This is a genomic window from Nocardia sp. NPDC051756, from assembly GCF_040681495.1.
GTDB lineage: Bacteria > Actinomycetota > Actinomycetes > Mycobacteriales > Mycobacteriaceae > Nocardia.
In genome coordinates this window covers 515,219-570,961 of the sequence record NZ_JBFAYV010000006.1, presented here as the reverse complement: position 1 = coordinate 570,961, position 55,743 = coordinate 515,219, and the positions used below count along the sequence as shown (strand labels likewise).

Here is a 55,743-nt window from a genome sequence, read left to right as displayed (position 1 = left end):
TACCACCGGTCCCAGGACATACCGGCCCTTCCCGGCGACGGCGGCCGGGGCGAGGCTGGGTGCATGAACGCAACGACAACGGCTCTGGTGACCGGAGCCAACAAGGGGCTCGGCCACGAAACGGTGCGCAGGCTCGGCGAGCTGGGCTGGCAGGTCTTCCTGGGCGCCCGCGACGCAGACCGCGGCAAGCAGGCGGCGGCCGAGTTCGGCGAGCAGGGGTTGAACGTCGAATTCGTCCACCTCGATGTCATCTCCGCCGATTCGATCACCGCGGCGGTCGACACGATTCGCGAACGCGCCGGACGGTTGGACGTGCTCGTCAACAACGCGGGCATCTCCGGCGGATTCGCTGATGCGCCGGATCAGATCCAGGCCGCGCACTTGCGCGAGGTCTACGAGACCAACGTCTTCGCCCCGGTCCAGCTGACCCACGCGTTCCTGCCGCTGCTGCGCGCCGCGGAGCAGCCGCGCATCGTGATGGTGTCGAGCGGAATGGGTTCGCTGACCATCACCTCGGACCCGAAGCGCCTCGAATCCACCATGGTGAACCTGCCCTACACCTCGTCCAAGACGGCCCTGAACATGATCACCTCGCAATACGCGCGAGCGCTGCCCGGCATCAAGGTCAACGCCGCCGACCCCGGTTACACCGCAACCGATTTCAACGCCCACGCCGGCTACCAAACCCGCACCGAAGGCACCGACGCCATCGTCCACCTCGCCACCCTCGGCCCCGACGGACCGACCGGTGGCTACTTCGATCGTGAAGGTCGTCTGCCGTGGTGAGGTAGTGACAGGGACCTGCCGGCGGCCCGTGCCGTGCAGGCAGTCGGATCCGCACCCTCTTTCGGGATCTGCACCCAAAATAGGGCCCCAGAGCGAGTGTGGATCCCGAAAGAGGGTGCGGCTGTAGGTGATTGCGAGTCGCCGGGACGTGATGGTGGCGTTACTCGCAGTTCGCCGCGGTCGTTCAGCGGGCGCCGCCGTTGACGTAGAGGGTTTGGCCGCTGACGTAGGACGCTTCGTCGCTGGCGAGGAAGGCGATGACGGCGGCGACCTCGTCGGGTTGGCCGACGCGGCCGAGGGGGGTGCGTTCGGCGACGGAGTGTTGCAGGTCTTCGGGGGACATGCCGACGCGTTCGGCGGTGGCGTCGGTCATCGCGGTGGCGATGTAGCCGGGGGCGACGGCGTTGACGTTGATGTTGTACTGGCCGAGTTCGATGGCGAGGGTGGCGGTCAGGCCCTGGATGCCGGCTTTGGCGGCGGCGTAGTTGGCTTGGCCGCGGTTGCCGAGGGCCGAGCGGCTCGACAGGGAGACGATCTTTCCGTAGCGCTGGGCGACCATGTACTTCTGCGCGGCCTGCGAGCAGTGGTAGACCCCGGTCAGGTTGACCGACAGCACGGCGTTCCAGTCGTCCTCGGAGAGTTTGAAGAACAGGTTGTCGCGGGTGATGCCGGCGTTGTTCACCAGGATCTGCGGGTCACCGAGTTCGGCGGCGATCTGTTCGAAGACCGACTGCACGGAGTCACGGTCGGTGACGTCGCAGACGTAGCCGCGGGCGGTGCCGCCGGCGCGGCTGATCTGTTCGAGGGTGGCGTCGGGGGTGTTGCGGTCGAGCACCGCGACCCGGGCTCCCTCGACGGCGAACTTGACTGCGGTGGCCGCGCCGATGCCCTGCGCCGCTCCGGTTACCACGGCAACCTTGTCGGTGAAACGGTCCATGGATTCGTTCTCCTCTCAGAGCGCGCAGCGGGCGCGGCCGGCTGGTGTGCAGGCTAGCGACGCGGAAACTCGCGGTGCAAGTTTCCGAGGTCGGTGCGGTGAAAGTGGTTCGACGAGGAGAAGATTCGCTCAGCCCGCGTCCGCGACCGGGCCGAGTTCGCCGGCGAGCCACCGCGGGAATTCGGTGAGGTCGGTGAGGATCACGTCGGCACCGGCGGCGCGGAGTTCGTCCGCATCGCACGGCCCGGTGGTGACGCCGACCGCGAGGACACCTGCGGCCTGCGCGCCACGCATGTCACCGACATGATCACCGACGTAGATACTCGCCCGCTCCTGTTTCAGCACAATGGCTTTGTCCGCCGACCACAGATCACCGGCGAGACGATCTATCCGCCAACCGAGTTCATCGATGTGCAACTGGGCGAGCGGACCGTGCTTGCCGGTGACGACGAGCACCCGCCCACCACGTTCCTCGATCGCGGCCAGCGCGGCCTTCGCGCCCGGCATCGCGGGAATGCTCGACACGATGCCCGGATACAGCTGGCGATACCGGGTGACCATCGCCGGCACCAACTCCTCGGGCGCCCCCGCCTCGGCCAGCATGGTGGCCAGCGGCGGCCCGAGCCGTTCGGCGAAATCGGCGCCGCGCACCGGCACCTCGAACTCCGCGGCCAAGATGTCGATGGCCCGGCTGACGCCCGGTCGCGAGTCGATCAGCGTCATATCCAGGTCGAAACCCACCGTCCACGTCACCACCCGACCCTATCGGCCGAGTCGGCACTCGACGTGACCGGTTCAGCCAGGCTGGGCGAGCGGATCGGAATGGGCGTCGAGCGCGTCGAGGACCGCGTCGCCGTTCGCCCTGGCCCACTCGGTGAGTGCGTGGATCGGATCGATCAGCGTCGCGCCCAGCGCGGTGAGCTCGTACTCGACCCGCGGCGGCACCTCGGCATAGGCGTGCCGGCGCACGAGCCCGTGCGATTCGAGCCGGCGCAGCGTCTGGGTGAGCACCTTGCGGGAGATGCCGCCGATCAGCTCGCCGTGGCGCACCGACCCCTTGCTGAGTCCGGCGAGCACGACCACCGTCCACTTGTCGGCGATCAGCTCGACCGCCAGCCGGGCCGGGCAGTCGGCGAGGAAGGAATCGCCGGGAACGAAACCGCTCATGCCGCCTAAGGTACCTACGGGTTCCTATCGGATACCTAGCGTGGGTGTGCATGCGAGTCATCACCCAGCAGAAAAACGGCGGTCCCGAAGTGCTCACCATCGTGGACATGCCTGAGCCCCAACCGCTTCCGACCGAGGTCCTGGTCCGGGTCGAGGCGATCGGGCTCAACCCGTTGGAGGCGCGGCTGCGGGCCGGCGAATTCCCGTTGCTCGGCCGGCCGCCATTCGTCCTCGGCTGGGACATCAGCGGCGTCGTCGAGGACGCGCCGCAGACCTGGCGGTTCCGGCCCGGCGACGAAGTGTTCGGAATGCCGCTGTTCCCGCGTCCGGCCAACGCGTACGCCGAGGTCGTGTCGGCGCCGGCGTTGCATCTGGCGCACAAGCCGGCCGCGCTCACGCATGTCGAAGCGGCCGCGTTGCCGATCGTCGGGCTGACGGCGTGGCAGGCGCTGGTCGACCTCGGCGGCGTGACCGCCGGTGATCGCGTGCTGATCCACGGCGGTGGCGGCGGAGTCGGCCATGTCGCGATCCAGATCGCGAAAGCGTTCGGCGCGCACGTGATCGCGACGGCCAGTGCGAGCAAGCGGGAGTTCGTCGCGGGGTTCGGCGCCGACGAGGTGATCGACTATACGGCGGTCGACTTCGCCGAGGTGGTGCGCGATATCGACGTCGTGCTCGACACGATCGGCGGCGACACCGTCGAGCGGTCGCTCGGGGTGCTCCGCCCAGGCGGACACCTGGTTACGGCGGTCGCCGAGGATGATCCGGCGCTCGCCGCCCGGTTCGCGGCGGCGGGGCTGCGCTTCAGTGGCGTCGCGGTCGACCCGGATCCGGCGGGCCTGCGTGGTTTGGTCGGGCTCGTCGAGCAGGGCAAGCTCCGGGTTCATGTGCAGGAGACGTTCCCGTTCGACCGCGTCGCCGATGCGCATCGGCTGCTCGACGGCGGTCACCTGTGGGGCAAGGTCGTGCTCACCGTCTGACTGCGTGCGAGTTGCCACCGGCGTTTCGTGCCGAGCTCTCCAGCGCATGAGCCGGCCACGGTGCCATCGCCCGGCTTGTTCGCGAGCATGCCACGGCGTCGTCTTCGTGCGGGCCGAGTGGCCGGTACTCATGCGCCTAGCGGGACCGCTCACGTGCCGGCCTCTGCGGCTCCCGCAATTGGCCGCGCCCGTCCGCGATTCAGGGCACGGGTGGGCGTAAGTGGTTGGCGGGCAGCGGGCTTCGGCGGGGCGAAGATCACGAAGGTGGCCTACGGTGGAGGCAAGGACCGTTGCGGCCGGAGGGGTATTCATGGGGCATGTCGAGCACAGTGCGACGTGTGCGGCACCGGCGGGCTTCGCGTTCGCCTATGTCGCGGACTATCGGAATGTGCCGAAGTGGATGTTCGGGATCCGGCACTTCACTCCGGTGGGGGAGCAGACCTTCGGGGTCGGTGCGGTCTTCGATACCGCCCTGCACCTCGGACCGACCACGCTGCATCTGCGTGCGGACACGACCGAATGGATCGATGGAGCGCGGGTGACGATGCGCGCCATCAAGGGTATCGAAGGCGCGATCCGCTGGGACTTCGAGGCGGTCGGCGACGTAGCGACCGAAGTCAGTGCTACCGCTGACTATCGAGTGCCCGGCGGGCTGGCTGGACGTGCTCTCGATCGGGTGATCCGAGCGTTCATCGGACCGGCTATCCGGCATACCGAAAAGCATCTGCGGGAGAAGATCGAAACCAGTTATCAGGAGTCGTTGGGTAAGGGCAGTTGAGAGTGGTCGCCTGACTTCCGCAGGCGGCCGCTGCGCGAGATCGTTCCCCTGTTGCGAGACCAGGCTGTTGCGAGACCAGGTGGGCGGCATCGACGCCGCGTGCGAGCGGGCGGGCCGGGACTCAGCCACCCTCGGCAAGCTGTTCGTCGCCGACACGGCTTGTCGAAGATGCGCCGGCCGCGACTCTCCCGCGGATATGTGCCCCGCGGATACGGCAGTGCGGCTACGAGCAGTGCCGTATCCGCGAGTCGCAGCGTGCTTCCGGCCGTCGCATCAGACAGGTATCGGAATGGATGCGCGCCCGCGCTGATTCACGTGGAACCGCTGGTGCAGACGGTGAATTATCCAGTGCGCCAACGTGGTTCGAGAAGGTTTCGGCAGTGGATGCATGTCTGCATCGACCGCAACACCGGGCTTGAATGTGGCTGCGACGGTGGGTTTCTCCGTCGGGTGCAGTCGATCGGATCGGCTGGCCGATAGGAACGGACGCCTGCGCAATGTTGCGTCACCTGCCGGCGACGGCGGCGATCGATCGTGAATGAGCGGGATTGCCGCTGCCGGTCGCGTATCCGCGTATCAGAGCGCCTGTTGGATGCGGGCGGGTTACGCACCCCGCCGACGGCTTCGAACAGTCGGCGGCTACAACAAGAGGGCCAGTGGCGGGCCTGTGTTTTGGGAATGTGCGAGCGTCTGTGCCTGGTGCAGACGGTGGACGACGGGGCCACCGCTCAGGGCGATGATGCGGCGCTGATGGCACCTGGTGATCGTCGTGAGGACAGCGGTGTTCGGTGACCGTAAAGTTCGGCGCATGGCGTTCCAACTCGAGCTGCGGCCGACTCCACCGTTGCAGTTGACGCCGGAATGCTTGGTGCACACCGGAATCGCGCGATTGTTCGTCACCGGCATGCTGGTCCAAGGCTCCGGCGCCCCACCCGAACAGTTCGGGTTCTTCATCCCCACCGCGACACCGTTGCCCGCGGCGAGCCCCGAGCCGCAACTGCTCGCCGAGGCCTCGCTGATGACCGGGATCGCCACCTCGATCTCCGGCAACTTCCCGTTCGGTGTCGAACATGTGCAAGCGATGTTCCTGCCCGACCCGCGCGGCGGCACCGACCGCTGGCTCTACCTCAGCGGCGCAGCGCATATCGGGCGCGAGATCCGCCTCGGCTACCGGGTGACCGTCGTGAAGGTACAGTGATTCGCCCGTCTCATGACGGTGCCAGGAAGAGGGACAAACGAAGTGCGAACCATGTACGTCATCGCGCACCCCGAGTCGACCCATCACGTCGACGGATTGGTGGGCGGTTGGTACGACTCGCCACTGACCCCCGCCGGTCTGCGCGCCGCGGCCGCGATCGCCGAATCCCTGCGCGCGGCGATCCCCGCCCACGCCGAGGTCGAGCTGTACTCCTCGGACCTGCAACGCGCCGCCCAGGCCGCCGATGTCATCGGCGAGCTGCTGCACGTGCCACCGGTCCTCGATTCCCGGCTGCGCGAGAAGTCCTATGGCGAGGCCGAGGGCCGAACCCAGGAATGGCTGCGCCAGCGCTTCATCACCCCGCCGGCCATCGGCGAACGAATGGGCCACCACGACGGCATCCCCGGCTCGGAAACCATGGGCGCCTTCGGCGAACGCATCTACACCGCAATGGCCGCCATCGAACAAACCCACTGCGAACACCAGATCGTCGTCACCCACGGCGGCGTCATCACCTTCGCAGTGGGCTCCTGGACCAGACTGCCGCTCGACGCCCTCGCCTACGCCCGCTTCAACGGCCCCTCCGGCAGCATCACCGAACTCCGCGAGGACGACTACTTCCACAACCGCCAAGTCGTCCGCCTCGGCGACACCCGCCACCTCGAGTCCACGCACGTTTCGCTGGGATGAAGCCGGCGATCACGCTCGCGACTCAGCTCAGATGACGCCGAGCGCCTCCACTGTCACGCCAGCTGCGGATTCGGCGTTGTCGGTGGACGCGCGGGCGACTGTCACCCAGGTGTTGTTGACTGCGGAGTTGCCGGAGAAGGTGTCGGTGAGTGACGGGTCGTGCAGGAGGTTGACGTTGGCGCCGGGCAGCGCGGCGGCCACGGTCCAGCCGACGCCGGGTTCGCGGTGGCCCCATCCGTGGGGGATGGCGACTGTGCCTGCGCGGATGTCGTCGCTGACTTCGAGGGGGACCACGATCGAGCCGGTGGGTGAGGTGACGGTGACGGGTTCGCCGTGGGTGAGTCCGCGGATGGCGGCGTCGTCGGGGTGCATGAGTGCGGTGCAGCGGTCGCGGCCCTTCACCATGGCGGGGACGTTGTGCAGCCAGGAGTTGTTGCTGCGCAAGTGGCGTCGGCCGATCAGTTTGAGGTCGTAGCCGTCGGTCGGTGTGGTGAGCGCGCTGCCTGCGCGGGCGTCGTCGAGCACAGTGCGGGCGGCGGTACGGAAGTCCTCGGGGGCCAGGTGGACCTTGTGGTCTCGCGTTCCGAGCAGTGCGCGCAACCTCGGCAGCAGCGGGCCCAGGTCGATACCACCGGCGGACGCACGTGCCTTCGCCACCGTGAGTCCCTTACGCCCACGCCGTAGCACCCCGTATGGACCAGTCGCCACGCCTGCCGTCGCCAACCGTACGGGGCTGAACTGCTCGAACAACCCGTTGAGCGCCCGTCCGGTGAGCCTGCGAACCGGCATCGGCACCATCTCGGTGATCAGCCGCGCCATGATCTGCCAATCCTCGAGCCCATCGGCGGGCGGATCGAACACGCGCGCGTCGTAACGCAGATTGTTGCGCACACTGAACACCGGGAACAGGATGTTGACGTCCTCGCGTTCCAGCGGCGAGATCGGCGGCAGGATGATGTCGGCATGCCGGGTCGTCTCGGTGATGTACATGTCCACGGCGATATAGAAATCCAGCGAATCCAATGCCGCGCCGAGGCGTCCGCGTTGGGGTGTGGACAGCACCGGGTTGCCGGCGTAGGTGATCATCGCGCGGATCTGCCCTTTGCCCTCGGTCAGGATCTCATCGGCCAATACCGCGACCGGCAACTCGGAGCGGAACGATTTGTAGACACCGGAGCGGTCCGTCCATGCGCCGTAACCCATCGGCAGATACTTCGCGAACCGCGCGGCATCGATCGGCGGCGTCGCGAACATCTGCCCACCGGCCCGGTCGAGGTTCCCGGTGACCGCGTTGATCGTGTTCACCAGCCAGTGCGTGAGCGTGCCCGTCACCTGCTGGCACACCCCGATCCGCGCGTACAGCACTGCCGACGACGCCGCGGCATGATCGCGAGCGAGCCCGCGAATGACGTCGGCGTCGACTCCGGCGTGCGGCGCCATCTGCTCCGGTGTCGCCTCGTCGACCAGCTCACGCAGTTCATCCCATCCGGTGCACTGCGCGCCAATCGCCTTGTCGTCACACAGGTTCTCGGCCACCAGGACGTGCAGCATCGCCAGCAACAGATAGACATCGCCGCCCGGGCTCACCGCCACATGCTGATCCGCCAGCCGCGCCGTCTCGGTCCGGCGCGGATCGATGACCACCACCTGCCCGCCGCGCCCCCGCACATCTTTGATCCGCTGCTTGGCATTGGGCATCGTGGTGATCGACCCGTTCGACACAGCGGGATTCGCGCCGAGAATCACCAGCCGATCGGTGCGATCGATATCGATGACCGGCATCAGCACATTCGACCCGAACATCCGCCACGCCACGAACTCCTGCGGAAACTGATCGATCGACGACGCCGAGAAGAAGTTCCTGGTCAACAACACCGCACGCAGCAGCGCCCCGTAGATCACCGAGGAACTGTGCGCCGCCGGATTCCCGAGATACATGCCGATCGCACTCGGACCGTACGCACTGCGCACCGCCCGCAACCGCTGCCCGATCTCGCGAAACGCCTCGTCCCACCCGATCGGCTCGAACCCGTCACCGACCCGCCGCATCGGCGTGCGCAACCGATCCGGATCATGATGCAACCCGCCCATCGCCGTCGCCTTCGGGCAGATATAGCCCTGCGACAGCACATCATCCGGATTGCCTTCGATCCGGGTGACCTGCGTGTCCTCGACGGTGACCAGGATTCCGCAATGCGCCTCACACAGCGTGCACTGCCGGGCGATGGTGGTAGCACTCATCGGTTTTCACCTTCTGCCGGTTCGCTTGCCACAGGCTACCAAGCAAACCGTAGGTACCACTATGTTCGCGGTGCGCGGGCTGGGCAGGCGCCCACCGCCATCGAGTCGAGTCATATGGTCGCTAGTTGATCTCCACCAACGACCATATGACTCGACTCGATGCGGCAGTTACTTACCCAGCGCCGCCAATACACTGCGCGCCTGGTGGTCGGCACCGAGTTGATTGGGGTGGAAGGGCACGGCGAGACCGAGCGGGTTGCTCGACCACGGGATCAAGCCCTCGACCCAGCGGGTGCCGGGTGGCTGGCAGCCGTCGTGCCCACTGCTGGTGGAGTACGTGTCGACCAGTTCCACACCCGTTGCCTGCGCGACCCGTGCCAGCATGGCGTTCAGCTCGATCAGTTTGCGGCCCAGCCAATCCGCGTCGGTGTCGGAGATCGGGACCGTCGGGAAGCAGCCGCGGCCGGTGCTGACCCCCTCGAAGTAGTCCAGCAGCAGAATCCGGGCATGCGGTGACCGGTCGCGAATTCCTTGGACCGAGGCGGTCACGTTCCGTTCCGCGACGGCGATATTCAGCGACATCTGGTCCACGCCGTCGACCACGAGGCCATCGACGCATGGCGAGGCCGACGCGTCGGCGGTCAGGCAGCGCTGCACGACCGCGGCCAATCCCGCGTCGTTGCCGCCGATCTCCAGCGTCACCAGATCCGTCGACGGGGTGAGACGATCGAACTGCGGGGGATTGACCCCCAGCGGGGTGGACTGCGGACCGGCCAGATTCTTCGTCATAGCCCCACCGCACGTCGCATCCCGGAACACCGGAACCTTCAGCGCGGCCGCAACCTGCTTGGCGTAACTACCCTGACTCTGCGCGCAACCCAACGGCACGAAGTCATCGGTCGCCTGAATCAGCGACGCGTCCGCGGCCCACGAATCACCCAGCGCCACATACTCACCGACCGCAGGCGCGGCCGACGCCACCGGCGAGGCACTCCACGGCAACACACTCAATGCCGCACACGCGATCACAGCTCGCGACGTCTTCACCATGCCTCCACCAGCCAGTCGAGCTGGACATACGACCAGCGCTGATGAAACCTAACATCCGCCCGCCACTCACGCGAGCAACCACGGTCACCGTGGCGCTATACGATGCTGCCCATGCCACACCGCCGCTCCCGCCTCGTGGCCATGTTCGGAGCGCTCCTCATCACCACGACCGGCTGCATCGGCGCCGTCGACCGCGCCGACTTCGAGAAGATCCTGCAAGCCCGCGGCGGCGGACTCGTCTCCGCCTTGCCGGCCACCGCCATCGACGCCCTCCGGCAACGCCTCGGCGTCTCCGACTTCCGGGCTAGCGTCATCATGCTCACCGCACCCGACACCGGCACTACCCGCTGGGGAATGCTCCAGCAACCCACGCAGGTCACCCGCCTCAGCAGCGAGCGCGCCGACCTCTTCACCCAGGACTCCGCGGTACACCTGCGCATCCAGGTACCCGGCCACCCGGAACAACAAGACGACTACACCTACGCGAACCGCACGCTGCACGGCCCCAAACCGGTCCACGTGTCGGTCGCCGACGATCCTGACACCGAGATGTTCGACGTCGCAGAGGTTTCCGGCCTACTCCGGCTCGAGGAAATCCTCGACACCGCGATCGCCCGGACCGCCGTCGCGGACGGACACGTCTCGGCGGTGATCGCCAACCGCATCGGCAACGAAGTACGCATCTCCGTCAGTGTCACCTCGCCGCGCACCATGATGGTCGCCGAATTCGACCGCGCCGGAACGTTTCTACGAATGGGCCAAGTATGAGCGAGGAGTATCGGTCCGACGGGATCGACGAGCACTCATCGGATCGAGCCGATGCCCCGCCCCGCCGGGCCCGGAAAATCTTGGTCATGCTGGGCGTGATCCTGTTCAGCACCGCGATGCTCGGCACCGTGCTGCCCGTCGCCATCTGGCCCGGTGAAGCGAAACTGACCGCGCCGTTGTTCTGCGAAGCGCCCTACACCGAGCCGATCGTCGTCTCCGATACCTTCAGCGACTCCGAAGGGCAAAGCACCAACTTCTCGATGTACTGCGTCGGTGACCGCGGGCAATACACCGAAGTGGGGTTCCTGCGGCCGTGGCTCGCACTATGGGCGCTACACAGCGCTGTCGTGATCGCCCTGGTGATCATGGTCGGACTGTGGGGACGGTGGCAGCACACGCATGCCGTCGAACCGGAGCGACTTGCGGAATCTACCGAACTCTAGGTATTTGCTGGGCCACGCATCTGTTGCCGCGGATAGCGCCTGACCGGGCGCGGATGGGTCTAACGTGAGGAGCATAATCATTGCTCTCTCTCAGGAGGCTCGTCCGATGACGAGGAAAGTAGCCGACTGCCGCAAGTTCCCCAGTGAAACGAATTGCACGCTCACCATCGCCGGCGAAGAGGACGAAGTCGTGCGAGCGGCCAGCGAGCACGCCGTCTCGGTGCACAAGCACGAGGACGGTCCCGAGCTGCGTGAGCAGGTCCGTCAATCGCTCGAAGATGAGAAGGTCGCGACCTGACACCGGGGTCCAACTGACGATATATCGTCACAGTGACGTTTTGCGGATGGGTTCCTACATGGAGGCCAGACGGCGGGGGAGTCGGTCGCGGCCTCGAACGCCCAAGATCAACGGGACAAGACGGATGCGCTACTCACCAAATCCCGCGGACACGTCCCGTTGATCTTCGAGCGGGTTCACTCACGCGGCGACGACCGCGGCGGGCTCGGCTGTCCGCCTATCCTGGAAGCCGGGCAGGTGACGATTCGCCAGCGGAATCATGAGCTGAATCAGCGGACCTATGCCGAACGCATAGACCAACGTCCCGATGCCTACGCTGCCACCGAGCACCCAACCGATCGCCAACACCGTCACCTCGATCGACGTCCGCACCACCCACACCGACACCCCGGTGCGGCGGACCAGACCAGTCATCAGTCCATCGCGCGGACCAGGACCCATGCCGGCGCCGATGTAGAGCACCGTGGCGATCGCATTGAGCACCACCGCCGCACCCATCGCAGCGACCCGCGGTGCGATCATGTCCCACGCGGGCAGCAACCACAGCCCGACATCCACCGAGACGGCGATGACCACCACGTTGCTCACCGTGCCCAGACCGGGCCGCTGCCGCAACGGAATCCACGCCAGCAGCACCGCGATCCCGGTCAACGCAGTCACTGTGCCGAAGCTGAGCGGCACATGCCGCGCCACACCCTGATGGAACACATCCCACGGATCCAACCCGAGCCCGGCCCGCACCATCACGGCCATCGAGAACCCGTACAACCACAACCCGACATACAGCGCAACCAGCCGACGTATCAACACCCGCCCAGCATGACCGACAACTGGCATCTGAAAACAGAGCCAGTCAACAACAGCTGGCCTCGCAACTGGCTCCACAGGTGGACCTGACCCTGAGATCCGCAACGCCGAAATCAGCCCATCAGCCATACCAATGACCGATGCGACACCGCCTGCGCCTGAAACACACTGGCAGACAAGCACCGGCCGGCAACGAGGTAAGGATCATCATGGGCATCTTCCGCAAAACCACCAAGCCCGATGAGCAACCCGCCGACTCGACCGACAAGAACACCGCCGACGCGGAGAAGAATCGCAAGCTCCGCCGCAGGCTCCTCGGTGGCTACTACGGAACCGGCGGAATCTAGCCAGAGCGGCTGCCACGCAACGTAATTCAAGGTCTACCGCCCTACCTTCAAAACGTCACAGTGACGTTTTGAAGGTAGGGCGGTAGACGCAGGGGAGAAGCCTCAAAACCCCAATCCAGAACCCGCCCAAGACTTTCCGTCGAAATCATGTTCCAACAGGAATATTTACATCAGCGATAAACTTGACCAAGGGGAGATCAACAGCGATCCGCGCCGGACAACACCGTCATCCCATAAGCCCACGAAGGCAGAGGCCTCAGAGCGGCCGAGGCAAGAGCGCGCGAACCCCGCAAACACCGCCGTAAACGACCGGCGCAGCCTCCATTATCCACGCCCGTTTCCACGCCGATAATCAACATTACGTCAACCTAGGGAGATCTAGGCATCCCCGGTGGGCCAACAACCTATCGTCCCCCGCGCCCCTCGCTCAGACCTATCGACACATCACACGCAGACCCGCCACAACGAACATGCCAGGGACAGCACCGATTACGACGAAAGGCCCCTCGCTCAACGGACTCCGTTCTCCATCAGATCATGTGCGGATTCCCAGAATGCTTCCGCGCGGGTTGACGCGTGGTCCTGCTCGGCGGAACCTCATCTCTGTAGGCGTCTCCCGGCCACCGGCGCTCGCCTGGTGCCTACCAGCAAAAGTCTGGGCGGGCCTCGGTGATGAGATGCCCCTGCTTAGGGCAAGGGCCCTGCTCCGGCTGTCGATCAGCACAGCAAGGGGAATCCACATGTCTGTTACTTCCGCTGCGATCCGGCCGTTCAGGGTCGAGGTCCCGGAGACCGAACTCGAGCAGTTGCGTGCACGGATCACGGCTACTCGCTGGCCGGACAAGGAGACGGTCACCGATCAGTCGCAGGGCACGACGCTCGCTACCGCGCAGGAGCTTGCCCAGTACTGGGCGACCGAGCACGACTGGCGTAAATGCGAGGCGAGGCTCAATGCCCTGCCGCAGTTCATCACCGAGATCGATGGTCTGGATATCCACTTCATCCATGTTCGGTCCAAGCACGAGAATGCGTTGCCGCTCATCGTCACCCACGGGTGGCCTGGGTCGATCCTCGAACAGTTGAAGATCGTCGCGCCGCTCACCGATCCCACGGCACATGGCGGAACCGCTTTGGACGCTTTTCATCTGGTGATCCCCTCGATCCCCGGTTACGGGTTCTCGGGTAAGCCGACGACGACCGGATGGGGTCCGGAGCGTATCGGCCGGGCCTGGGTGGAGCTGATGAAGCGTCTCGGGTACTCGCAGTTCGTGGCGCAGGGCGGTGATTGGGGTGCGATCATCACGGATCTGATGGCTTTGGATGCGCCCCCGGAGTTGATCGGTATCCACACGAATATGCCGGCCGCGGTTCCGCCTGAGCTCGATCAGTCGCTCCAGCTGGGTGGTCCGGTGCCGGACGGTCTCCCCGATGACGAACGACGGGCGTGCGAGCAGCTGAGCTTCTTCTACAAGCACATCGCCTACGCGCAGATCATGGCGTCACGTCCGCAGACACTCACCGGACTGGCGGATTCACCGATCGGGTTGGCGGCGTTCATGCTCGACCATGACGTGGCCAGCCTGGCACTGATCTCCCGGGTCTTCGCCGGCACCCAGGAGGGGCTGACCCGCGACGACATCCTCGACAACGTCACCCTCTATTGGCTGACGGACACGGCGGTCTCCTCGTCGCGTCTCTACGCGGAGAACAAGCTGCCGTTCCTGTCGGTCAAGGGCGTCTCGATTCCGGTTGCGGTGAGCGTCTTCCCGGATGAGCTGTACCAGGCCCCGCAGAGTTGGGCTCAGCAGGCCTATCCCAAACTGATCCACTACAACCGGCTCGACCAGGGTGGGCACTTCGCGGCCTGGGAGCAGCCGGAGCTGTTTGTAGCGGAGGTTCGCGCGGGCTTCCGGTCGCTTCGATAGAACGGGATGACCGAGTAGCCCGACTTCGAAGCTACTCGGTCACCGTGCACGGGATCGTCCGTGCGAGGACAACGCCGGGTCAGAACTGTCGATACATCACGTGCAGACCCACGCGACCCAACGTGGGATGCTCGAATGCGCCAGGGACAGTGCCGATTACCGAGAACCCCAGACGGCGATACAGCTCGACGGCCGTCCGATTACTCTCCGCTACCGCGTTGAACTGCATCCCGGCAAATCCGCGATCCTTCGCCCACTCCAGGGCGTAGGAACAGAGCTTCGTCCCCACGCCGCTTCCCCGTGCATCGACGGCAACCATGAAGCTCGCCGTCGCCACATGCGCCCCGGGCCCGGCCCGGTTGGGCCCCATCTTCGCGGTCCCGAGCACCCGCTCACCCTCCACGGCAACAACCGTGACCCCGGGCGGCCGCTCGACCCAAATCCCCCGCGCCTCCCCTTCGCCCATATCCGGGTCGTAGGTGAAGGTCTCCTGCTGCCGCACCACCTCATGGATGATCGCCCACATCTGTGGCCAGTCGGACTCGGTGGCCTGTCGAATCTCCATGGTGCGGACGATAGGCGGTGGTATCAGCCCTTGACCAGCGAGATTACGGTGGCTGCCTAATGCCAGTTGCTGATCTGGACATCGCGGGGATCCGGTGCGCCCGTTCCGGTTTCGACCAGCTGCTTCAGGCTGAGCAGATAGCTCGCCCACTTCGTACTACAGTGGGACATGAATTCGCCGGGTTCCTTCCATCCTTCGTGCTTGAACAGGATGATCGTGTAGTCGTCCTCGCGCTTCAGATCCCAGATGATCTGGGTGCCGATCCATTCCTCGGGCCCGTCGACCACCTCCCACAGCACCCGCTTCCCGGGTTGCAGGTCGATGACCTTCATGTCGAATCCGCCCGCGGTGAAGCGGAACTGGATGACTCCCCCGGTGTCCGCGTCACCTTTGGTGTCGCTGGCCCACCAGCCGGCCAGTTGGTCGACCGAGGTCAGCGCCGCGTACACGTCGTCGACGGACGGCGACTTGACCCCGACCCGGTGCAGAATATCCACCATTTTCGTGTTCCTCTTCTACTGCTGCTTGGTGCGTTGAATGGCTTCGGCGATCCGCTTGATGCGCTGGAGCCGGGCGTCCCAGGTCGAGCCGACCGCGTTGAGTTGGGCTACGGCACGGGCGAGTTGGGCGTCGTCGACGCGATAGCGGCGCTCCCGGCCCTCCGGTGACCCGTGTACCAGGCCGACCCGGTCCAGGACGCCGAGGTGCCGGGCGACGGCCTGTCTGGTGACGGGTAGTTGTTCGCTGAGGCTGGTCGCGGTGCCTTCGCCGTCGGCCAGCAGGAGGTCGAGCATTCGGCGGCGGGTCGGGTCGCCGATGGCGGACCACAGGTCGTCGTCGACGATGCCGTTCATCGGCTGGCGACCAGCCGCACGGCGTACTCGCCCAGGCGCGGCAGATAGGCGCCCCAGCCGGAGACGTGGTCGTTGTACTGTTGCTCCAGAACGGCGATCTCCCAGCCCATTTCGCGGAATCCGGTCTCGGTCATCCGGACCGTGGTGCCGGCCCCGGAGGGGGCGAGTTCGAAGGTGACGAACAACGAGTTGCCGACGGACGCGACTTCGTCGGCGGGATGGGTCCAGCGAAAGGAGAACAGCCGGTGTGGCTCGGCATCGACCACGGTGATCGGGACGACGTCGCGCTCGTCCCCCGTGCCGAAGGTGAGGGTGCCGCTCGCGCCGGTGACGGGTTCGAGGTCGGCGTCGTCGGGCCACCACTCCTTCAGGTGGTTGGGGCTGCTGATCACCTCGTAGACGACCTCAGGGGCGGCCTCGACGTACATCGTGCGTTCGATCTGACCGTGTTCCATGCTTACTCCTCTGACTCGCAACAACTTGTTGCGCACGACGCTAACCGACGAAACCCGAACACGCAACACTTTGTTGCACATCACTTCGGCGGTGCCTAGCGCAGATGTCCGACCGCGGAACTAGCGGTAGCAGGTAATTCGACGGCTACGGCCGTGATGATCGTTTATTCTCGGGAGGGGGCTCGGGAAGCCATTTTTGATCGGGTGGGCCACATGGAGATGGACCGGGTGGCGGCGACGCAGACTGCGTTGACGCGACTGGTTGTTGGATTCGACAGTGCTTGGGAGGACGCGGCCGAGCCACCGGACCTGGCCGCGCACCTGCCGGTCGAGGGCGGGCTGCGCCGCACGGCGCTGATCGAGTTGATCAAGGTAGACCTGCACCATCGCTGGCAGCAGACCCACCACGGCAAACGCCTCGCCGACTATCGCGCCCAGTTCCCCGAACTCGACGCCGCCCCACTGCCGCCGGACCTCATCTACGAGGAGATCACCGCCCGCACTCGCGGCGGCGACCCCGCACTCGACCTCACCGAATACGAGCAGGACTTCGCCGCGCAGATGGCCCAGCTGGCCACCCAGCTCGACACCGACATCCTGGCCGCCGAGAACTTCCGCACCACGCTGCTCTCGGACCCGACCGCGGTCAACGCGCTCGACACCATCGCACCCGGCGCGACCATCGACGACTTCGATCTGCTGATCGCGCTCGGGCAAGGGGCGTTCGCGCGAGTGTTCCTCGCGCGGCAGCGGTCGATGCAACGGCTTGTGGCGGTGAAGATCTCGCGTGACCGCGGGAGCGAGCCGCAGACGCTGGCACAGCTCGACCACGAGCACATCGTGCGGGTCTTCGATCAGCGCCAGATCGAGGAACAGCATCTCAAGCTGATGTACATGCAGTACGTGCCCGGCGGCACGCTGCTCGGGGTGCTGCGGCTGGTGCGCAGTACACCCGTGGCGCGACGGACCGGGCAGCTGCTGCTCGACGCGGTCGACGCCTCGGTCACCTCCGGCGGGGTGCTGACACCGCAACCCTCGGCCACCCGCGCCGATCTCGCGCGCTTGAGCTGGTCCGAAGCCGTGGCATGGCTCGGCAGCCGCCTCGCTACCGCACTGGACTACGCGAACCGCGCCGGCGTGCTGCACCGCGACATCAAACCGGCCAATGTGCTGCTCACCGCGGACGGGCAACCCAAGCTCGCCGACTTCAATATCAGCTTCAGCGCGCACATTCCGGGGGCGAGTCCGGTTGCCTACTTCGGTGGCTCGCTGGCATACATGTCCCCCGAGCAGCTCGAGGCCTGCCACCCCAACATGGCCACGACCGCCGCCGACCTCGACACCCGCAGTGATCTCTACGCGCTCGCGGTCGTCCTGTGGGAGTTACTCACCGGGCGGCTGCCCTTCAGCGACGAGCTCGGCATCGGCGAGTCCGATACCTCGCTCACCAGGATGATCGAACTGCGGCGCAAACCGATCGACGAGCGGGTGCAGTCGACCACGCCGGCGGACTGCCCGCAGATTCTGCGACACGCGCTGCTGACCTGCCTGTCCCCCGACCGCGACGACCGGTACGCGACCGGCGCCGATCTCGCGCAACACCTCGAACTCACCCTGGACAAGACTGCCCGCGACCTCGTCGACCCACCGAAACGCAGTCTGCGCGGACGGCTGCGGATGCGGCCGATGCCGGTGGTGACGCTGTCCAGCGCGCTCGGCCAGATGCTCGGCGGACTGTATCTCGCGGGGCACAACACCAAACTGCTCGACCTCGAACTCGGGCCCGATGGGCAGGCGCAGCTGACCAAGCTCGGGTTGATCGCGGCAGCCGTCGGATATCCCGTCGGCATCGCGATACTGCTGTATTGGTGCCGGCTGGTGTTCCTCGTTCCGCACGGGCTGCGGCAAGGAAAGCAATACAGCGACGAGACGCTGACCAAAGCGCGGGCAGACACCCTCGCATGCAGTGATCGCATTGCGGCGGTGGCGTTCACCGGGTGGCTGCTGGCATTGGTGGTGTTCCTGATCAAGCTGCACGACATCGCAGACCTGTCTGCCGGGTTGCTGTTCAATCTGATCTCCTCGCACCTGGTCGCGGCCGCATTGGCGGTGGTGTACACCTACTTCCCGGTGACGTTCTTCGTGCTTCGCTGGTACTACCCGGGATTGGTGGCCGCGGGGCGCAGCTCCCCCGCCGATTCGATACAGCTGCGTCGGCTGGCTCGGCGTAGTCGGATCTATCTCGGAATCGCGGCCTCGGTACCGCTGTTCGGAGTGGCCGCCGGTGTGGCCTTCCTGGATCCCGAGCAGCAGCAGACGGTGATCGCGTCGATTGTGGCGTTGTGTGTCTGCGGACTGTTCGCGTTCCTCGGGACGCTGCGGGTGTTCTATACGCTCGAATCCGATCTGCACGCACTCGATCGGATCGTCAATCCGCACGCTCGGCCGTGACAGGACAGTTTGTTGCAGCCGTTTCGGATTCAGGTTCCCGAGCAAGAGCTCGAGGACTTGCGCGCCCGGTTGCGGTCCACCAGGTGGGCCGAGCGGGAGACCGTCGAGGACTGGTCGCAGGGAGTGCCGTTGGCGTACGTGCGGGAGCTGTGCGCGTACTGGGCCGACGAATACGACTGGCGGGCGACCGAGGCACGGTTGAACGCCTATGCGAACGTGCGGACCGAGATCGATGGGCTCGGGATCCACTTCCTGCATGTGCGCTCGCCGGAACCGAATGCGCTGCCGCTGGTACTCACGCATGGGTGGCCGGGGTCGATTATCGAGTTCGGCAAGGTGATCGGGCCGCTTACCGATCCTGTCGCGCACGGCGGGGATCCCGCTGACGCGTTCCATCTCGTGTGCCCGTCCTTGCCTGGTTACGGGTTCAGCGACCGGCCGAGCGAGCCCGGTTGGGGTATTGATCGGATCGCCGCGGCGTGGGCCGTGCTGATGGAACGGCTCGGGTACGAGCGATACGGGGCGGCGGGCAGCGACTGGGGTACCAGTGTGTCCACTCGACTCGCTCAACTCGATGCGGAGCATGTTCTCGGCATACACCTCGTGCCACCGCTCGCGCCGCCCGATCCGGACACGTTCGACGACCTCACCGAGCGGGAACAGGCTGCGCTTCGCACGCTCGAAGAGGCGGGACGGTGGGAATCCGGATACTCCAGGATGCATGCCACTCGGCCGCAGACAGTTGGGTACGGGCTGGTGGACTCCCCTGCCGCCTTGTGTGCGTGGATTATCGAGAAGTTCTGGTCGTGGACCGACTGTGACGGGCATCCGGAGAATGCGCTCACTCGGGACGAGCTGCTCGACAATCTGATGCTCTACTGGCTGCCGGGTACCGGTGCGTCCGCTGCTCGGTTGTATTGGGAGAGCATCGAGCAGGTCGACGAGTGGATCTCCGGGGCGGTGCGCGACACCGTGGATGTGCCGACCGGGTGCTCGGTGTTTCCGAAGGAGTTGCAGCGGCCGTCCAGGCGGTGGGCGACTCGGCGGTTCACGGATATTCGGTATTGGAGTGAGCCGGCGCGGGGCGGGCACTTCGCGGCGTTCGAGCAGCCTGGGTTGTTTGTCGAGGATGTTCGGGCGTTCTTTCGGCTTGTGCGCTGAGTTCTTGAAGGGGTCCGTATCGGCGGCCGCGGTCCGTATCGCCGAGGCGATGGGCCTCGCCACTACCCCTTATTGGCGTTTGAGCGACGTCGACCGCCCGGTACGGCACCGCGGAGCCCTCCCCTCCTCTGTGCAGTTGTCTTTGTACCGTCAGGTTCCAGGGTCTATGGACAGCTAATGGCATTTATATGCATATATACGCACGTCTAGGTACCGCAATGTTTTCTTTCTTTAGTTGACCGATGCCGCGGAGTGACCCAATACTCGCACCCTTGGTCGATACACACTCACGGGCGGATCGCCTCTACTCCCCTGTCAGATATCAACGCACCCTACACAATCCAGTCAGGACGCTCCCCTACCCCAGCCGGACAGCGTCCATCCAACCTGAGCCACAACCGATCCCGATCGCCACGGATTACCTATCCCCCAATTCGTCCGCCGCACAAGATCACTGAACACGCATTCGCTGAATGATGCTGCGGTGAACTAACCTTCAACCGGTGCTTGGACATTCTCATGCGACCAGTGGCGCTTTGGCCTGGTCGGGGGCAGCAGCGGCGCTGCCCGTCGCGATCTTGACCTACCCGACAATCCAAGGTGTATCAGGACATCTCGGCCCCGTCGATCTGCTGCTCGGAACATTCCTGACGGCCGGTGCGGCGTTGTTGCCGGACGCCGACCACCCGGAGGGAACGATCGCGCATGTGCTCGGTCCGATCTCGTATTACCTCTGCAAGCTGATTTCGTGGATCTCCGGCGGGCATCGCCACGCCACCCATTCCTTCGCCTTCGTTGCCGCCGTCTCCTATGGCACGTGGGCGGGTGAGCATTGGATCGGACGCTGGTTCACCCTCGGACTCGTCTTCTTCCTGCTGGCGCTGGCTGTACGGGCACTGCACCTGTGCCCGCCAGGTGACGGCATAGAGGCGTGGGGCACCATCGTCGTCCTGGCCGTCGCCGGCACCTTCGCCATGGACCACTGGATCTCCGACAAACCCGTCTGGCTGCCGTTCTCCGTCGGCCTCGGCGCACTCGTGCACCTGGTCGGCGACTGCCTCACCGACCGCGGCTGCCGGCTGTTCTGGCCGTTCAAGCTCCGCACCCGGGTCCCGATCATCGACCGCACGGGGAACAAGCTCGAAACCTGGATCCTGTCACCGCTGTTCGTGCTCGGCACGCTCGCGGTGCTGTGGTACTCGATCACGCATCAGCCGTAAGCGGCCTCGTCACCGCTTCATGATCGACGGCCCATGGGAGCGAGCGGCCCACTCGGGAAACGCCGCAATCATGGGCCGTCGATCATGACGACCCAGGCTCTGTCAGACAGTCGTCGACCAGATGGATCCCTCCCCTGCTCTATGCGGTCTTTAGTCGTGACGACCGCATTTCGGGAGATTCACGGTAGAACGGCATCACATAGTTAGATGCGCATATCTACGTAAGACAATGTTCTATTGCACGAGATGGTCCCCGGTTGAGGGACTTCAAGCGCTGACTTTGCACGTCGGAGCCCGATCGAGGACTCCTTGCTCTGTCGCTCGGCCTCTACCCCGCCGGCTGGCCCGGCCACCGCACGCATCTCCCCTGCCCTGGCCGTTGAACCAGGAAGTCCACGACCCCGGCGCTACCCTGAGTCGTGCCCACAATGAACCCGCAACGCTGGACACCGCCGCCCGCTCCCCCGCGGGCGCGCCAAACCCACAGCACGCCACCACTTCCCACGCTCACCCGACTCGAACTGCCGGGTACGGGACCCGAGGATGTCGTGCTCGGCCCGGATGGACGGCTGGTCACCGGAATCGCCGATGGATCGGTCCTCAGCATCGATCCATCCAATGGCGACGTACGTCAGCTCGTGAATACCGGCGGGCGCCCGCTGGGCTTGCACGCCGATCCGGACGGCACCCTCTTGATCTGCGATTTCGAACGCGGACTGTTGCAGTTGAGTCCGGACGGGACGCTGGAGGTGCTCGTCGACGAGATCGACGGTAAGCGACTTCCGTTCGCCAGCAACGTCGTTCGCGATGCCGACGGCACCATCTATTTCTCGTCCTCGTCGAGCCGATATTCCTTGGCCGAGTACACGGGCGACATACTCGAGCATTCCGGCACCGGCCGGCTGTTCCGTCGCGATCCGTCCGGCAAGGTCGAAACCTTGCTCGAGGGACTGGATTTCGCGAATGGGGTGGTGCTTGCCCCGGACCGTTCGTGTGTGGTCGTCGCCGAGACCGGCGGTTATCGGGTTTCGCGCTATTGGCTGTCGGGGCCGAAGGCGGGCACGCGCGATTACCTCATCGAGAACCTTCCTGGCTTCCCGGACAATATGAGCCTCGGCAGCGACGGCCTGGTCTGGGTCACCTTGCCGACGCCTCGAAACCCGTTGCTGGACCGGCTACTTCCGTTACCGGGGATTCTGCGGCGCATTGTGTGGGCGCTGCCGGAGCGGGTGCGGCCGAAGCCGGCGAAGACGGTCTGGGTGCTGGGGGTGGATTTCGCCGGCAACGTGGTGCACGACTTGCAGGCCGAGGGAACGAACTTCGCGATGGTCACCGGCGTGGTGGAGCATGACGGTGTGTTGTATCTCGGCAGTCTCGTCGAGGCCGCGGTCGGAGTGACTCGGGTGCCTCTGGCCGGCTGAGGTCGGTATTCCGACTTCGACCGAAGCGTGCGGGCCGGACGCGAGTGATCACACCGAGGACGGGCTCGCAGGGTAGACGCCGCAGTTCTCCGTCGACAAGACGGTTTCAGTGCACGCTTGTACACTGAAACTATGACTGAGCAGACGCACCAGCGGCAGGCCGAGGTCCGGGCCCTCGCTCGGTTGGCGGGCGACGAGCTCGGTGGGGCGGTCGATGGGATCGCTTCCGTGCATCGGGCGATCGCCGGGCGGGTGTTCGCGGCGGTGCGGTTCGGGGTCGGTCCGGCTGCGGCGCCGGTCGAGGTGGTGCATGACGCGATTGCCGACGGCGTGTATCGGATCGTGAGTGGTACGGCCGTCGCGGCGGGTCGGTTGGCCGAGCGCACGGCGGATCTGCCCGGTGCTGAGGTGCCGTCGCGGACGGTGTTCGGGGCGGGCTTCCTCGGCGCGTTGCAGGGGTTGATCGGGGACAATCTCGAGGACGCGCGTCCCATCCTCGCCGGGCCGATGACGTTGCGGGCGGACGGGGATCCCGTGCCGCCCGAGCAGATCGGGAACTATGTCGCGCAACCGAGTCGGCGGGTGGTGGTCTTTCTCCACGGGTTGGTGGAGACCGAGCACGCGTGGCGGTTGGGTGGACGGACCACCTACGCCGAAGGGCTCGAGCAGGATCTCGGCTACAGCACCTTGCAGATTCGGTACAACAGCGGTCTGCATATCTCCGAGAACGCTCGTCAGCTGAGTGAGTTGCTGGAGCGGCTCGTCGAGCATTGGCCGGTCGAGGTCGAGCAGCTGTCGTTGGTCGGGCATTCGATGGGTGGGTTGATCGCTCGGGGTGCGTGTTTCGACGCGAGCGAGTCCGGGCGAGCGTGGGTGCGCAAGGTTCGACATCTCGTCTGTCTCGGTTCGCCGCATCTCGGCGCCCCCCTCGAACAACTGGTGCACTACGCGTCCGCGGCGCTGGTCCGAGTCCCCGAGACCCGCCCGTTCGGCCGCCTGCTGCGCCGCCGCAGCGCAGGAATCCGCGACCTACGCCAAGGCTCCCTGGTGGACGAGGACTGGCGCGGCTCCGACACAGACGCGTTGGCCCGCCGGGCAATCCGCGAGGTCCCCCTCCTCCCCGGCGCCGACCACTACTTCGTCACCGCTTGCATAACCCGCCACCCCCTCGGCCGAATCATCGGCGACGGCCTGGTCCTCACCCCCAGCGCCGCCGGCCGAAACCGAGCCCGCCGCATAGGTTTCGACGACTCCAACGGCCTGCACATCCCCGCTGCCAACCACTTCACCCTGCTCAACCACCACGCCGTCTACGAAGGCCTCCTGAAGTGGCTGAGCACCGACCCCGCCACCGCCGACGAAGCAGCCAAGTAACTCCCCCTCGGCCGCACCCCTTCTGACACCCGCACGCGTGTCAGCGCGGCAAGTCTGCGTGCGGGAAATCAGAAGGCGTGCGTCTGTCAACTGTCGACGCCCAACCAACTGAGCCGACCATCGGTTCCTGAACGAACTCGCAGCGAGGCAGCATTGGGCACCCAGGCCAGCACCCGTAGGTCGTCGAACGGGACATGACGAAGGACGCACCCGCGGTTCGCCGCAGCCGTGTCCCGTTGGGTAGCAGTCGACGCTTCATCCGAACCGTCCCGATCGACTCCGTGAGTGGCACACCATGGCCGTGTCTTCACGCACTTCATCGTCACCAGGTTCCAGTAGACGCGAGGCCGTCGGTCCGTGTCCCAGAGCGCGGGCAGGACTGAGGACTCCCCCGCGTGTCGTCACACCCATGTCCCGTTCGGTGGATGCCGTCCATCTATGGGCTCGCGGTCGACGTGAGAGGGGCGACCGACGCGGACGCCCTGGCCTCGTTGTCGAGGCCAGGCCGGTGGTGTTCCGTACAGCGGGCGAGCCCGCTGGGTTCAGAGGAGGTGTTCGGGGTCGGCGTCGGCTTCCAGTCGGACGTCGGCGGTGAAGAGGGTTTCCACGTCGGGGTCGTCGGTGTGGGCTGCGTAGAGGAGGAGGCAGCCGCGGATGCCGTCTAGGAGGTCTTCGAGGAGGTCGAGGGCGGGGCGGGAGGGGTCGAGGCGGCTGATGCGGAAGCCGGCGAGCATGGCTTCGCGGGTGTCGGCGTCGACCTCGAATTTGCGGGCCTGCTCTTCGATTTCGGCGACGCGGCCGACTACGGCCCACGGGGCGGGGACGCGGCCTTCGTGGACGGCCATGGCTTCGGCGATCAGGTCGACGACTACTTCGGTGGGGCTCTCCCCCGCGTCCAGGCGTTCCAGGACCAGGGTGGGTGTTTCGACCTGGAGGGCTTCGATGTCGTCGGCTTCCACGACCACGTCGGTGCAGGGCACGCCGGCCATTTCGCCCGCTACTTCGGCGGCGGCGAGCAGCCAGTGCGCGGCGGCGACGGAGGCCGAGGCGGGGTCGAGTTCGGTGAACAGTTCGATGGAGCCGAGCGGGTCGGCGCGTAAGAGGTCGTCGGCGGCTTGTACCTGGGCCGGTGAGACGTCGGGGCGCGACATTTCGACGGCTTGGCGGGCGCGTCCGGATAGGTCGCCGCGTTCGGCGGATTCGATGGCGGCTTGTTCGTTGCTGACCTCGGCGGCGATGGTGTCGCGCAGGGTGAGGTCGTCGATGTCGTAGAGGGTGCGGCCGACGCGGTGCGCGGATTCGACGACGCCGCTGTAGGAGACGACGAGTCCTTCTTCGGAGGGCAGGTTGGGGCTGCGGATCCCGGCCTCGACCTCTTTGAAGTTGCGGCGTTCTTCGGCGCGGCGCCAGGCCTCGCTGTTGGGGATGTCGGGGTCGCCGGCCGCGCTGGCCGGATGGGTGTAGGTGCGCCAGTGGAACCGCGACAGCGTGGTCAGGTTCGACGCCAGATTTGTTGCCTGATCATGGGTTACCGTCCGGGGCAGGGTGGCAACCGCTTGGGCGAGGTCACCACGTCCGGTCGCCCAGATGGCGACGATCACGTTGTGGTCGGCGTCGAATGCGTATCGGGTCACCCGGCAAGTCTGGTCTATCCGGGCGCGATCCGCGCGGTCAATCCGATCCATTGGCCGCACTACGCATGCCGAGCCGGGGAAAGGGCCGCTGGCGACTTGTCGGTGGGACAGGAGAAGATAGACGGCATGACCCTCGACCACGGTGACCCCGGCGACGCTCCCTCCATCCCGCAGCCGACCGCGCCGGTGGCGAATCCGGCCCGTCCGTCGGCCGCCGAGGAGGCGAGAACCGTTGCCGCCGCGACGAATACGGCGACGTTGGCGAGTTTGAGCGAGGACGGGACGCCGTGGGCGTCGCTGGTGACGTACGGGTTGCTGGACGGGCAGCCGGTGCTGTGTGTCTCCAGGATGGCCGAGCACGGTCGTAACCTGGCCGGCGATCAGCGGGCCAGTCTCGCGATCGTGGCGCCGGACGCGCCCGCGGATCCGCTGGCGGGGACGAGGATCACACTGGCCGGTGTGGTGGAGCGGCCGGTGGGCGCCGAGGCCGATGCGGCGCGCGAGGCGCATCTGGCGGCGGTGCCCGCGGCGAAGTTCTATGTCGACTACAGCGATTTCTCGGTGTGGGTGCTGCGGGTGCGCCGGGTTCGGTGGGTCGGCGGGTACGGGCGGATGGATTCGGCGACCGCGGAGCAGTACGCCGAGGTGGCGCCGGATCCGATCGTGCCGGTCGCGGCGAGTGCGATCGTGCATCTCAACGACGATCACGCGCCGGCGTTGCTGGCGATGGCGCAGGGGTTGGGCGGGTATCCGGACGCGACCGAGGCGAGCTGCGAGCGCGCGGACCGGTATGGGCTAGACCTACGGGTGGTGACGCCGCGCGGGGTGGCGCGGACCCGGGTGGGTTACGCGGAGCCGATCGGCGCGATCGATGAGTTACGTGCCGCGACAGTCGAATTGGCGCGGCGGGCGCGCGGGATGAATCAGACTTCGTAGAGTTCCAGCGGCAGGTCGTCGGGGTCGAAGAAGAACGCCATGCGTTTCCCGGTGACCTCGTCGGTGCGCAGTTCCTCGGTGCGGACCCCCTTGGCGGCCAGTTCGTCGAGGGTGGCGGCGACGTCGCGGACGGCGAACGCCAAGTGCCGCAGCCCTGCCGCCTCCGGCCAGCTCGCGCGGTTCGGGGGCTCGGGGAAGGAGAACAGTTCGATCCGGCTCCCGCCTGGGATGGCCAGATCGAGCTTGTACGAGCGGCGGGCCGACCGGTAATGCTCGGCGATCACGGCGAGGCCGAGGGTCTCGGTGTAGAACCGCTTGGACCGCACATAGTCGGTCGCGATGATGGCTACGTGATGAATGCCTAGGAGTTCCACTAAGCGACCGTATCGCAGCGGCAGGGTCACTCCGGACAACCGAGCTGTTGCGTGTGCGACAGATGGTGCGAACGCGGGCCCGGCGCGCCGAACCGGTGAGGGTCGCGCACCCGCACATCTCCTGATTTCCCGCATACCGAATCGCATGCGATTACGTGTGCGGGAAATCAGGACGTATGCGGCGGGACGTCCTGCCCGTACTCGATGGGGTCGAGGGCGGGGTCGCCGCGGTCCGCGCGAGGATCGCCGGGTGATATCGGGCAGGTCACCTCGGTCGTCAGCGACGGGTGTTGGGCTTGGTGTCGCGGGTGGGCACGGTGAGCATGGCGACGATCATGTCGGTGATTTCGGCGGCGTCGTCGGGGTGGGGTTTGCGGACGCCTGCTTCGAGGGTGCGTTCGTAGTCGGCGATGAGGGCGAACATGACTGTGGCCATGGTTTCGAGGCGTTGGCGGCGCCTGCGCTGGGTGAGTTGCGGGAGGGCGGCGGCTAGGCGGGTGGCGATGATGCGCACGGCGGCGCGGTCGGTGCCGGCGAGGCGGCGGGGGTCGGCGACCACGGGGTGGGCACGCACGACTTCCAGGAAGCGGCCGTAGTGGGTGACGTCGTCCTGGGTGATGAGTCCGAGGATCGGTGCGGCGAGCATCGTGACGAGGGTGTTGATCTCGTGTGCGGTGCCGTCGGCCTCGTGGGTGGCGAGTAGGTGCATGCGGCGTTCTTCGAGCCAGTTCATCCGGCGGTCGACGATGGCTTCGATCAGGCCGTGGCGGGAGTCGAAGTAGTAGTGCACCGCGGAGTTGTTGCGGTGACCGGCGGCCGCGGCGATCTCCCGCAGCGGGACCTCGACCCCGCGTTCGGCGATGAGGCGCTCCCCCGCGTCGAGCAGGGACGCGCGCGAATCGGCGATCAGCATAGGTGGACTGTACTAAACCCTGGCCTTGACTGGGTTAAGCACACGTGTTTAGTTGAAGAAGTGGGAAGCGAGCGGGTGCGAGCGAGGATCGGCGCGGAATGCTGCCGAAACCTTGCGGCACAAGGCGATCCCGCGACCGGCAATGCCGAATATCCGAGTGGGGCACGATCGCAGGCCGATGCTGCGGGGCGCACCTGGGCCGGCGTTGCACAGGCCCGCACGCTCACCGCTGATCCCCGTCCAAGTCGAATCGGCCACGCCAACGCTTCTCTGCGCATGCGGGCGGGTGGCGACGATCGCCGACGGCATCGCGTGGATACGTCGGCATCCCGGAGCCGTAGTAGCTCACGTGGCCTGTTCCGTGCGGGATCCGGTGTCGTGCCGCGGGCATCGGCAATCCGCGATCCGGCCGACTTTCCTGTCGTGTCGGCGTCTATCGGAGAAGCCCTCCGGAGCTACTTCCGCAGAAGGGCGTCTACCCGATGATCGCGCACGGGCCGATCTTCCAGCTGTGCTGGGTGGTGCGGGATATGGCGGCTGCGCAGCGGCAGTTCAGTGAGCGGTACGGGGTGGCGAAATGGTTCACGATTCCGGACGTGCGCTTCGGGCCGGAGTTGTGTGAATTGCATGGTGCGCCAGCTGATTACACGATCACGGTGGGTCTCGGATACGCGGGCGGGCAGCAATTGGAACTGATCGAACCGCGGGGTGGGGTCAGTTTGTACAGCGAGCATCTCGACCGGGTCGGGCCTGGGTTGCATCATGCGGCGTGGGTGCCGACGGACTTCGACAGTGCGCTCGACGAGGCGCAGGCGGCGGGGATCGAGGTGCTGGCGCGAGGGAAGTTCGACGGTGTCGGGATGGAGTTCGCGTATCTCGATGGTGGGCCGATCGGGTCGTGCTTCGAGCTGATGCGCCTGTCCGAGGACATGAAGGCGATGTTCGACGCGATGATTCCGGAGGGGTTCGCGAATCCATGGCAGTAGGAACCGAAGTTCCGTGGCTCGCGCCGCAGCCGACCCGGTGGGACGACACCGCGGACGTCGTGGTCGTCGGTTTCGGCATCGCCGGTGCTTGCGCGGCGATCGGCGCGGCCGAGGCAGGCGCGAACGTACTGATCCTGGAGCGCACCGGCGCAGCGGGCGGAGCATCGGCGTTGGCGGCGGGGCATTTCTATCTCGGTGGCGGCACCCCGGTGCAACAGGCCACCGGACACGAGGACAGCTCGGCCGCCATGCGCGACTACCTGACCGCCGTTTCACCTGACCCTGATCACCTGAAGGTCGACGCCTACTGCGTGGGCAGTGTCGCGCACTTCGCGTGGCTGGAGTCGCAAGGGCTGACCTTCGAGCGGTCGTTCTATCCCGGCAAGGCGGTGGTGCAGCCGGGAACCGAGGGGTTGATGTGGACCGGGAACGAGAAGGTCTCCCCTTATCTGGACCAAGCACGCCCAGCCCCGCGGGGACACAAGGTGAATGCGCCGGCGGAGCGCGGCGGTCACGAGGTGATGCGGGTACTCACCGAGCGGGTACGTGAGCTGGGCATCCGGGTCCGCTACGAGACCGAGGTCGATCAGCTTGTCGCCGACGGAGATCACATAGTCGGAGCGCGCTGGCCCGGCGGCGCGGCCTCGGGTGCGGTGGTGCTGGCCGCGGGTGGCTTCGTGATGAATCCCGGCATGCTCGCCGCCCACACCCGGCTCGCACAGCATTTCCTGCCGCTGGGCGTCCCGACCGACGACGGTCTCGGCATCCGGCTAGGCCAGTCCGCAGGCGCGGCGACCGCGCACATGGACGGCGCGTTCCTGACCGCCTCGTTCTATCCGCCCGACACCCTGCTGCACGGCATCATCGTCAACAAGGCAGGCCAACGATTCGTCGCCGAGGACTCCTACCACGGGCGGACCGCGGGAGCGGTTGTCGCGCAACCGGATTCGACCGCCTACCTGATCGTCGACAGTAAACACATGGCCTGGCCGGAGCTGCCGATGGTGAAGTTCATCGACGGCTGGGAGACGGTCGCGCTGATGGAGGCCGCACTCGATATCCCGGTCGGCGCGCTCCAGGAGACCCTCGCCAACTACAACGTCGCCGCGGCCGACGAGCACGACCCCGAGCTCGGCAAGCATCCGGACTGGATCACCCCGCTGACCCAAGGTCCTTGGGGCGCTTTCGATTTGACCCCGGGCACGGCAACCTACGTCGGCTTCACCCTCGGCGGACTCAGCACCACCGTCGACGGCGAGGTGCTCCGGACCGACGGATCGACCATCGAGGGGCTATACGCCGCCGGCGCCTGCGCGTCCAATATCGCGCAGGACACCGGCGGCTATTCGAGTGGAACCTGTCTCGGTGAGGGCTCGTTCTTCGGGCGCCGCGCCGGGGCGCACGCGGCGCTACGGCGCCAGGAAGGCGACTGATATGCGCTTCACCTATGCCGAGACCATGACCGACCCGTCGTACTACGTGCCCTTGGCACGTGCCGCCGAGGAAGCCGGGTACACGTCCATGGCGGTCGCCGACAGCATCGCCTATCCGCGCGACTCCGACGCCAAGTACCCGTACACCCCCGACGGGAACCGGGAGTTCCTCGAGGACAAGCCGTTCATCGAGGCGTTCGTCCTCAGCGCGGCGATGGCGGCGGCGACCACGACGCTGCGGTTCACGCCGTTCGTACTGAAATTGCCGATCCGTCCGCCTGTCCTGGTCGCCAAGCAGACCGCGTCGGTGGCGGCGTTGAGCGGCAATCGGTTCGGGCTCGGAGTCGGGATCAGTCCGTGGCCCGACGACTTCGAGATCATGGACGTGCCGTTCGAGAAGCGGGGCGCGCGAATGGACGAGTGCATCGACATCGTGCGCGGGCTGACCGCCGGTGGGTACTTCGAGTTCCACGGCGAGTTCTACGACATTCCGCCGATCAAGATAAGTCCGGTGTCGACCGAGCCGGTGCCGATCCTCATCGGCGGGCACAGCAAGCCCGCGTTGCGACGAGCGGCGCAGCGCGGGGACGGGTGGATGCACGCGGGCGGCGACGGGGCCGAACTCGACAAGCTACTGGTCGAATTGGATGCGATGCGCGCCGAATACGGAACCCGGAAGGACTTCGAAGTCCACGTGATCTCCCTCGACGGATTCACCGTCGACGGCATCAAACGACTCGAAGACAAAGGGGTCACCGACGTCATCGTCGGCTTCCGCCTCCCTTACACCCTCGAACAGGACACCGAACCTCTCGACACCAAAATCGCCAACCTGTCCCGGTTCGCCGAGAAAGTCATGTCGCGCGTCGAGAGCTGAGCGTCACCAACGGCACATCCCGGTGAGCACTACCCGAAACGCCCACCGTGCCCCGAAACGCCCACCGTGCGCCGTTGATCGTGAACCAGCCGCCGTACCCCTCGCCGAACGGGGCATGGCAGCGGAATACTCCAAGTAACCGCTCCACCGTGTCCCGCTCGCCGGTGGGTTTGCAGTCGAACGGGACGTAGTGGTGGCGACACGCTGGTGGGCGCTTCGTCATGTCCCGTTGGGCAAGCGGGCTAGTTCACCAGGTTGGGCGAGCGGGCTAGTTCGCTAGGGCGGCCTTGGCGGCGGTGAGGGTTTGGGCGCGGTAGGTGGGGCCGAAGAGGACTACGTGGATGAGTAGGTGGTGGAGTTGGTGGAGGGGGATGCGGGTGTGCCAGCCGTCGGCCAGGGGGTGGGTTTCGTTGTAGGTGGCGCGGATTCGGTCCAGGTGGGGGGCGCCGAAGAGGGTGAGCATGGCGAGGTCGGTTTCGCGGTGGCCGGCGTGGGCGGCGGGGTCGATGAGGAGGGCGCGGTCGGGGGTCCAGAGGATGTTGCCGGACCAGAGGTCGCCGTGGATGCGGGCGGGTGGTTCTGGTGGGCCGGCGAGGGTGTCGATGCGGTCGATTACTTGTTCCAGCAGGTGGATTCCGTCGCGGCCGAGGTGGGGTGCGGCTTGCGGCAGGTAGGGGGCGAGGCGGCGTTCGGCGTACCACTGCGCCCAGGGACCCGGCGTCAGCGTGTTGTCCAAGGGAAGTTCGGCGATCCAGCCGTCCCACGGTGCACCGAACTCGTCAGGTGAATTCGCGTGCAGCGCAGCCAGTTCCCGGCCGAAGCGCTCGGCTGCGGCGGGTGTCGCGCCGACATCGTCGAACCAAGGCAGCACGATCATCCGGTCATCCGCGCCCAGCACTTGGGGCAGCGGCGCTGCCGGATTGACAGCAGGCCTACCTATCGGATTGCGCGAGCCCCTAGCCTCCGGGTCGACAGCAAGCCCGCCTTGCGGATCGCGCGAGCCCCTGCGTTCATCAGGTGCACCCGTCGCGAGCCAACGCAGACCGGCAGCTTCTGCGGCGAAGACCGTGGTCGGCTCGGCGGATGCCTTGACGAAGACTCGGCGGCCGTCGGCCAGGGTGGCGCGGTGCAGTGTCCATGCGTGACTGGCCCCGAGGTCGGTGACGGCGTGGACGGGTGTGCCCAGGAGTGCGCCGAGGTGGTCGGCGACGGTCATGGGGTCGTGAGGCGCTTCATGGTGTCTTCGTCGGCGGGGAAGAACGATTCGATGGCGAGTTCGGCGACGGTGACGTTCATAGGGGTGCCGAAGACGGTGGTGACGCTGATGAAGGACAGTTCGTGGCCGTCGCGCAGCAGACGGAGCGGGACGACGGACTGATCTGGTTCGGGTAGCGCCGGGTCGATTTCGTCGCCGGGATAGGCGCGCAGTTCGTCGCGCAGTTCGATCAGGTCGGGTGAGCCGGTGACCTCGATCTGGCGGGACAGGCGGGCGAACACGTGGCCGCGCCATTCCGCGAGGTTCACGATCTGCCCTGCCATGCCGTCGGGGTGCAGGCTCAACCGCAGCGCGTTCACCGGCGGGGTCAGCAGGGCGGGATCGATGTCGGCGAGCAGCAGCGCGACACCGCTGTTCGCGTCGATCATGGTCCAGCTCTGGTCGATGGCGAGCGCGGGATACGGCTGGTGGCCGACGAGGATCTGCCGCATCGTCCGGCGGATCGCGTCCATCGCGGGAGTGTCGAGCGACGGTTCCGCGTAGGCAGGCGCATACCCCGCGGCGAGCAACAACCGATTACGTTCGCGCAGTGGGATTTCCAGATGCTCGCTCAAATGGAACAGCATTGTCCGGCTCGGCGTCGCACGCCCGGTCTCGATGAAACTCAGATGCCGGGCCGACGTCTCCGCCCGCCCCGCCAATTCCAGCTGACTGAGCCTGCGCTCGAGCCGCCAATGTCGCAGCAGATCACCCGCCGTTTGCGTACTCACTCCCCGATCCTACGAACAACGCAGCAGCACGACGATTACCTCACAGGTAATGGTCGGCCGCGCAGCATCGCCATCGTCGGCACCCAACAGCCCCCGACGCGCCAGGTGAGTAACGCCTCGGATCCCACCGACTCCAGCGTTGGATCCCACCGACTCGATAGGAACCCCGGCGGCGTCCACCGGGGATCGCGGCCTCGCTGCCGCTTTTCGGAGTGGCGGTCGGGGCGGCACGCCGATCCGGACGGCACCATCTTGACGCGAAGGCGCTCTACGTCACCGCGGAGGAGTCAGCGGGCTCGACCGGATGCTCGGCGGCGTGGTCGTGAGTGCGGCGGGTCGATTTGGTCAGCTGACGGTGATGACGCGGTTGTGCCAGCCGGTGGAGCCGTCGGGGAAGGGTGGGGTGCGGCGGTCGGTTTGGGTGGCGCCGGTGCGGTCGGTGGCGCGGACGCGGAGGGTGTGGGGGCCGGGGGTGGCGGTCCAGCGCCAGGTCCATTGGCGCCAGGTGTCGGTGGAGTATTCGTCGGCGAGGGTGGCTGGTTGCCAGGGTTGGTCGTCGACTTGGATTTCGACGGTGTCGATGCCGCGGTGCTGCGCCCAGGCGACACCGGCGACCGTGACCTCGCCGGCGGGAATGGTGGCGAAGGCGGCGGGGACGTCGATGCGGGAGGCGGTTTTGATGAGAGCCTGTGCGCCCCAACCACGTTCGGTCCAGTAGGCCTTGGCGCGGTCGAAGCGGGTGAGTTCGAGGTCGATCACCCATTTGGTGGCGGACACGTAGCCGTAGAGTCCGGGCACGATCAGTCGCGCGGGGTAGCCGTGGGCGATCGGTAGCGGTTCGCCGTTCATGCCGATCGCCAGCAGGGCGTCGCGGCCGTCGGTGACCGCGGAAACCGGTGTGCCCGCCGTGAATCCGTCGATGCTGCGGGACAGGAGCATGTCGGATTCGGGGCGCACACCTACCTCGGCGAGCAGGTCCGCCAGGGGGTAGCCCGTCCAGACCGCGGTACCCGCCAAGTCGCCGCCGACCTCGTTGGACACGCAGGTCATGGTGATCAACCGCTCGACCGGCACCCGGCGCCGCAACTGGTCGAAATCCAATTCGATTGGCCGATCGACCATTCCGTGAATCCGCAACCGCCAGTCGCCGCTCGTCAACGCGGGAAGTTGCAGTGCCGTGTCGACTCGATAGAAGCGATCGTTGGGCGTGACGAACTCGGACAGACCCGGAACCGCCGGCCGCACACCAGGTCCGGCGACCGGCGCGGGCACAGCCGCCCGCGGGACAACGAACCCGGCCCGATCGGCCACCACGTCATGCAACCGCGCGCCGATCCACTTCCCCGCAACGGCCGCACCCGCCGCCAAGGCACCAACTCCCACTGCCATCGCCAGAAACCCACGGCGCGAAGCACTTTCGCCAGGCGAGCGCGACGCACCTGTTCCCTCGTGGTCCAGACGCCGGGAGTCATCGAGCCCGCCCTGCACCACCGGAACACGACCCCCGGGGCTGGCCCCCTCCATCACATTGTGGGCCCCGACGAGCTTGCCATTCGCCGCCGCGCCCCCGTTCGCTACGGATCCGACGCCTGCTGCCGTGCCAGAGCCCGTCTCGAGCCCGCCGCTCGCTGTTCGTCCGACACCATCACCGTTCGCTACCTCGCGCGTTCGCGCCCCCTCGCTGCCGAGTGCAGCCGACGACGATCCGCTCGGTGTGCCGGAGCCTGGCGTTCCGGCCCCGGCGTCACGACTCGAGGGCGGTCCGGCACTCGGCGGCGAGCCTGCCGGTACTACGCCGGCCCCGGGGCTCGAGGACGGCTTTGCGGGGCCCTCCGGTCCCGACCCACCCGCCGAACCTGCATCCCCAGATGCCGCCGAATCAGCGGACTGCTGCTGTTCGCCCTCCGATCGCGACCCACCCGCCGAGCCCCCGTCGCCGGACGCCGCCGAACCATCCGACGCCGCCTCGACACCTTCAGCAGACGACAACTCGGCAGCATGCCGGCCTCCCCTGAGCCCAGGGTCGTCACCTGCGTCCGTTCCGGTCGGTGCGGCGGAGTGTCGTTCGGTACGCCACCACCTAGTACCGCCCGACTCCGAGTTACGCCGCACCGCATGATCGCGGCCAACCGGCGCAGAGTGCCGTCCACTACCTGGTTCCCGGTCGTCGGGTCGGGCTTCAGAATCGCCGTCCGACTTCGGCGCCTGCCGTCCAGCACTCGGCTCACGCTTGTCGCCCACCTCCGGACTACCCCGTCTACCGACACTCGAGACCGAGACCGTCGGCGTCGGTCCGCTAGCCTGCGGCACCCCGTTCGATGCCCGAGCGCTGTCGGAGGTCGATTCCACCGATGCCGCCGACTCGGCACTGAGCCGACGATCACCATCCGGGATCTGCCGGATGAGCACTCGCATCACCACAACCCCGGCGATCACGCCGACAATCGCCGGTACCGCGAACCATGGTGTGGCCGTTGGGCGTTGCAACGCGGCCTCGACAACGACACCGCCCAGCAGAACCAGCAGCACACTACCCAGCGGACGCCGCCGCTCGACAATGCCCAGGATCGCCGCGAAGACAATCATCACCGCGCCCATCGATGCGAACAACGCCAGCTTGTCGTTGCTCCCGAATCGACGAATCGCTGCATCCTTCAACGCATGTGGCGTATGGTCGACTACCGCGGCACCCATCGCATAGAACGGTGAGGCAGCCGGATCGATCACCGCGGCAACCAGATGACCGACGCCGAGCACCGTCAGCGCGGCCAAGACCCCCGTCAACGCAGCGGCGGCCAGGTTGATCACCCGTTTCGGGCGTGTTTGTGCCACAACATGTTTCATCGCAGATTCCCTATCGTTGGGATGGAAGCTGCGACGCGTGCGAGGCAGCTGGGGTCAGGTGAGGTTGACGCTCGCGATCACGCCACCCGTAGGCGTCGGAGAACCGGCAACCGGCTCGACCGTGATGGCCAACGTGTCCACCGCATCGAAGCGAGTCACCATCGCCGGACCGGAGGCAGGCAGCTCGGTCATCACCGCCGCAGAACGCGCGGTTCCACCGAGCGGAATCAACCAGACCTGATACGAGTGATCCGCTGGCGGAGCCGACACCGACTCGAAACTCACTGTGGCGGCAGCGATTCGAGCCGAAGTGCGCACGGTGAGCGTGCCGCCGCCCGCGACCGGAACCGACTTCACCATCACATCGGGCTGCTCGAGCACCAGCTGCGCGGTGAGCCCGGTCGGACCCGAATCGGTGGAGCGATACACGACCACCCCGACGCCGGCTCCGATCGCCACCACAACGGCAACCGCCGCGGCCAGCCACCGCATCCGCTCGAACCTGTTGCGGGACTTACCCGTTCCCCCGGTCGCCTCGTCGAGGGCCCGCAACAACGTCATCTCCAATGTGGCCGGCGGCGCGGTCGCATCCAGCACGGTGAGCGCGGCCAACGTCTCCCGCACACCGGAAACAATGGCGGCGAAGGCATTCGCGGTATCCTGATCGGCATCGCGCAACCGATGTTCGATGGTGCGGCGCTCGAGCTCGGCGACCGCGTCCATCGCGTACGGGTAGGCCAGGTCGAGCAGGTCCGTGCCGGGCCGCTCGGGGTCGGTCATCGGGTATCACTTCCTGTCAGGCAGTTCTCGAGCCGCTTCAATCCGTCCCGGATCCGGGTCTTGATGGTGGGCAACGGGACCTCGAGGTGGTCGGCGACCTCGCTGTAGGTGCGGCCGCTGTAATACGCCAGCGCGACCGCCTCCCGCTGGATCGCAGTCAACGTCTCGAGACAGTCGAGCACCGACTGCTCGTCGAGCAGCTGCCCGACCTCCTCGGCGACGACATCGTGATCACGGCCCAAATTGGCTTGGCCGTAAGCGATGTCGCGGCTGGCGGCGGACTGCTCGCGGCGCACCCGGTCCACCGCCCGCCGGTGGGTCAGCATCATCAGCCAACCCATCGGACTGGACAGCTTCCGGTCATACCCCGACGCCAGCGACCAGGCTTGCAGATACACCTCCTGGGTGATCTCCTCGGCCGCCGCGTGACCGCGCAGAATACGCAGCGCCAAGCCGAACACCCGGTGACTGGTCGCCCGATAGAACTCGGTGAAGGCATCTCGATCGCCGCCCGCGATCGAATCGAGTAGTTCGACCAGCCGCCGCGACCGCGCGGCCTCCTCCGGATCCAGGCCGGTCGAGCACGACGGCGTCACCGGCGGTCCGCCCTCGCCGCTGTTGCGGCGCAGGCGGATCGCGGCGAGCTTCGGCTCATTCGGCATGCTCACCTCCGCATCGATCGCTGACAGGGACGGATCTGGAATGGATCTGCGGCAGCAACACGGCGAGCACGACTCCTGAAGGGGAAGGACCATTCCGAACTACGGTGTGGCGAGGTTACGCGGCCGGCGGCATCAGCACGGTATCGATCATGTATACCGTCGCATTTGCCGTCTTCACGCCACCGCAGATCACCGAAGCATTACCCACTTTGATGTCATCTCCACTGCGGGTGACCGTCACGTTCGCGCCTTCGACGGTCTTGTGCGAGCCCGCGATCTTGTCCGGGGTGACCTGGCCCGGCACTACGTGATAGGTCAGGATCTTGGTGAGCGTGGCCGAGTCGGTCTTCAACGACTCCACCGTGGCCGGATCGATCTTCGCGAACGCCGCGTCGACCGGCGCGAACACGGTGAACTGACCACCGTTGAGCGTGTCGACCAAATTCACCTGCGGATTGAGCTGCCCCGACACCGCGGCGACCAACGTGGTCAGCAGCGGGTTGTGCGAGGCCGCCGTGGCGACCGGATCCATCGCCATGCCGCTGACCGAGCCGGCGCCGGTCGGCACCTGCTGAGCGTAGGCCTTGCAGCCGGAACCGACCAGATCACCCGACGCGGCGGCCGAGGTGGTCATCGCCGCGGACGCGGAGGGGGCCGCGGTCTTGTCGTCGGACTTGTTGTCGCTCGAACAAGCCGAGGCACCCACCAACGCGGTCAGCACCATCGCCGCCACGACCGAACGTCGCATACCAGTCATTGTTGTCTTTCGCTTCCGTCGATACGGCTCGAAGCCGTGCTGGGGATTGGACGGAACGGAATTCGCCTGGATCGCCGGGCCGGATGGGTCGAATTCGGGACGAGTTTTCCGGTGGTCCACAGCTAACGGACAGCGCGCGGATCGAGCACCATCGACCCGGACTGCACGAGGATGCCGCGGGCGCGCCTGCGGACCCGGCAGGTGTCGACCGAACAGTCCAGGTGGATCTGCATCGCTCGATGCGCGCGAGCCGCGGACATCGGACCGGGATCCACCCGGCAATCAGCGATATCGGTGTTCATGGCAAATGTCTGCATCTGTCTCCCTTTCGCCGGGGCGCTCGTGAGCGCACATCCAATAGCCGTACCGGTAGTTCGCGCTGCAACCAGCAACGGACTGGCTAGCTTTTGCGGAACGGGACACGGCCGGATGCGCGCTCGCTCATGTCCCGTTCGGCAGGCAAGATCGTGGGATGACTACTACGGCAGGTTTCGTGTTCGACAGCGATACGGCCAGCGAACGGGTCGGGGAGCACGAGTTCGCGCTCACTCTGTCGGACCGGTGGACCACCTTCATCAGCACAACGAATGGAGGGTATCTGCTGGCTACCTGTTTACAGGCGCTGCGCCACGAGTTCCCGCACCCCGATTTACTTTCCGCCTCCGCGCATTTCCTGCGACCGGGCAGTCCCGGGCCGGCGCGGATCACCACCGAGATGGTGCGGGTCGGGCGGCGCACCGCGACCGGGCAGGCGAGCATGCTGCGCGACGACAAGGAAATCCTGCGGGTACTGGCCACATTCACCGATCTGGGGGCGGCCGAAGGGCCCACGCTGGTCAACGGCAAACCGCCGGCGTTGCCCGCGCCGGAGGACTGTGTCGATCCGTTCGCCGAGTATCCGCGGCAGCGGCCCACGATCTCCGAGCGGACCGAGACGCGGATGGCGGAGGTGCCCGGGTTCTGGCGGGGCAGTCCCGGCGGTGCCACCTGTGTCGAGTTCTGGATGCGACTGGCGGATGGGCGGGAGGCAGATCCGATCGCGCTGGCGTTTCTGGTCGACGCGGTTGCGCCGGTGGTGTTCGATCTCGGGATTCCGGGGTCGTCGACCATCGAACTCACCGTGCATATCCGGAACCGGCCTGCTCCGGGGTGGTTGGCGTGTCGGGTGACGACCAATTATCTGATGGACGGGTTTCACGAGGAAGACTTCGAGATCTGGGACAGCGCAGGGACTTTGGTTGCGCAGTCGCGGCAGTTGGCGATCGTTTCGACGTAAAGGCGGTCAGGCGCACCGATCACGTCGGGGGTGCGATCTTGACAATCGAGACCGCGCCCGGTGCGGCGGTGACCGTGACGAACTGGCGGTAGGTGCGCACGGCGGCGTCGGGGCGGATCTCGGTGATCACCACGTCGAAGCGCCCGTCGGCCATCGGGGTGATGATCACGCAGTGCTGGGTGCCGGCCGGGACGGATTTGATGCCCGCGTTGATTACGTCGACCGGCGGCACGGTCGCGTCGGTCGTGGTGACCGCGCGGGCGTCGGCGCCCGACCTGGCGACGTAGTAGGCGTACTGAAAGGCCAGGATGACGTCCGGGCCCGAGCTGGTCGAGCCGGTTCCGTTGCCGCGCACCAACTGTTCGCTTCTGGTCGGCTGGCAGCCGGGGCCGCCGCCGAGGACCGGATCGGAGTAGGTGGCCGACTGTCGCGGAGTGCTCGCCGACGCCGTGTACACCATGACCACCGCCACCGCGGCCACCGATCCGACCACCGCGGCCGACCCCACCAGCCACGGCCGGTTCCGGCGTTGCGCATGCCAGGGTTGCGGGCGCGGCGGCGGAATCATCCCCGGCCACAACGGAACCGCCTTGCGCCGCCCGCGGTGCGCGGCGGAACTCCCCCCGGAAACGTTGGACGACGACATAGTTCCGCCGCACCCCCTTAACCGGTGCCTACTCAGCGCTGCGAGACACCCCTCAATGCCGTTGCGCAGTAACAACATTGCACACCTTGGGCGGGCATGCTGGTCGAATGAGAGACAGACCGGAGCGCCGGTTTCGGTGAGCTGCGTCGATTGCCGGCAGTTGGTGGGTGGCAAACGTCCGGCAGATGGGTTGCAGCTATCGCGCCAACGGCCGGCGTCCTCGGCGGTGATGGCCTTCCCTACCCGCTCACTCCCCGCCAGTGCGTCGATACGCTCCGAGTGGGACTCGGTGGTGGCAACGGTCGGGTAACTGCTCGGTGGCGTCCTGTTCGGTGCCCGACTTACGGGGCGAGGGAACTTCGTGATTCCAGGAGGTGGCGGATGCAGGTCGCAGTGTGTGGGCCGCGGGAGTGCAGTGAGTTCGAGAGTGAGCGGGCACGACTGGTCGGTCGGCTATTGGCGGAGGCCGGGGCGACTGTGTTGTGTGGTGGAGGCACCGGCGTGATGGCCGCGGTGGCCGAAGGAGCGTCCGACGCGGTCGCCCGCGCACTTGCGGGCGTCTGACGGAGAGAAAGACGCCCCGTCAGCGAGGAACGACAGGTCGCGCTCGCATCGAAGAGCAGGACGGATCGGCACGCGGCACGGACAGGAGTGCCGCCGTCTATCCGACCTTCAGGGACTCTGTTGTCGTGCGCGCCTTTTCGGGCTTCGCGCCAACTGCCGTTGAAGTGGCAGCCAACAGGGCGACCCCGATGTACAGAATCTGTTCGGGGATTCGTACCCACAGTGGGGTGGCCGGGGTGCCGTGGAACGGGATCGCGGACAAAGCCGCGTAGATGTTGGCTGGGATCAGCAGGACGAACAGGGCGCTGAGGCTGAGGCCGGACCAGCGGCGAGTTCGGGTGCGGAGGAGTCCGGCGGCGCCGGCCAGCTCGAGCAGTCCGGTCGCGTAGACCATCAGACCGGGGAACGGCACGAAGGGCGGGACCATCGCGACGAAGTCGGCGTGGGTGGGTATCGGGGTGTCGGTGAAGGCGGCGGGGATGAAATGGGTTGTGCCCGTGATGATCAGCATCAGCGCCAGGGCGTAGGCGGCGCAGGTCGGCCAGGGGGTGAAGCGGCGAGCGCCGAGGGTGCCGGCGAGGCGCAGGCCGAACAGGACGACGACGAGAAGGATGAGGGTCTCCATTACGCCTCCGCGGGTACGCGATCCGGGCGAGGTGCGCGCACGGATCGGATGAGCAGGTAGATGAGGACGCCGAGCGGTGCGAGCAGGATCGTGAACACCAGTAGTGGGCTGATCAGCAGTGGGTGGATCGCGCGGGTGCGGCTGTCCAAGTAGATCCATCGTCCGAGGAACAGATCGAATCCGATGAAATGCGCCCAGCCGGCGGCAGCGCCCGCGCTGGTACCGAGCAGGGCTTGCACGGCGGGCAGGTTCAGGCTCGTCACGGCGGACCAGACGGTCGCGAAATCCGGTAGGACCAGGATCGCGTAGATCAGCAGCGGCGGCACGCAGATCAGCGGCGAGGCGACGATCGTTTGGGTTATGCGCCAACGTGGGGCGAGGATCATCAGTGCCCAGAAGGGGGCGGCGACCAGGAACGTGAGGTCGAACAGTCGGCTTGTCATCGGGCGCCGCCGATCGCGACCGGTGCCGCGAATGTCAGGCGGGCACGCAGAACCAGCACCACGGAAACCGTTGCGGCAAGGGCGATTCCACCAAGTGCGAGCCCGGTCTGCGAATCGGGATGCACCACGGACTGTCCACGCAACGCCTGCCAGGTCAAGACCGCGAGCAGTGCGCCGTAGGTCGCGGTGACGACCAGGCTGATCGCGCGACGCTTCTGCACAGAGCCCAATACCGGGAATCGGCGCGCAGCTAACTCCAACGCGATCAACACAAGCGGAATCACCTGCAGCGCATGCATTCCCAAGAAGTGCGGGACGCGTAGATCGCCGCCTACGGTACTCCAGCCGAGGATCGGCAGACCCGGACCGCCATCTGCGAGCCCAACGGTGTGCGCACCGATAATCATACTGTCGCTTGCCATTTGAGCCGAAGTCGGCGACGTCATCAGCATCCCCAAGGCCGCGCCGATCACCGAGAGGACCGCGCCGGCCCGGATCGCGGACGTGCGGGCCCGGTCCGCTGTCGGATTGAGGAACAGCGCAGCGGCCACCAGCACCGTGGCCGTCCAGACGCCGATGATGCTGGCGCCCATCGTGTTCCACAGCGCGGCATTGAGCGGCGTGGTGAAGTTGAAGTGACTCGTCGTGCCTCGCGCGATCTGAACGACGATGATGACCAGCTCCACACCGAGCCCGACAGCGGCCACCGTCCCCGCCCACCAGGCGAAGCGACGCCAGCGGGTCAGCTGGGCGATCAACCAGGCCCAGGTCACGGCGTAGATCAGCGTGGAGAGCGCGAATTTCACCGACTTCGCCCAGATGGGCAGGCCGGTCAGCACACGGTCGTCGACGATCATCCCGCCGATCGACACGACAACCAGGATCGCCATCGCGATGGCGAGCAACAGCAGCGGGCGATGCCACTGCGTGACGGGTGGTCCGGCCAACGGCCGGTGGGTCGCGGTCATGGTTCAGCCTTCGCGAGTTGGTACAGCAACTATCGATAGTTGTACTATCGGTAGCGATTATGGATAGCTGTACTTCTCACTGTCAATAGCCGCGAAATCAGGAGACGCCCATGCGGATCGCCGAACTCAGTCGCACGAGTGGCGTCCCGCCTGCGACGATCAAGTACTACCTGCGCGAAGGGCTGCTGTCCCCCGGCATTCGGACCCACCACAATCAGGTCGATTACAGCGAGGACCACGTCAACCGGTTGCGGCTCATCCGGGCGCTCGTGGACATCGGCGGGGTGTCGATCAGTGCCGCGTCGGAGCTGCTGACCGTCCTCGACTCCGGCAACCTCAGCGCGCACGAGGCACTCGGCGAAGCCATGTACGCACTCGGCGGACGCCGATCCCCGGTCGGCGCGGAACAGCAGGATGCGGCCGAGGCCGACGTCGAGGCACTGCTCACCCGCCGAGGATGGTCCACCGGCGACGACAGCCCGGCCCGCCACACCCTCACCGACGTGTGCGCGGCCCTGCGGCAGCTCAACCACGCCGACGTGATCGCCGTCCTCGACGACTACGCCGCGGCCGCCGAAACCATCGCGGAGATCGATATCGGACTCGTGCGTGACGAACCTACCGTCGAGCGGATGACCGAAACCGCCATCGTCGGAACGATTCTCGGCGACACCCTGCTGTCGGCACTGCGCAGGTTGGCCCAGGAACAAGTCTCCGGACGGCTGCTGCCGGACGAGAACGGCGAAAGCTGACGCGCGTTGCTGAACCCGCGAGTGGATACCGGTACCTGATCGACTTGATCGAGTAGGTACCGGTATCGCTCAGGGAGCGAATGTTTCGCGCCAATCGCGCTGCCAGCTACTCCGCGGCGTTCGCGCGCGACAGGTTCCAGGTGTGCCAACTATCCGGGTCGAGGTGGTCGCGAACGCGGTTGCGGATTTCCGTGCGCGTGGGCTCGGGCAGACGGTCGGTGGCGGGGAGGACGTCGGCGGAGAGTTCCGCGAGGTAGCCGGTGTCGATGGACTTGCCGTGCTGCCAGCGGTTGATGTTCTGGTCGGCGATGAGACGTTCCGGGTTCAGGACGGCCAGGGCGAGCAGGGTGGCCATGGCCGTTCCGATCATCGCGCGCGGCAACCACATCCGGCGCAGGCTCAGGACCGCGGCGAGGATCAGCAGGAAGACCAGACCGAACCAGAGTTCGCAGACCTCGACCAGCAGTCGGAGCAAGGTGAAACCGTAAGCCTGCTGGTAGGTCCACATGCGGCCGAGGGCCGACGCGACGATGATCAGCGAGAGGACACTCACCGCGCAGAGCAGCACGCGCAGCCACAACCGGTCGGCCACTGTGTCTTTCGCCGCCCAGCGCAGGACGACCAGGATCACCGCGAGGGTCAGGACGGTCACCGCCGCCAGTTGCCAGAAACCACTGCGCGCATATTCGGCGTAGGTGAGGCCCGCGGTGCGCTGCACGTAGCCGTCGCCGCCGAACAGGGCCATGAACTGAGCACCGACGAACACGGTGAACAGGATCGTGAGCGCACCGACCGGCAGCGCCCACTCGACGCGGCGCAGCGACCGTCCCCGCCCCGCCTCCTCGGATTCGGTTGCGGGCGGCGGCGGGCCGGCCAGCAGGTACATCGCGCTGATCGCCGCCAATCCGACTACGACGAATACCGCGATCCACTGGAACGTCCGGTCTCCGTCGACCTGCGGCGTCACCGACTCCAGCAGTTTCGCGAAGGTGGCATCGGCGCCGCCGAGCAACGGCACGAACACGGCAAGCAGCGCGACGGTGACCAGCACCGACACCGCGATCCCCCACTCCCGCTGCCGCGTACCGGTCCGGATCCGCTGGATCCCCGCATGCGCCCACGGGACCGCCTCGAAAACCGCGAACGGCCAGGCGGTCACGTCATAGAGCACGCCGCGCGCCGAGCGTCGATCGACAATCGCCAGCGATCCGGCGACACACGCGCCGAATACGCACAGCATGCCCAGCCAACCCGCCGCGCGGAAAGTGCTGACCGCCAGCAGAGCCAGCAGCATTGTCGTCCACCAGATTCGGGCGTACTTCTCGCCGAATCCGGCGGGGATCATGGGCCATTGCGAGGCTTCGTCGTAATCTTCATCGGTCGGCTGATCTGCCGACGACAAGGTCTCATCGACCGCAGTCTCGGACGTCGCGTCTACTGCGCCCTCGGACCTCCCCGCGCCTACCGCAGCCGAAGTCGTCACGTCTACCGCGGCCGAAGTCGTTGCGTCTGGCGCACCCTCGGAAGTCGTCGCGTCTACCGGATCCTCCGACGTTACGGTGGCGTCGGATTTCAGCTTCGCGTCGGGTTTTGTCGTATCTATTGCGCTGGCGACACGGTCACTGGGCGGTACGGCCGATTCGGGAGCCGTCTTCGCGGCAGCATCGTTCGCTTCGGCCGTTTCCGCTGCCGTGGAATTCGCCTCTACCGCAACGGCTTTGCGCGCACCGTCAGCTCCGGCCCGCGGTGGTGCCTCGGATTCGCCGAACTCACTTGCCTGCGGACCCAGGTCGACCGAGTTCGCCTCATCGTCGATCTGCCCGGCCGAGCGAGGCGTCGGTTTATCCGATCCGGCAAGCCCACTGGTCTTCGAGTCCGCCTCCGCAAGCCGAGCCTCCCGCCCATCGGCGGTGGCGGCGGCATCGGCCAGGGCCTTCTGCGTCGTGCCGGACTTCAACACTGCCGCTTGTTGTTTCGACTCCCCCGCCGCTCGCGGGCTCGATGGGGTCGAGTCCGGGGCCTTCTCGAGTTCAACGGGCTGCGAATCCGCTACGGCCGAGCCGGGTTCGCCAGCGTCAGAGATTTCGTTCGCCTCGACCTCGGACGTCGAATCCTCCCCTCCGGGATTCGATGTCGCCGTGGATCGTTCCGTCTCCGGATCACTGGACCCGGCTGACCAACCGACTTCGGATTCGGCCGTGTCCCATTCGGATTCGGCCGGGTCCCACCCCGCACCCTGCGCCGACTGACGCGCATTGCGATCCACCAGGTACACCGCGCCGACCGCCACCGAACCAGCCAGCAGCCAGCCGATCCCCGGGCGGTCCAACGGGATCAGCGCCGCGCCGGTGACTCCGGCGAGGCAGGCGGCGGGCAGGACACCGCGCGGGCTGGCGACGCGACGCCACTTCGGCGGTGGGGCTGTGTAAATCGGCAGCGAGCGCATGTTCATCAGCTGAGCCGTACCGCCGGTCGGCGTCGCGTCGTCCGGCTCGGTGTCGGCCTGCGGTTTGTCCGCCAGCAACGTCGCTCCGGTACCGGGCGCCGGATGCCCCTCGGTGAGTTCGACAGGCCACGCCGGTTCGGACCCGTCAGGTCTCGACGGTGTTGGCGCATCGGGTGTTTCGGACATACATTCCCCTCCTGAGGGTGTGCGGGATCGCCCCGGGACGTATCGCTCCGGGACGGGCAGGTGTGACAGGTCAGTGGCCGGGCAGGACCACGCGGATGCGAGAGCCGGGGTCGGCGACGGCGATGGTGCCGCCGTGCAGGTCGACGATCCAGCGAGAGATGGCGAGGCCGAGACCGGTTCCGCCGCCTGCGGTTCGGCCGCCGCGGGTGAAACGGTCGAAGACGCGGGCGCGTTCGGCCGGCGGGATGCCGGGGCCGTCGTCGGACACTTCGATCACCAGTTTGCCGGACTGTCGGCGGGCGATGACGCGGACTTCGCCGCCGGCCGGGCCGTGCCGTGCGGCGTTGTCGAGCAGGTTGAGCAGCACTTGATGCAGACGTGCACGGTCTGCGAAAACCGTTACGGTGCTTGGCTGCACGTCGGTAGTGAACCGGACGCCGCGTCCGAGCGCCGCGGCGGCGACCTCTGCCTCGGCGACGACCTCCGCCAACAGCGGTGCGAGGTCGAGGCTTTCGCGGTCGAGAGGGAAGGCGCCGGCTTCGATGCTGGACAGGTCGAGCAGTTCGGAGACGAGCAGGCTCAGCCGCTCGGTTTGGGCGAGGGCGGTGCGCAATGTCTTCGGATCCGGTTCGGAGACACCGTCGACGAGGTTTTCCAGCACCGCGTTCAGTGCGGTGATCGGGGTGCGCAGTTCGTGCGAGACGTTCGCGATGAGGTCGCGACGCTGCTGGTCGGCGGCGGCGAGATCGGCGGCCATCTGGTTGAACGCTTCGGCCAGCTGCCCGACCTCGTCCCGGGACGTCGCGCGCACCCGGCGGGTGTAGTCGCCGTGTGCCATTCGTTTGGCTGCGGCGGTCATCTCGCGCAGTGGCCGGGTGATGCCGTGCGCGAGGAACTGCGACGTGACCAGTGCGAGTCCGACAGCGGCCAAGGTCGTCTTCGGCGGTAGCCACCCGATCTTGATCCGGAAGAACCCGAACGCGATTCCGCCGGCACAAAGCATGAGGATCGCCAGCTTCACCTTGATCGATCGCACCGAATCCAGGGGGCGCGGCAGGATCTCGGCGATCCAGTCCGAAAGCGCGCGGAGTCGTTCGATGAGCGTGCGGCGCCGGACGATACCCTCGGCGCTCGACCGTTCGGCACGCGCAGCAGGGGGGTCCTCACCCGATCTCGGTACCGGGGAGCGTTTCATCGCGCCTCCAACGCGTAGCCGACGCCGTGCACGGTGCGGATCAGGTCGGCGCCGAGTTTGCGGCGCAATGCCTTTACGTGACTGTCGACGGCTCGGGTGCCTGCGGCGTCGGCCCAGTCCCAGACCTCTTCGAGCAGGCGTTCGCGGGCCAGGACCACGCGCGGGCGGCGGGCCAGGCGGGTGAGTAGGTCGAATTCGAGTGGGGTGAGCTGGGCTTCGATGTCGGCGCGCCAGACGCGACGTTGGTCGACGTCGATGCGGAGGTCGCCGACGATGATGGTGTCGCCGTCGCGGTCGGCGGCGCGGTCCATGCGGCGGAGCAGGGCGTGCACGCGGGCGGCGAGGACGCGCAGGGAGAAGGGTTTCGTCAGGTAGTCGTCCGCGCCGACGCCGAGGCCGACGAGCTGATCGGTCTCGTCGGTGCGGGCGGTCAGCATCAGCACCGGGACCGAGCGTTCGGCTTGGATTCGCCGGCACACCTCGAGTCCGTCGAAACCGGGCAGCATCACATCGAGTACCACCAGATCGGGTGTCAGCGTCGACGCGGCGGCCACCGCGCTCGGCCCGTCATGCGCCAGGTCCACGGTGAACCCCTCGGCCCGCAGCCGCGCCGCCACCGACTCCGCGATCGTCACCTCGTCATCGACCACCAGAATCCGCCGCGCCAGCTGTCCCCCAGCCGCTCCGCTCTGTTCCATGCCCGGAACCCTAGCCATGCTCTGTGGAGAGGTACCGCACCAAATGTGGAGATTCCGTGTTGACGGGGGCCGATTCGCGGCTGTCCGCGGATCATGCCGACACCTGCGCGCGGGCGCAGAACTGTGTTGCGGAGTGCCCAGGCGCGCGTGAGCTGGAAAACGCGGCGTGTCCGGGCGGGTGTGCGGGTGTGGCTTGACTGTGCCGTGGCGGCATGGTGTGCACTGCGGGAGTGACCGACGTGATCATCCTGCACGGTGCCTGGCATCAACCCGCTCACTATGACGACCTCGTCGGACGGTTGCGCTCCGCGGATATGAGCGTGGAGGTGCCGGACCTCTACGAGTTGTCGCTCGATGACAGCACTGCCCTCGTCGAGGACATTGTTGCCGCGTCCGCCCGGCCGCCACTGGTGCTGGGGCACTCCTTCGGCGGGGTGACCGCTGGAACGGTCCGTGGTGCAGCGGGATTGATCTTCTTGACCAGTTGGATTCTCGATGCCGGTGAGTCACCCGCGCAGCTGCTCGAAGAAGTCGCGAAGGAAACAGGCGCCCCACCCGAGGGGCTCGTCGTCGTACCCGACAGCGACGGCCGGCTACAGCTCGATCCCGCCGACGCACGGAAAAACCTCTACGGCGACGTCGACGAATCCACCGCCACCCGCGCAATCGAACTCCTCCGCCCAGAACCCCCGTCGATCTTCGCCGCAACCCCCGCCCAGGTGAGCTGGCACGACATCCCCTCCGTCTACATCGCCGGCCGCGACGACCACACCATCCCCGCCCCACTGATCTCCCGCTTCGCCGCCCGCTGCTCGATGTCCGAAACCTGGGACACCGGCCACTCCCCATACCTGAGCCAACCGACCGCCGTCGCCGATCTCGTCCAAGGATGGTGGCGAACCAGCCAGGTCAACAAAGACTGATCCCCCGTCAACTAGGGCGGGTCGGCTGGGGCCGACCCACCCGGGGCGAGCGAATGAGGTTGGAGCGGAATGGCATCGAGTGCGCTGCTGCACTACCTGCCAGTTGATCCGATCCGGCCGGTGGTGAGCCCTGCCGTGAGGCAAAGCCGGCCGTTGGTGACCAGCGTGTTCCGCCCATCGGGGGTGTTCGAACATTCGGCATCGAGTGCTTACTCGCACCGAGTGCCGGCCGGGCTCGGCCTCCGCAGCCGTGCGGTCAGTTGATGGGCCGGGGTTCGTGGTCGATTCCTGCGTGTTCGGCACCGCGGCGGAAGCGTAGGAGGCGCAAGGCGTTTGCGACTACCAGGAGGGTGGAGCCTTCGTGGATGAAAACGGCTGGGCCGATGGGGAGGCCCAGGAGGGTGGCGGGGACGAGGGCGGCGACTATCAGGAGGGAGAAGGTCAGGTTTTGGCGGATTATGCGGGCGGTGCGGCGGCTGAGGGCTACGGCGAAGGGGAGGCGGCCGATGTCGTCGATCATGAGGGCGATGTCGGCGGTTTCCAGGGCGACGGCGGAACCGCCTGCGCCCATAGCGATGCCGACGGAGGCGTTGACCATGGCGGGGGCGTCGTTGACACCGTCGCCGACCATGGCGGTGCCGTTGCGGCCGCCGAGCTTGCCGATCATGGTGACCTTGTCCTCGGGCAGCAGGCCGCCGTGTGCGGCGTCGAGGCCCATGTCGGCGGCGACGGCGTCGGCGACGCGCTGGTTGTCGCCGGAGATGAGGACGATGTCGTCGATGCCGAGTTCGCGTAGCCTGGCGACGACCGGCGCCGCTTCGGCGCGCGGAATGTCCATCACGCCGACGACGCCGAGGTACACGCCGGCGTGCCGGACGATCATCGTGGTGCGGCCGCGCTCGTGCAGTTCGTCGACGATCCGGATGATCTCGCTGGGCACGCCTTCGGGATCGAGTTCGTAGAACATGGTGCGGTTGCCGACTTCGGTGGCGCGACCGTCGACCAGGGCGGTGACGCCGCGACCGGTCACCGAGTTCACGGAGGTGGCGGTGCGTTCGGTGCCTGCGGGCACGAGCAGCGCGAGGTCGCGGGTGATCGCGCCGGCGAGCGGATGGTCGCTGTAGGACTCGACCGCGAACAAGGTGGCGATCAGTTCGTCGCGCAGTTCGGGGCGGGCCTCGACGATGTCGGTGACCTTCGGCTGTCCCCAGGTGAGCGTGCCGGTCTTGTCGAAGGCCATGGACCGCACGCGGCCGAGGGTTTCCAGGGGTCCGCCGCCCTTGGCGAGAACGCCGGCCTGCGCGGCGCGGGCGATGCCGGCCAACACCGCGCTCGGAGTGGCGATCGCCAGCGCACACGGGCTGGCGGCGACGAGCACGACCATGGCGCGATAGAAGCTGTCGGCGAACGGTTCCGACGCGGCGAACACACCGAAGACCAGTACGCCGAGCACACCGGCGAGCACGACGGGCACGTAGAACAGCTGGAAGCGATCGATGAATCGCTGGGTGGGCGACTTCTGCGTGTCGGCCTCGCGGACCATCGTGATGACCCTGGCCAGCATGCTGTCGGCGGCCCGGCTGGTCACCAGCACGTCCATCGCGCCGGAGCCGTTCATCGTGCCCGCGAACACCCGATGCGATTCCGGCACGGGCGTACTACTCGCCAACGCGGCGGCAGAGTCGGCGATGGGCGCCTTCTCCACCGGGATGCTCTCACCGGTCACCGACGACTCGTCGACGCTGCTCACTCCGTCGACCACCACCCCGTCGGCGGCCAGGCGCGAATTCGGCAGCACGACAACCACGTCGCCGATGGCGAGCGCGTCCACCGCGACCTCGCGCACCACCCCGTCAGGCCCACGCACCAGCGCGGTGTCGGGAGCGAGTTCGGCGAGCGCCTCGATCGAGCGCTGCGCACGCCCCATCGCGTATTCCTCGAGCGCGTGCCCCAGGCTGAACAGGAACAGCAGCACCGACCCCTCGGCCCACTTGCCGACCATGGCCGCGCCCACCGCGGCGACCAGCATCAGGAAGTCGACCTCGAAGCGACCGCGGCGCACGGTGTTGATCGCGGTGCGGATGGTGAAGTAGCCGCCGAAGAAGTAGGTCGCCGCGAACAGGGCGAGCGCCACCCACTCCGGCGCGGACACCAGGTATTTCGCCGTCATGCCACCCGCGTAGGTGACGCCGGAGGCGATCGCGAAGATCAGCTCCGACCGCTCCCCCAGGAATGCGCCCCCGTGCGTGTGTTCGCCTCGTCCCTCTGTTCTCATACGCCTATCATATGCATAGATCGCTATGTATGCATAGGTCCTGTTTCGCCGACGCGGCACCGGGTAGGCAGCCAGCACCCGCCGCCGCCAGGGCGTGGTGACAGCAGAAGGACCAGCTCGGTGAACGATTCGACAGAGAATTCCGTGGACGACGGCACGGCCGAAGCGGGCCACAGCCACTGGGTCGGCCAACCGCACGCCGAGGACGAACCCGCGCTCATCACCGCGGCCGAGGCCGACGCCGCCGCGATCAGCACCGACAAGCACCCGCTGGGCACGCCGGGCAAGCGCTTCGATCGCTGGTCGCCGTTCATGATCGGCATGGCCGGCGCGGCGGGCGTCATCGTCACCGTCGCCTTCGCCCGCCTGCTGGTCGACGCGCGCGACGCGCTGGTGCTCGTGATCGCGGCACTGTTTCTGGCGATCGGCATGGAACCGGTCGTGTCCTGGATGACCCGGCACCGCGTCCGCCGCGGGGTCGCCGTGGCGATCGTCTTCGTCTGCGTGCTGATCGGCCTCGCCGCTTTTCTCGCGGCCGCGATCACTCCGCTGATCGATCAGGGCCGAGGGCTGATCGATCACGCACCCGATCAGTTGCGGCACCTAGAGCAGACCTACCCGATCGTGCGCAGCACCTCCGAACGACTGCACCTGGACGAGAAACTGCAACAGGGCATCGCCACCGACACCTCCTGGATGGGCGGCCTGCTCGGCGCGGGAAAGGTGGTGTTCGGCGCGGTCACCAGCGCGGTGATCGTCAGCGTGCTCACCGCCTACTTCTCCGCCAACTTCCCGACCTTGCGCGCCAGCGTGTATCGCTTCTTCCCATACGCACGCCGGCCACGCGCGATCCTGATCGGTGACGCCATCTTCGCCAAGGTCGGCGGCTATGTGCTCGGCAATCTGCTCATCTCACTGATCACCGCCGTGGTCACCTTCGTCTGGCTGCTCGCTTTCGATGTGCCGTTCGCACTGGTGCTTTCGGTGCTCGTCGCGGTGCTGGATCTGATCCCGCTGGTCGGTTCGACACTGGCCGGGGTGATCATCGCGGTGGTCGCGCTGACGGTGTCGCTGCCGGTCAGCCTCGCCACCGTCGGGTTCTTCGTCTTCCTGCGGCTGGTGGAGGACTATCTGCTGGCACCCAAGATCATGGGCCGCACGGTGCAGGTGCCCGCCGTGGTGACGGTGGTCGCGGTGCTGCTCGGCGGCGCGCTGCTCGGTATCGTCGGCGCGCTGCTCGCGATTCCGGTCGCCGCGGCGGTCTTGTTGCTGATCAAGGAGCTGCTGTTCCCGCGCCTCGATCGGATCACCGACGAAACCGGCGATACCCCAATCGCTTCGACCTGAACACCGGCGAACCGATCACGCACTCCCATACACCTCCGGCATCACTCGAGCGGATGCCGCTCCGCCGAACAGCGTCCGTGCGCGGTCCCCTAGCATCGCGACCTGTGATCACCGTTGCCACGTGGAACGTTCTGCACCGCATCCACGCCGAGAATTGGTACGAGGACGTCTCCAGCCGGTGGCCGGACGAGGCGGCGCGCATCGACGCGGTGACCGAGCAGGTGGCGGCGAGAACCGAGCAGGTCGTGGCGCTGCAAGAGGTCAGCGGCGATCAACTGTTCAGTCTGCGGGCGGCCTTGCCCGGGCGGACCGTGCACTCGATGCAGTATGTGCGGGTGCCGACCGCGCGCAGGCATGCGGGCGCGTTGCGCGATCCGAGTGAGCATTTGGTGCTCATCGTGGAGGGGCCGAGTCGGGAGATCAGCGCCGAGTCGTTCGCGGATGATCCGGGCAAGGGTGCGCTCGCGGTCAGTACGGGCGGGGTTGTCGTCATCGCTACCCACGTGACCGGGGATCGGCGGCGCGGGAAACAGCTGGCCCGGCTGGCCGAAATGGCCTCCGCTACACCGGAATACCCAGCGATTCTGCTGGGCGACTTCAACGTCGACGGTGAGACGGTCGCGTCGAGTCTCGGTGAGGGTTTCTCCGTCGCCGAATTGCCGCCGGGCTCGCTGGCGACTCGTCCCCGGACCTCAGGGGCGAAGTCGCAGGTTATCGATCACGTGGTCGTGCGCGGGGCGACGGTGCGTGAGGTGGCAGTGGAGGATTCGGACGGGCTCTCCGATCACAACCTGGTTCGCGCGACTATCGCTTTGTGAGGTCGGGGATTTCGTAGTCGCAGGTCAGCACATCGTGGGCGGTGCGCCAACCCCGTGATTCTGGTGTCTGCTGGTGATCGACGGTGCCGGTTAGGGTTCACCGGGGTGTCGCATCGGCACGTGGAGACCGCGGCACGAGGGGCATGATGAAACGCTGTTCGACGCTCTCGAACATCGCATGAGTCCGCTCACGCGGTCGGTGGTCGGAAACGCGTTCGCCGACGGCGACTTCGGTGCACGCGAACCTGCGATGTGTCTCTGCCGCAACCGATGTTCCGCGGCATCCGGATCGGGGTGATCCGCCGCGGGCGAACGGGTTCCGCACGGCGCGGCGGCGTGCAGCGTATCGAAGTCAGGTGCCGCGGAATCGGCGTAACCGAGGATCGCACCGAACTCGGAATGCTTGCCGCCGAACCACAATCGAGCCACCCGCACCAACTGCCGATGCAGGCTTGCCGACCCACCCGACCTCGATAGGCGCGATCGGCTAGTGCAGCGCAGTTCAACACGAGCCGAACTACCACGGCCGCACAGTGGTTCGCGATCCAACCGAGCTTCGAACCAATCAGCCCGGGGTACCAGGAGGAGACATGTCCGGCACGAGACTCGTGCACTTATCCACCCGAAACGGTTTTGCGGGGGCCTTCCTCGTATTGGCGGCGGCAATGCTCCTCGCGCTCACCGGATGTTCGTCCGGCGGCACCGACAAGCCCGCTGCCACAAGGACACCCGTCGCCAGCTCCCCCTTGACGACTAAGGCAACCAGCGGCAAGTCCACACCCGCAACCCCTGCGCCGGGGCAACCAGCACCGGCACCTGCCGCAGCCCCGCAGACCGCGGCCGTTCAACAACCGCCGGCCAACGACTACATCAAGTGCACCGACCGGATCAACTACGCAGGCGACCCCCGCGCGAACGCCGAAATCAACACTCTCGGCGAGGAAACCGGCGTCTGCCCCGAACCACAGCAGCCGCCGGCCGACAACTACGTCAAGTGCACCGACCGCATCAACTACGCAGGCGACCCCCGCGCCAATGCCGAGATCAACATCCTCGGCGAACAAACGGGTGTGTGCCCCGAACCTCAGCTACCGACGACCACACCTCCCGAGACGACCTCGACTACACCGACCGTCACCACCTCGACCACCCCTGCGCCGACAACCACCGTGTCCCCGACAACCTCGTCAACCGTGTCCCCCACCGCGTGACCGCCTCGGCGACGCACACCCCGGAGTCCGTCCCCCGCCGCAACATTCGCAGCTACCCGAGGCAGTTGACCCGATTCCGCCGCCGTCGCCGCCCGGCCGGACCGAGAATGCTCCTATGGTCGAGATCAGCCGCGGGGTCGCCACCGTGAACGGCATTCATATGCACTACCGCCGCGCCGGCTCGGGTCCGGCGCTGGTGTTGCTGCACGGTTGGCCACAGACCGGTTACTGCTGGCGCAAAGTGCTGCCCGCGCTGGCCGAGCGACACACCGTGATCGCCCCTGACCTGCGCGGTTACGGGTACACGGACAAGCCGACCACCGGCTACGACAAACGCAGCATGGCCGCCGACGTGGCCACGCTGATCGAATCGCTCGGTTTCACTTCGGCCGCCGTCGTCGGGCACGATCGCGGCGCGCGGGTGGCGCACCGCTGGGCGCTGGATCGCCCGGATCAGGTCCGCAAGCTCGCCGTGCTCGACATCATCCCGACCAGGGAAACCTGGCGGCGGATGGACGCCGCACTCGGCCGCCGCTACTTCCACTGGCTGTTCCACCTGCAACCGGACCTGCCGGAACGCCTTGTCGGCCACGACATTCCCGGCTATCTGCGTTACTTCTTCGAGACCTGGACGGTCAACCGGCACGGCCTGCCCGGCGAAGCCATCGACGAGTACATCCGCGCCTTCAGCACTCCGGGCGCGCTGCGCGCGGGTTTCGACGACTACCGCGCCGCCGCGCTCGACGCCGAGCACGATCATACGAACGCGGGGCATCGGCTCACCATGCCGGTGCTCGCCCTGTGGGGTGCGGCCAGCTTCCTCGAAGACATTCCGGCACTGGAGATCTGGCGTGCTTACGCCGAAGACGTCCGAGGCGCGGCGATCCCCGACTGTGGGCACTTCATCGCCGAGGAGCGGCCGGAGGCGCTACTGGCGCACCTTGCCGAATTCCTCTGAGGTGCCGCTTCATTCGGCGCAGAGTGCGTGATCGACCAGGGTGGTGACCGCGCGCTCCTGTTCGAATCCTTTGCTGTGCGTGAAGTCTTCACCGGCTTGCAGAGCCGTGGACATCGATACGACGACGCTGCGGCGACCCTCCTCGGTCACTCCGGTTTCGGTGATGTAGCCGAACTGGCCGCCGTTGTGCATCCAGTAGACGCCACCACAGGACAGCGGCACCGAGAACAGGCCGAGCCCGTCGCGGATGCCGGGCCAGATCTGCCCGATCATATGGTCGACCGGCCCGGTGGTACGCATCAGTGCCAGCTCCT

Annotated in this window: 55 protein-coding genes and 1 pseudogene (1 of these 56 running past the window's edge); 27 read left to right on the top strand and 29 right to left on the bottom strand. The window is 66.8% G+C overall.

The window, feature by feature from the left end; all coding sequences use genetic code 11:
* The first annotated feature begins 63 nt into the window (after window positions 1-63).
* A complete protein-coding gene (locus tag AB0M22_RS28770; protein ID WP_364733279.1) occupies window positions 64-786 on the top strand; it encodes an SDR family oxidoreductase in 723 nt (240 codons plus the stop codon).
* 184 nt (window positions 787-970) lie between these two features.
* Here the strand turns inward: AB0M22_RS28770 and fabG are convergent, their stop codons facing one another.
* From fabG to AB0M22_RS28755, 3 genes are all read right to left on the bottom strand, one after another.
* On the bottom strand, window positions 971-1,723 hold the full coding sequence (gene fabG, locus AB0M22_RS28765; RefSeq protein ID WP_364733276.1) for a 3-oxoacyl-ACP reductase FabG: 753 nt from the start codon (window positions 1,721-1,723) through the stop codon (window positions 971-973).
* A gap of 129 nt (window positions 1,724-1,852) precedes the next feature.
* On the bottom strand, window positions 1,853-2,476 hold the full coding sequence (locus tag AB0M22_RS28760) for an HAD family hydrolase (RefSeq protein ID WP_364733274.1): 624 nt from the start codon (window positions 2,474-2,476) through the stop codon (window positions 1,853-1,855).
* Between the two features lie 42 nt (window positions 2,477-2,518).
* A complete protein-coding gene (locus AB0M22_RS28755; RefSeq protein WP_364733271.1) occupies window positions 2,519-2,890 on the bottom strand; it encodes a helix-turn-helix domain-containing protein in 372 nt (123 codons plus the stop codon).
* Between the two features lie 50 nt (window positions 2,891-2,940).
* Between AB0M22_RS28755 and AB0M22_RS28750 the strand changes: the two genes are divergently transcribed.
* The 4 genes from AB0M22_RS28750 to AB0M22_RS28735 all read left to right on the top strand — a co-directional run bounded on the left by AB0M22_RS28750 (window position 2,941) and on the right by AB0M22_RS28735 (window position 6,536).
* On the top strand, window positions 2,941-3,870 hold the full coding sequence (locus AB0M22_RS28750; RefSeq protein ID WP_364733268.1) for an NADP-dependent oxidoreductase: 930 nt from the start codon (window positions 2,941-2,943) through the stop codon (window positions 3,868-3,870).
* Window positions 3,871-4,144: 274 nt separating this feature from the next.
* A complete protein-coding gene (locus tag AB0M22_RS28745) occupies window positions 4,145-4,648 on the top strand; it encodes an SRPBCC family protein (RefSeq protein ID WP_364733266.1) in 504 nt (167 codons plus the stop codon).
* A gap of 808 nt (window positions 4,649-5,456) precedes the next feature.
* Complete coding sequence (locus tag AB0M22_RS28740) at window positions 5,457-5,846, top strand: hypothetical protein (RefSeq protein ID WP_364733264.1); 390 nt, start codon at window positions 5,457-5,459, stop codon at window positions 5,844-5,846.
* 51 nt (window positions 5,847-5,897) lie between these two features.
* Window positions 5,898-6,536 (top strand): histidine phosphatase family protein, encoded by a 639-nt coding sequence (locus tag AB0M22_RS28735; protein WP_364734036.1) that lies wholly within the window; start codon window positions 5,898-5,900, stop codon window positions 6,534-6,536.
* A 27-nt stretch (window positions 6,537-6,563) separates the two neighbouring features.
* Here the strand turns inward: AB0M22_RS28735 and AB0M22_RS28730 are convergent, their stop codons facing one another.
* Window positions 6,564-8,777, bottom strand: a complete 2,214-nt coding sequence (locus AB0M22_RS28730; RefSeq protein ID WP_364733262.1) for a molybdopterin oxidoreductase family protein — start codon at window positions 8,775-8,777, stop codon at window positions 6,564-6,566.
* A gap of 168 nt (window positions 8,778-8,945) precedes the next feature.
* Window positions 8,946-9,827, bottom strand: a complete 882-nt coding sequence (locus tag AB0M22_RS28725) for an SGNH/GDSL hydrolase family protein (protein ID WP_364733260.1) — start codon at window positions 9,825-9,827, stop codon at window positions 8,946-8,948.
* A gap of 111 nt (window positions 9,828-9,938) precedes the next feature.
* Between AB0M22_RS28725 and AB0M22_RS28720 the strand changes: the two genes are divergently transcribed.
* From AB0M22_RS28720 to AB0M22_RS28710, 3 genes are all read left to right on the top strand, one after another.
* Window positions 9,939-10,595: a hypothetical protein gene (locus AB0M22_RS28720; RefSeq protein WP_364733257.1), complete on the top strand. Its 657-nt coding sequence runs from the start codon at window positions 9,939-9,941 to the stop codon at window positions 10,593-10,595.
* A gap of 86 nt (window positions 10,596-10,681) precedes the next feature.
* Window positions 10,682-11,038 carry a hypothetical protein gene (locus AB0M22_RS28715; protein WP_364733254.1) on the top strand — a complete coding sequence of 119 codons (357 nt, stop codon included), beginning with the start codon at window positions 10,682-10,684 and terminating at the stop codon, window positions 11,036-11,038.
* Window positions 11,039-11,144: 106 nt separating this feature from the next.
* A complete protein-coding gene (locus AB0M22_RS28710) occupies window positions 11,145-11,336 on the top strand; it encodes a DUF1059 domain-containing protein (RefSeq protein WP_364733251.1) in 192 nt (63 codons plus the stop codon).
* Window positions 11,337-11,516: 180 nt separating this feature from the next.
* On the opposite strand, the gene AB0M22_RS28705 is transcribed toward AB0M22_RS28710, so the two are convergent.
* A complete protein-coding gene (locus tag AB0M22_RS28705) occupies window positions 11,517-12,146 on the bottom strand; it encodes a hypothetical protein (RefSeq protein WP_364733248.1) in 630 nt (209 codons plus the stop codon).
* Window positions 12,147-12,352: 206 nt separating this feature from the next.
* Here AB0M22_RS28705 and AB0M22_RS28700 point away from each other — a divergent pair, with 206 nt between their 5' ends.
* Both AB0M22_RS28700 and AB0M22_RS28695 read left to right on the top strand, forming a co-directional pair.
* Complete coding sequence (locus AB0M22_RS28700; protein WP_364733245.1) at window positions 12,353-12,490, top strand: hypothetical protein; 138 nt, start codon at window positions 12,353-12,355, stop codon at window positions 12,488-12,490.
* A gap of 740 nt (window positions 12,491-13,230) precedes the next feature.
* Entirely contained in the window at window positions 13,231-14,415 is a 1,185-nt protein-coding gene (locus AB0M22_RS28695; protein WP_364733242.1) for an epoxide hydrolase, read from the top strand.
* A 79-nt stretch (window positions 14,416-14,494) separates the two neighbouring features.
* Here AB0M22_RS28695 and AB0M22_RS28690 read toward each other — a convergent pair whose 3' ends face one another.
* From AB0M22_RS28690 to AB0M22_RS28675, 4 genes are read right to left on the bottom strand one after another with little or no spacing between them, the layout of a single operon-like run.
* Window positions 14,495-14,980, bottom strand: coding sequence for a GNAT family N-acetyltransferase (locus tag AB0M22_RS28690; RefSeq protein WP_364733240.1), 486 nt, complete (start codon window positions 14,978-14,980; stop codon window positions 14,495-14,497).
* A 56-nt stretch (window positions 14,981-15,036) separates the two neighbouring features.
* Window positions 15,037-15,480 (bottom strand): SRPBCC domain-containing protein, encoded by a 444-nt coding sequence (locus AB0M22_RS28685; RefSeq protein WP_364733237.1) that lies wholly within the window; start codon window positions 15,478-15,480, stop codon window positions 15,037-15,039.
* A 15-nt stretch (window positions 15,481-15,495) separates the two neighbouring features.
* On the bottom strand, window positions 15,496-15,834 hold the full coding sequence (locus AB0M22_RS28680; RefSeq protein WP_364733234.1) for a metalloregulator ArsR/SmtB family transcription factor: 339 nt from the start codon (window positions 15,832-15,834) through the stop codon (window positions 15,496-15,498).
* Window positions 15,831-16,289, bottom strand: coding sequence for an SRPBCC domain-containing protein (locus AB0M22_RS28675; RefSeq protein ID WP_364733231.1), 459 nt, complete (start codon window positions 16,287-16,289; stop codon window positions 15,831-15,833). Before AB0M22_RS28675 ends, AB0M22_RS28680 begins: the two co-directional genes overlap by 4 nt.
* A 213-nt stretch (window positions 16,290-16,502) precedes the next feature.
* Here AB0M22_RS28675 and AB0M22_RS28670 point away from each other — a divergent pair, with 213 nt between their 5' ends.
* From AB0M22_RS28670 to AB0M22_RS28650, 5 genes are all read left to right on the top strand, one after another.
* The gene (locus AB0M22_RS28670) at window positions 16,503-18,740 is read left to right on the top strand and encodes a serine/threonine-protein kinase (RefSeq protein ID WP_364733228.1); all 2,238 of its coding nucleotides are present in this window, start codon (window positions 16,503-16,505) and stop codon (window positions 18,738-18,740) included.
* Window positions 18,741-18,752: 12 nt separating this feature from the next.
* Complete coding sequence (locus AB0M22_RS28665; protein WP_364733225.1) at window positions 18,753-19,901, top strand: epoxide hydrolase family protein; 1,149 nt, start codon at window positions 18,753-18,755, stop codon at window positions 19,899-19,901.
* A gap of 503 nt (window positions 19,902-20,404) precedes the next feature.
* A complete protein-coding gene (locus AB0M22_RS28660; protein ID WP_364733222.1) occupies window positions 20,405-21,121 on the top strand; it encodes a metal-dependent hydrolase in 717 nt (238 codons plus the stop codon).
* A gap of 428 nt (window positions 21,122-21,549) precedes the next feature.
* Complete coding sequence (locus AB0M22_RS28655; RefSeq protein ID WP_364734033.1) at window positions 21,550-22,542, top strand: SMP-30/gluconolactonase/LRE family protein; 993 nt, start codon at window positions 21,550-21,552, stop codon at window positions 22,540-22,542.
* A 132-nt stretch (window positions 22,543-22,674) separates the two neighbouring features.
* Window positions 22,675-23,916, top strand: a complete 1,242-nt coding sequence (locus tag AB0M22_RS28650; RefSeq protein ID WP_364733219.1) for an alpha/beta hydrolase — start codon at window positions 22,675-22,677, stop codon at window positions 23,914-23,916.
* A 542-nt stretch (window positions 23,917-24,458) separates the two neighbouring features.
* Here the strand turns inward: AB0M22_RS28650 and AB0M22_RS28645 are convergent.
* Entirely contained in the window at window positions 24,459-25,550 is a 1,092-nt protein-coding gene (locus tag AB0M22_RS28645; RefSeq protein WP_223884950.1) for a hypothetical protein, read from the bottom strand.
* Window positions 25,551-25,676: 126 nt separating this feature from the next.
* On the opposite strand from AB0M22_RS28645, the gene AB0M22_RS28640 reads away from it, so the two are divergent.
* A complete protein-coding gene (locus AB0M22_RS28640) occupies window positions 25,677-26,486 on the top strand; it encodes a DUF2470 domain-containing protein (protein WP_364733215.1) in 810 nt (269 codons plus the stop codon).
* Here AB0M22_RS28640 and AB0M22_RS28635 read toward each other — a convergent pair.
* Both AB0M22_RS28635 and AB0M22_RS28630 read right to left on the bottom strand, forming a co-directional pair.
* On the bottom strand, window positions 26,474-26,860 hold the full coding sequence (locus AB0M22_RS28635; protein WP_364733212.1) for a VOC family protein: 387 nt from the start codon (window positions 26,858-26,860) through the stop codon (window positions 26,474-26,476). The two genes, AB0M22_RS28640 and AB0M22_RS28635, sit on opposite strands and share 13 nt — an antisense overlap.
* 277 nt (window positions 26,861-27,137) lie before the next feature.
* Entirely contained in the window at window positions 27,138-27,773 is a 636-nt protein-coding gene (locus AB0M22_RS28630; RefSeq protein ID WP_364733210.1) for a helix-turn-helix domain-containing protein, read from the bottom strand.
* A 482-nt stretch (window positions 27,774-28,255) separates the two neighbouring features.
* Between AB0M22_RS28630 and AB0M22_RS28625 the strand changes: the two genes are divergently transcribed.
* From AB0M22_RS28625 to AB0M22_RS28615, 3 genes are read left to right on the top strand one after another with little or no spacing between them, the layout of a single operon-like run.
* The gene (locus AB0M22_RS28625; protein ID WP_364733208.1) at window positions 28,256-28,759 is read left to right on the top strand and encodes a VOC family protein; all 504 of its coding nucleotides are present in this window, start codon (window positions 28,256-28,258) and stop codon (window positions 28,757-28,759) included.
* Window positions 28,750-30,192 (top strand): FAD-binding protein, encoded by a 1,443-nt coding sequence (locus AB0M22_RS28620; protein WP_364733206.1) that lies wholly within the window; start codon window positions 28,750-28,752, stop codon window positions 30,190-30,192. The genes AB0M22_RS28625 and AB0M22_RS28620 overlap by 10 nt, the downstream gene beginning before the upstream one ends.
* A gap of 1 nt (window position 30,193) precedes the next feature.
* On the top strand, window positions 30,194-31,069 hold the full coding sequence (locus tag AB0M22_RS28615) for a TIGR03619 family F420-dependent LLM class oxidoreductase (protein WP_364733203.1): 876 nt from the start codon (window positions 30,194-30,196) through the stop codon (window positions 31,067-31,069).
* A gap of 268 nt (window positions 31,070-31,337) precedes the next feature.
* Here the strand turns inward: AB0M22_RS28615 and AB0M22_RS28610 are convergent, their stop codons facing one another.
* The 7 genes and pseudogenes from AB0M22_RS28610 to AB0M22_RS28580 all read right to left on the bottom strand — a co-directional run bounded on the left by AB0M22_RS28610 (window position 31,338) and on the right by AB0M22_RS28580 (window position 38,415).
* The gene (locus AB0M22_RS28610; RefSeq protein WP_364733201.1) at window positions 31,338-32,285 is read right to left on the bottom strand and encodes a fructosamine kinase family protein; all 948 of its coding nucleotides are present in this window, start codon (window positions 32,283-32,285) and stop codon (window positions 31,338-31,340) included.
* Window positions 32,282-33,055 (bottom strand): helix-turn-helix transcriptional regulator, encoded by a 774-nt coding sequence (locus tag AB0M22_RS28605; RefSeq protein WP_364733198.1) that lies wholly within the window; start codon window positions 33,053-33,055, stop codon window positions 32,282-32,284. Before AB0M22_RS28605 ends, AB0M22_RS28610 begins: the two co-directional genes overlap by 4 nt.
* 345 nt (window positions 33,056-33,400) lie before the next feature.
* Window positions 33,401-34,474 (bottom strand): annotated as a pseudogene (locus AB0M22_RS28600) (molybdopterin-dependent oxidoreductase); the annotation flags it as partial.
* Between the two features lie 1,479 nt (window positions 34,475-35,953).
* On the bottom strand, window positions 35,954-36,679 hold the full coding sequence (locus AB0M22_RS28595) for an anti-sigma factor (RefSeq protein WP_364733195.1): 726 nt from the start codon (window positions 36,677-36,679) through the stop codon (window positions 35,954-35,956).
* Complete coding sequence (gene sigK / locus AB0M22_RS28590; protein ID WP_364733192.1) at window positions 36,676-37,341, bottom strand: ECF RNA polymerase sigma factor SigK; 666 nt, start codon at window positions 37,339-37,341, stop codon at window positions 36,676-36,678. Before sigK ends, AB0M22_RS28595 begins: the two co-directional genes overlap by 4 nt.
* A 115-nt stretch (window positions 37,342-37,456) precedes the next feature.
* Window positions 37,457-38,089, bottom strand: a complete 633-nt coding sequence (locus tag AB0M22_RS28585; protein WP_364733190.1) for a fasciclin domain-containing protein — start codon at window positions 38,087-38,089, stop codon at window positions 37,457-37,459.
* Window positions 38,090-38,220: 131 nt separating this feature from the next.
* Window positions 38,221-38,415 (bottom strand): hypothetical protein, encoded by a 195-nt coding sequence (locus AB0M22_RS28580; protein ID WP_150401444.1) that lies wholly within the window; start codon window positions 38,413-38,415, stop codon window positions 38,221-38,223.
* Window positions 38,416-38,570: 155 nt separating this feature from the next.
* Between AB0M22_RS28580 and AB0M22_RS28575 the strand changes: the two genes are divergently transcribed.
* On the top strand, window positions 38,571-39,374 hold the full coding sequence (locus tag AB0M22_RS28575; RefSeq protein ID WP_364733187.1) for a thioesterase family protein: 804 nt from the start codon (window positions 38,571-38,573) through the stop codon (window positions 39,372-39,374).
* A gap of 19 nt (window positions 39,375-39,393) precedes the next feature.
* Here the strand turns inward: AB0M22_RS28575 and AB0M22_RS28570 are convergent, their stop codons facing one another.
* Window positions 39,394-40,020, bottom strand: coding sequence for a hypothetical protein (locus tag AB0M22_RS28570; protein WP_364733184.1), 627 nt, complete (start codon window positions 40,018-40,020; stop codon window positions 39,394-39,396).
* A gap of 381 nt (window positions 40,021-40,401) precedes the next feature.
* On the opposite strand from AB0M22_RS28570, the gene AB0M22_RS28565 reads away from it, so the two are divergent.
* Complete coding sequence (locus AB0M22_RS28565) at window positions 40,402-40,584, top strand: hypothetical protein (protein WP_364733181.1); 183 nt, start codon at window positions 40,402-40,404, stop codon at window positions 40,582-40,584.
* Between the two features lie 97 nt (window positions 40,585-40,681).
* Here the strand turns inward: AB0M22_RS28565 and AB0M22_RS28560 are convergent, their stop codons facing one another.
* Genes AB0M22_RS28560 through AB0M22_RS28550 form a run of 3 tightly spaced genes read right to left on the bottom strand, consistent with a single transcriptional unit; the run spans window position 40,682 to window position 42,620 of the window.
* Window positions 40,682-41,209: a hypothetical protein gene (locus AB0M22_RS28560; RefSeq protein WP_364733179.1), complete on the bottom strand. Its 528-nt coding sequence runs from the start codon at window positions 41,207-41,209 to the stop codon at window positions 40,682-40,684.
* A complete protein-coding gene (locus AB0M22_RS28555; protein WP_364733177.1) occupies window positions 41,209-41,652 on the bottom strand; it encodes an ABA4-like family protein in 444 nt (147 codons plus the stop codon). Before AB0M22_RS28555 ends, AB0M22_RS28560 begins: the two co-directional genes overlap by 1 nt.
* On the bottom strand, window positions 41,649-42,620 hold the full coding sequence (locus AB0M22_RS28550; protein WP_364733175.1) for a hypothetical protein: 972 nt from the start codon (window positions 42,618-42,620) through the stop codon (window positions 41,649-41,651). Before AB0M22_RS28550 ends, AB0M22_RS28555 begins: the two co-directional genes overlap by 4 nt.
* Window positions 42,621-42,730: 110 nt before the next feature.
* On the opposite strand from AB0M22_RS28550, the gene AB0M22_RS28545 reads away from it, so the two are divergent.
* Complete coding sequence (locus AB0M22_RS28545; RefSeq protein ID WP_364733173.1) at window positions 42,731-43,372, top strand: MerR family transcriptional regulator; 642 nt, start codon at window positions 42,731-42,733, stop codon at window positions 43,370-43,372.
* 106 nt (window positions 43,373-43,478) lie between these two features.
* Here AB0M22_RS28545 and AB0M22_RS28540 read toward each other — a convergent pair whose 3' ends face one another.
* The 3 genes from AB0M22_RS28540 to AB0M22_RS28530 form a co-directional block, all read right to left on the bottom strand.
* Window positions 43,479-46,004 carry a DUF4153 domain-containing protein gene (locus AB0M22_RS28540; RefSeq protein ID WP_364733170.1) on the bottom strand — a complete coding sequence of 842 codons (2,526 nt, stop codon included), beginning with the start codon at window positions 46,002-46,004 and terminating at the stop codon, window positions 43,479-43,481.
* Between the two features lie 70 nt (window positions 46,005-46,074).
* Entirely contained in the window at window positions 46,075-47,199 is a 1,125-nt protein-coding gene (locus AB0M22_RS28535) for an ATP-binding protein (protein WP_364733168.1), read from the bottom strand.
* Window positions 47,196-47,897 (bottom strand): response regulator transcription factor, encoded by a 702-nt coding sequence (locus AB0M22_RS28530; protein WP_364733165.1) that lies wholly within the window; start codon window positions 47,895-47,897, stop codon window positions 47,196-47,198. Before AB0M22_RS28530 ends, AB0M22_RS28535 begins: the two co-directional genes overlap by 4 nt.
* 230 nt (window positions 47,898-48,127) lie before the next feature.
* Between AB0M22_RS28530 and AB0M22_RS28525 the strand changes: the two genes are divergently transcribed.
* Window positions 48,128-48,820: an alpha/beta hydrolase gene (locus AB0M22_RS28525; RefSeq protein WP_364733163.1), complete on the top strand. Its 693-nt coding sequence runs from the start codon at window positions 48,128-48,130 to the stop codon at window positions 48,818-48,820.
* Between the two features lie 256 nt (window positions 48,821-49,076).
* Here AB0M22_RS28525 and AB0M22_RS28520 read toward each other — a convergent pair whose 3' ends face one another.
* Entirely contained in the window at window positions 49,077-51,095 is a 2,019-nt protein-coding gene (locus AB0M22_RS28520) for a heavy metal translocating P-type ATPase (protein ID WP_364733160.1), read from the bottom strand.
* 144 nt (window positions 51,096-51,239) lie between these two features.
* Here AB0M22_RS28520 and AB0M22_RS28515 point away from each other — a divergent pair, with 144 nt between their 5' ends.
* From AB0M22_RS28515 to AB0M22_RS28500, 4 genes are all read left to right on the top strand, one after another.
* Entirely contained in the window at window positions 51,240-52,442 is a 1,203-nt protein-coding gene (locus tag AB0M22_RS28515; protein ID WP_364734030.1) for an AI-2E family transporter, read from the top strand.
* Between the two features lie 104 nt (window positions 52,443-52,546).
* Window positions 52,547-53,260 carry an endonuclease/exonuclease/phosphatase family protein gene (locus AB0M22_RS28510; protein WP_364733157.1) on the top strand — a complete coding sequence of 238 codons (714 nt, stop codon included), beginning with the start codon at window positions 52,547-52,549 and terminating at the stop codon, window positions 53,258-53,260.
* A 590-nt stretch (window positions 53,261-53,850) separates the two neighbouring features.
* Window positions 53,851-54,471 (top strand): hypothetical protein, encoded by a 621-nt coding sequence (locus AB0M22_RS28505; protein WP_364733154.1) that lies wholly within the window; start codon window positions 53,851-53,853, stop codon window positions 54,469-54,471.
* Between the two features lie 115 nt (window positions 54,472-54,586).
* Window positions 54,587-55,429 carry an alpha/beta hydrolase gene (locus tag AB0M22_RS28500; protein ID WP_150401433.1) on the top strand — a complete coding sequence of 281 codons (843 nt, stop codon included), beginning with the start codon at window positions 54,587-54,589 and terminating at the stop codon, window positions 55,427-55,429.
* 9 nt (window positions 55,430-55,438) lie between these two features.
* Here AB0M22_RS28500 and AB0M22_RS28495 read toward each other — a convergent pair whose 3' ends face one another.
* A protein-coding gene (locus AB0M22_RS28495; protein WP_364733150.1) for a serine hydrolase domain-containing protein crosses the window boundary here: on the bottom strand, window positions 55,439-55,743 show its 3' portion. It continues 832 nt past the right edge of the window; only the last 305 of its 1,137 coding nucleotides appear in the window; the start codon falls outside the window, past its right edge; the stop codon is at window positions 55,439-55,441.

What these genes read in the sequence shown, in the direction of transcription:
- AB0M22_RS28680 (WP_364733234.1), bottom strand. Translation starts at nt 15,834, where the DNA reads ATGAACGGCATCGTCGACGACGACCTGTGGTCCGCCATCGGCGACCCG.
- AB0M22_RS28500 (WP_150401433.1), top strand. Translation starts at nt 54,587, where the DNA reads ATGGTCGAGATCAGCCGCGGGGTCGCCACCGTGAACGGCATTCATATG.
- AB0M22_RS28640 (WP_364733215.1), top strand. Translation starts at nt 25,677, where the DNA reads ATGACCCTCGACCACGGTGACCCCGGCGACGCTCCCTCCATCCCGCAG.
- AB0M22_RS28655 (WP_364734033.1), top strand. Translation starts at nt 21,550, where the DNA reads ATGAACCCGCAACGCTGGACACCGCCGCCCGCTCCCCCGCGGGCGCGC.
- AB0M22_RS28580 (WP_150401444.1), bottom strand. Translation starts at nt 38,415, where the DNA reads ATGCAGACATTTGCCATGAACACCGATATCGCTGATTGCCGGGTGGAT.
- AB0M22_RS28620 (WP_364733206.1), top strand. Translation starts at nt 28,750, where the DNA reads ATGGCAGTAGGAACCGAAGTTCCGTGGCTCGCGCCGCAGCCGACCCGG.
- AB0M22_RS28690 (WP_364733240.1), bottom strand. Translation starts at nt 14,980, where the DNA reads ATGGAGATTCGACAGGCCACCGAGTCCGACTGGCCACAGATGTGGGCG.
- AB0M22_RS28610 (WP_364733201.1), bottom strand. Translation starts at nt 32,285, where the DNA reads ATGACCGTCGCCGACCACCTCGGCGCACTCCTGGGCACACCCGTCCAC.
- AB0M22_RS28730 (WP_364733262.1), bottom strand. Translation starts at nt 8,777, where the DNA reads ATGAGTGCTACCACCATCGCCCGGCAGTGCACGCTGTGTGAGGCGCAT.
- AB0M22_RS28595 (WP_364733195.1), bottom strand. Translation starts at nt 36,679, where the DNA reads ATGACCGACCCCGAGCGGCCCGGCACGGACCTGCTCGACCTGGCCTAC.
- AB0M22_RS28625 (WP_364733208.1), top strand. Translation starts at nt 28,256, where the DNA reads ATGATCGCGCACGGGCCGATCTTCCAGCTGTGCTGGGTGGTGCGGGAT.
- AB0M22_RS28685 (WP_364733237.1), bottom strand. Translation starts at nt 15,480, where the DNA reads ATGGTGGATATTCTGCACCGGGTCGGGGTCAAGTCGCCGTCCGTCGAC.
- fabG (WP_364733276.1), bottom strand. Translation starts at nt 1,723, where the DNA reads ATGGACCGTTTCACCGACAAGGTTGCCGTGGTAACCGGAGCGGCGCAG.
- AB0M22_RS28675 (WP_364733231.1), bottom strand. Translation starts at nt 16,289, where the DNA reads ATGGAACACGGTCAGATCGAACGCACGATGTACGTCGAGGCCGCCCCT.
- AB0M22_RS28720 (WP_364733257.1), top strand. Translation starts at nt 9,939, where the DNA reads ATGCCACACCGCCGCTCCCGCCTCGTGGCCATGTTCGGAGCGCTCCTC.
- AB0M22_RS28585 (WP_364733190.1), bottom strand. Translation starts at nt 38,089, where the DNA reads ATGCGACGTTCGGTCGTGGCGGCGATGGTGCTGACCGCGTTGGTGGGT.
- sigK (WP_364733192.1), bottom strand. Translation starts at nt 37,341, where the DNA reads ATGCCGAATGAGCCGAAGCTCGCCGCGATCCGCCTGCGCCGCAACAGC.
- AB0M22_RS28520 (WP_364733160.1), bottom strand. Translation starts at nt 51,095, where the DNA reads ATGAGAACAGAGGGACGAGGCGAACACACGCACGGGGGCGCATTCCTG.
- AB0M22_RS28530 (WP_364733165.1), bottom strand. Translation starts at nt 47,897, where the DNA reads ATGGAACAGAGCGGAGCGGCTGGGGGACAGCTGGCGCGGCGGATTCTG.
- AB0M22_RS28630 (WP_364733210.1), bottom strand. Translation starts at nt 27,773, where the DNA reads ATGCTGATCGCCGATTCGCGCGCGTCCCTGCTCGACGCGGGGGAGCGC.
- AB0M22_RS28560 (WP_364733179.1), bottom strand. Translation starts at nt 41,209, where the DNA reads ATGGAGACCCTCATCCTTCTCGTCGTCGTCCTGTTCGGCCTGCGCCTC.
- AB0M22_RS28540 (WP_364733170.1), bottom strand. Translation starts at nt 46,004, where the DNA reads ATGTCCGAAACACCCGATGCGCCAACACCGTCGAGACCTGACGGGTCC.
- AB0M22_RS28750 (WP_364733268.1), top strand. Translation starts at nt 2,941, where the DNA reads ATGCGAGTCATCACCCAGCAGAAAAACGGCGGTCCCGAAGTGCTCACC.
- AB0M22_RS28695 (WP_364733242.1), top strand. Translation starts at nt 13,231, where the DNA reads ATGTCTGTTACTTCCGCTGCGATCCGGCCGTTCAGGGTCGAGGTCCCG.
- AB0M22_RS28725 (WP_364733260.1), bottom strand. Translation starts at nt 9,827, where the DNA reads ATGGTGAAGACGTCGCGAGCTGTGATCGCGTGTGCGGCATTGAGTGTG.
- AB0M22_RS28505 (WP_364733154.1), top strand. Translation starts at nt 53,851, where the DNA reads ATGTCCGGCACGAGACTCGTGCACTTATCCACCCGAAACGGTTTTGCG.
- AB0M22_RS28575 (WP_364733187.1), top strand. Translation starts at nt 38,571, where the DNA reads ATGACTACTACGGCAGGTTTCGTGTTCGACAGCGATACGGCCAGCGAA.
- AB0M22_RS28715 (WP_364733254.1), top strand. Translation starts at nt 10,682, where the DNA reads ATGCTGGGCGTGATCCTGTTCAGCACCGCGATGCTCGGCACCGTGCTG.
- AB0M22_RS28740 (WP_364733264.1), top strand. Translation starts at nt 5,457, where the DNA reads ATGGCGTTCCAACTCGAGCTGCGGCCGACTCCACCGTTGCAGTTGACG.
- AB0M22_RS28615 (WP_364733203.1), top strand. Translation starts at nt 30,194, where the DNA reads ATGCGCTTCACCTATGCCGAGACCATGACCGACCCGTCGTACTACGTG.
- AB0M22_RS28770 (WP_364733279.1), top strand. Translation starts at nt 64, where the DNA reads ATGAACGCAACGACAACGGCTCTGGTGACCGGAGCCAACAAGGGGCTC.
- AB0M22_RS28535 (WP_364733168.1), bottom strand. Translation starts at nt 47,199, where the DNA reads ATGAAACGCTCCCCGGTACCGAGATCGGGTGAGGACCCCCCTGCTGCG.
- AB0M22_RS28700 (WP_364733245.1), top strand. Translation starts at nt 12,353, where the DNA reads ATGGGCATCTTCCGCAAAACCACCAAGCCCGATGAGCAACCCGCCGAC.
- AB0M22_RS28650 (WP_364733219.1), top strand. Translation starts at nt 22,675, where the DNA reads ATGACTGAGCAGACGCACCAGCGGCAGGCCGAGGTCCGGGCCCTCGCT.
- AB0M22_RS28555 (WP_364733177.1), bottom strand. Translation starts at nt 41,652, where the DNA reads ATGACAAGCCGACTGTTCGACCTCACGTTCCTGGTCGCCGCCCCCTTC.
- AB0M22_RS28710 (WP_364733251.1), top strand. Translation starts at nt 11,145, where the DNA reads ATGACGAGGAAAGTAGCCGACTGCCGCAAGTTCCCCAGTGAAACGAAT.
- AB0M22_RS28550 (WP_364733175.1), bottom strand. Translation starts at nt 42,620, where the DNA reads ATGACCGCGACCCACCGGCCGTTGGCCGGACCACCCGTCACGCAGTGG.
- AB0M22_RS28670 (WP_364733228.1), top strand. Translation starts at nt 16,503, where the DNA reads ATGGAGATGGACCGGGTGGCGGCGACGCAGACTGCGTTGACGCGACTG.
- AB0M22_RS28545 (WP_364733173.1), top strand. Translation starts at nt 42,731, where the DNA reads ATGCGGATCGCCGAACTCAGTCGCACGAGTGGCGTCCCGCCTGCGACG.
- AB0M22_RS28565 (WP_364733181.1), top strand. Translation starts at nt 40,402, where the DNA reads ATGCAGGTCGCAGTGTGTGGGCCGCGGGAGTGCAGTGAGTTCGAGAGT.
- AB0M22_RS28570 (WP_364733184.1), bottom strand. Translation starts at nt 40,020, where the DNA reads ATGTCGTCGTCCAACGTTTCCGGGGGGAGTTCCGCCGCGCACCGCGGG.
- AB0M22_RS28755 (WP_364733271.1), bottom strand. Translation starts at nt 2,890, where the DNA reads ATGAGCGGTTTCGTTCCCGGCGATTCCTTCCTCGCCGACTGCCCGGCC.
- AB0M22_RS28735 (WP_364734036.1), top strand. Translation starts at nt 5,898, where the DNA reads ATGTACGTCATCGCGCACCCCGAGTCGACCCATCACGTCGACGGATTG.